The 56259-nt window shown below is 67.5% G+C and carries 50 protein-coding genes and 2 pseudogenes (1 of these 52 only partly in view); 24 read left to right on the top strand and 28 right to left on the bottom strand.

Annotation, left to right across the window (positions count from 1 at the left end):
* The 4 genes from serA to IED13_RS24865 all read left to right on the top strand — a co-directional run.
* On the top strand, positions 1 to 1358 hold the 3' portion of the coding sequence (serA, locus tag IED13_RS24880) for a phosphoglycerate dehydrogenase (protein WP_191125802.1). 232 nt of this gene lie to the left of the window's left edge; 1358 of the gene's 1590 nt are visible here — the last part of the coding sequence; the start codon falls outside the window, past its left edge; the stop codon is at positions 1356 to 1358.
* Positions 1359 to 1362: 4 nt separating this feature from the next.
* A complete protein-coding gene (locus IED13_RS24875) occupies positions 1363 to 1617 on the top strand; it encodes a DUF1902 domain-containing protein (protein ID WP_038363897.1) in 255 nt (84 codons plus the stop codon).
* A 64-nt stretch (positions 1618 to 1681) separates the two neighbouring features.
* Entirely contained in the window at positions 1682 to 2686 is a 1005-nt protein-coding gene (gene bla / locus IED13_RS24870; protein ID WP_191125801.1) for a class A beta-lactamase, read from the top strand.
* A gap of 78 nt (positions 2687 to 2764) precedes the next feature.
* Positions 2765 to 3331, top strand: a complete 567-nt coding sequence (locus IED13_RS24865) for a PAS domain-containing protein (protein WP_113255144.1) — start codon at positions 2765 to 2767, stop codon at positions 3329 to 3331.
* Positions 3332 to 3441: 110 nt separating this feature from the next.
* Here IED13_RS24865 and IED13_RS24860 read toward each other — a convergent pair whose 3' ends face one another.
* The gene (locus IED13_RS24860) at positions 3442 to 4350 is read right to left on the bottom strand and encodes a DMT family transporter (protein ID WP_260368464.1); all 909 of its coding nucleotides are present in this window, start codon (positions 4348 to 4350) and stop codon (positions 3442 to 3444) included.
* 113 nt (positions 4351 to 4463) lie between these two features.
* On the opposite strand from IED13_RS24860, the gene IED13_RS24855 reads away from it, so the two are divergent.
* Entirely contained in the window at positions 4464 to 5345 is an 882-nt protein-coding gene (locus IED13_RS24855; RefSeq protein ID WP_191125799.1) for a type 1 glutamine amidotransferase, read from the top strand.
* Between the two features lie 6 nt (positions 5346 to 5351).
* Here IED13_RS24855 and IED13_RS24850 read toward each other — a convergent pair whose 3' ends face one another.
* Positions 5352 to 5729: a YkvA family protein gene (locus IED13_RS24850; protein WP_191125798.1), complete on the bottom strand. Its 378-nt coding sequence runs from the start codon at positions 5727 to 5729 to the stop codon at positions 5352 to 5354.
* A gap of 73 nt (positions 5730 to 5802) precedes the next feature.
* On the opposite strand from IED13_RS24850, the gene IED13_RS24845 reads away from it, so the two are divergent.
* From IED13_RS24845 to IED13_RS24830, 4 genes are all read left to right on the top strand, one after another.
* Positions 5803 to 6714 (top strand): aminoglycoside phosphotransferase family protein, encoded by a 912-nt coding sequence (locus tag IED13_RS24845; RefSeq protein WP_191125806.1) that lies wholly within the window; start codon positions 5803 to 5805, stop codon positions 6712 to 6714.
* A 165-nt stretch (positions 6715 to 6879) separates the two neighbouring features.
* On the top strand, positions 6880 to 7281 hold the full coding sequence (locus tag IED13_RS24840) for a GFA family protein (RefSeq protein ID WP_191125797.1): 402 nt from the start codon (positions 6880 to 6882) through the stop codon (positions 7279 to 7281).
* 287 nt (positions 7282 to 7568) lie between these two features.
* Entirely contained in the window at positions 7569 to 9272 is a 1704-nt protein-coding gene (locus IED13_RS24835) for a mucoidy inhibitor MuiA family protein (RefSeq protein WP_191125796.1), read from the top strand.
* A gap of 185 nt (positions 9273 to 9457) precedes the next feature.
* The gene (locus IED13_RS24830) at positions 9458 to 9859 is read left to right on the top strand and encodes a PRC-barrel domain-containing protein (RefSeq protein WP_112765253.1); all 402 of its coding nucleotides are present in this window, start codon (positions 9458 to 9460) and stop codon (positions 9857 to 9859) included.
* Between the two features lie 101 nt (positions 9860 to 9960).
* On the opposite strand, the gene IED13_RS24825 is transcribed toward IED13_RS24830, so the two are convergent.
* Positions 9961 to 10539 carry a tyrosine phosphatase family protein gene (locus IED13_RS24825; RefSeq protein WP_191125795.1) on the bottom strand — a complete coding sequence of 193 codons (579 nt, stop codon included), beginning with the start codon at positions 10537 to 10539 and terminating at the stop codon, positions 9961 to 9963.
* 138 nt (positions 10540 to 10677) lie between these two features.
* A complete protein-coding gene (locus IED13_RS24820; protein ID WP_112765252.1) occupies positions 10678 to 11889 on the bottom strand; it encodes a M20 aminoacylase family protein in 1212 nt (403 codons plus the stop codon).
* A gap of 467 nt (positions 11890 to 12356) precedes the next feature.
* On the opposite strand from IED13_RS24820, the gene IED13_RS24815 reads away from it, so the two are divergent.
* On the top strand, positions 12357 to 13649 hold the full coding sequence (locus tag IED13_RS24815; RefSeq protein WP_112765251.1) for an adenylosuccinate synthase: 1293 nt from the start codon (positions 12357 to 12359) through the stop codon (positions 13647 to 13649).
* A 31-nt stretch (positions 13650 to 13680) separates the two neighbouring features.
* Positions 13681 to 14916, top strand: a complete 1236-nt coding sequence (locus IED13_RS24810) for a histidine kinase (RefSeq protein ID WP_113255151.1) — start codon at positions 13681 to 13683, stop codon at positions 14914 to 14916.
* A 59-nt stretch (positions 14917 to 14975) separates the two neighbouring features.
* On the opposite strand, the gene yddG is transcribed toward IED13_RS24810, so the two are convergent.
* The gene (gene yddG / locus IED13_RS24805; RefSeq protein ID WP_113255152.1) at positions 14976 to 15839 is read right to left on the bottom strand and encodes an aromatic amino acid exporter YddG; all 864 of its coding nucleotides are present in this window, start codon (positions 15837 to 15839) and stop codon (positions 14976 to 14978) included.
* A 182-nt stretch (positions 15840 to 16021) separates the two neighbouring features.
* Here yddG and IED13_RS24800 point away from each other — a divergent pair, with 182 nt between their 5' ends.
* Positions 16022 to 17224 (top strand): MFS transporter, encoded by a 1203-nt coding sequence (locus tag IED13_RS24800; protein WP_038363875.1) that lies wholly within the window; start codon positions 16022 to 16024, stop codon positions 17222 to 17224.
* 70 nt (positions 17225 to 17294) lie between these two features.
* Here IED13_RS24800 and arsC read toward each other — a convergent pair.
* The 6 genes and pseudogenes from arsC to IED13_RS24770 all read right to left on the bottom strand — a co-directional run bounded on the left by arsC (position 17295) and on the right by IED13_RS24770 (position 21121).
* Positions 17295 to 17715 (bottom strand): annotated as a pseudogene (gene arsC, locus IED13_RS24795) (arsenate reductase (glutaredoxin)).
* Positions 17712 to 18434 (bottom strand): aquaporin, encoded by a 723-nt coding sequence (locus tag IED13_RS24790; RefSeq protein WP_248312762.1) that lies wholly within the window; start codon positions 18432 to 18434, stop codon positions 17712 to 17714. The pseudogene arsC and the gene IED13_RS24790 overlap by 4 nt, the downstream one beginning before the upstream one ends.
* Positions 18415 to 18774: an ArsR/SmtB family transcription factor gene (locus IED13_RS24785; protein ID WP_112765246.1), complete on the bottom strand. Its 360-nt coding sequence runs from the start codon at positions 18772 to 18774 to the stop codon at positions 18415 to 18417. Before IED13_RS24785 ends, IED13_RS24790 begins: the two co-directional genes overlap by 20 nt.
* 167 nt (positions 18775 to 18941) lie before the next feature.
* Entirely contained in the window at positions 18942 to 19667 is a 726-nt protein-coding gene (phbB, locus tag IED13_RS24780) for a beta-ketoacyl-ACP reductase (protein WP_038363868.1), read from the bottom strand.
* Between the two features lie 42 nt (positions 19668 to 19709).
* The gene (locus tag IED13_RS24775) at positions 19710 to 19925 is read right to left on the bottom strand and encodes a DUF1737 domain-containing protein (protein ID WP_112765245.1); all 216 of its coding nucleotides are present in this window, start codon (positions 19923 to 19925) and stop codon (positions 19710 to 19712) included.
* Between the two features lie 17 nt (positions 19926 to 19942).
* A complete protein-coding gene (locus tag IED13_RS24770; RefSeq protein WP_112765244.1) occupies positions 19943 to 21121 on the bottom strand; it encodes an acetyl-CoA C-acetyltransferase in 1179 nt (392 codons plus the stop codon).
* 317 nt (positions 21122 to 21438) lie between these two features.
* Here IED13_RS24770 and phaR point away from each other — a divergent pair, with 317 nt between their 5' ends.
* Complete coding sequence (gene phaR, locus IED13_RS24765; protein WP_112765267.1) at positions 21439 to 22047, top strand: polyhydroxyalkanoate synthesis repressor PhaR; 609 nt, start codon at positions 21439 to 21441, stop codon at positions 22045 to 22047.
* A gap of 42 nt (positions 22048 to 22089) precedes the next feature.
* On the opposite strand, the gene IED13_RS24760 is transcribed toward phaR, so the two are convergent.
* Positions 22090 to 23778 carry a GGDEF domain-containing phosphodiesterase gene (locus IED13_RS24760; RefSeq protein ID WP_191125794.1) on the bottom strand — a complete coding sequence of 563 codons (1689 nt, stop codon included), beginning with the start codon at positions 23776 to 23778 and terminating at the stop codon, positions 22090 to 22092.
* Between the two features lie 211 nt (positions 23779 to 23989).
* Here IED13_RS24760 and IED13_RS24755 point away from each other — a divergent pair, with 211 nt between their 5' ends.
* Complete coding sequence (locus IED13_RS24755) at positions 23990 to 24148, top strand: hypothetical protein (RefSeq protein ID WP_162720285.1); 159 nt, start codon at positions 23990 to 23992, stop codon at positions 24146 to 24148.
* Positions 24149 to 24319: 171 nt separating this feature from the next.
* On the opposite strand, the gene rpmF is transcribed toward IED13_RS24755, so the two are convergent.
* On the bottom strand, positions 24320 to 24505 hold the full coding sequence (gene rpmF, locus IED13_RS24750; protein WP_038363858.1) for a 50S ribosomal protein L32: 186 nt from the start codon (positions 24503 to 24505) through the stop codon (positions 24320 to 24322).
* A gap of 199 nt (positions 24506 to 24704) precedes the next feature.
* Positions 24705 to 25415 (bottom strand): monofunctional biosynthetic peptidoglycan transglycosylase, encoded by a 711-nt coding sequence (gene mtgA / locus IED13_RS24745; RefSeq protein ID WP_081925442.1) that lies wholly within the window; start codon positions 25413 to 25415, stop codon positions 24705 to 24707.
* Between the two features lie 72 nt (positions 25416 to 25487).
* Here mtgA and IED13_RS24740 point away from each other — a divergent pair, with 72 nt between their 5' ends.
* Positions 25488 to 26435, top strand: coding sequence for a polyprenyl synthetase family protein (locus tag IED13_RS24740; protein WP_133564699.1), 948 nt, complete (start codon positions 25488 to 25490; stop codon positions 26433 to 26435).
* A gap of 21 nt (positions 26436 to 26456) precedes the next feature.
* Here the strand turns inward: IED13_RS24740 and IED13_RS24735 are convergent, their stop codons facing one another.
* From IED13_RS24735 to argH, 4 genes are all read right to left on the bottom strand, one after another.
* Positions 26457 to 29183 carry a TIGR02302 family protein gene (locus tag IED13_RS24735; protein ID WP_191125793.1) on the bottom strand — a complete coding sequence of 909 codons (2727 nt, stop codon included), beginning with the start codon at positions 29181 to 29183 and terminating at the stop codon, positions 26457 to 26459.
* Between the two features lie 348 nt (positions 29184 to 29531).
* A complete protein-coding gene (lysA, locus tag IED13_RS24730) occupies positions 29532 to 30821 on the bottom strand; it encodes a diaminopimelate decarboxylase (RefSeq protein ID WP_191125792.1) in 1290 nt (429 codons plus the stop codon).
* Positions 30822 to 30993: 172 nt separating this feature from the next.
* Positions 30994 to 31272: an LPS translocon maturation chaperone LptM gene (gene lptM, locus IED13_RS24725; protein ID WP_133564704.1), complete on the bottom strand. Its 279-nt coding sequence runs from the start codon at positions 31270 to 31272 to the stop codon at positions 30994 to 30996.
* Positions 31273 to 31462: 190 nt separating this feature from the next.
* The gene (gene argH, locus IED13_RS24720; RefSeq protein WP_191125791.1) at positions 31463 to 32848 is read right to left on the bottom strand and encodes an argininosuccinate lyase; all 1386 of its coding nucleotides are present in this window, start codon (positions 32846 to 32848) and stop codon (positions 31463 to 31465) included.
* 30 nt (positions 32849 to 32878) lie between these two features.
* On the opposite strand from argH, the gene tlpA reads away from it, so the two are divergent.
* The 4 genes from tlpA to IED13_RS24700 all read left to right on the top strand — a co-directional run bounded on the left by tlpA (position 32879) and on the right by IED13_RS24700 (position 36900).
* Positions 32879 to 33508 (top strand): thiol:disulfide interchange protein TlpA, encoded by a 630-nt coding sequence (gene tlpA / locus IED13_RS24715; protein WP_112765236.1) that lies wholly within the window; start codon positions 32879 to 32881, stop codon positions 33506 to 33508.
* Positions 33509 to 33621: 113 nt separating this feature from the next.
* A complete protein-coding gene (locus IED13_RS24710; protein WP_191125790.1) occupies positions 33622 to 34656 on the top strand; it encodes a hypothetical protein in 1035 nt (344 codons plus the stop codon).
* A gap of 77 nt (positions 34657 to 34733) precedes the next feature.
* Positions 34734 to 36464, top strand: coding sequence for a carbamoyltransferase family protein (locus IED13_RS24705; RefSeq protein WP_191125805.1), 1731 nt, complete (start codon positions 34734 to 34736; stop codon positions 36462 to 36464).
* Between the two features lie 190 nt (positions 36465 to 36654).
* Positions 36655 to 36900 (top strand): DUF1272 domain-containing protein, encoded by a 246-nt coding sequence (locus IED13_RS24700; protein WP_038363845.1) that lies wholly within the window; start codon positions 36655 to 36657, stop codon positions 36898 to 36900.
* Between the two features lie 45 nt (positions 36901 to 36945).
* Here IED13_RS24700 and grxD read toward each other — a convergent pair whose 3' ends face one another.
* The 6 genes from grxD to galU all read right to left on the bottom strand — a co-directional run bounded on the left by grxD (position 36946) and on the right by galU (position 42299).
* Entirely contained in the window at positions 36946 to 37281 is a 336-nt protein-coding gene (gene grxD / locus IED13_RS24695; protein WP_113254902.1) for a Grx4 family monothiol glutaredoxin, read from the bottom strand.
* 47 nt (positions 37282 to 37328) lie between these two features.
* On the bottom strand, positions 37329 to 37565 hold the full coding sequence (locus IED13_RS24690; protein WP_113254903.1) for a BolA/IbaG family iron-sulfur metabolism protein: 237 nt from the start codon (positions 37563 to 37565) through the stop codon (positions 37329 to 37331).
* A 12-nt stretch (positions 37566 to 37577) separates the two neighbouring features.
* Complete coding sequence (gene purL, locus IED13_RS24685; protein WP_191125789.1) at positions 37578 to 39788, bottom strand: phosphoribosylformylglycinamidine synthase subunit PurL; 2211 nt, start codon at positions 39786 to 39788, stop codon at positions 37578 to 37580.
* 94 nt (positions 39789 to 39882) lie between these two features.
* The gene (locus IED13_RS24680; RefSeq protein WP_191125788.1) at positions 39883 to 40320 is read right to left on the bottom strand and encodes an acyl-CoA thioesterase; all 438 of its coding nucleotides are present in this window, start codon (positions 40318 to 40320) and stop codon (positions 39883 to 39885) included.
* Positions 40320 to 41207 (bottom strand): methyltransferase domain-containing protein, encoded by an 888-nt coding sequence (locus IED13_RS24675; RefSeq protein ID WP_191125787.1) that lies wholly within the window; start codon positions 41205 to 41207, stop codon positions 40320 to 40322. Before IED13_RS24675 ends, IED13_RS24680 begins: the two co-directional genes overlap by 1 nt.
* Before the next feature lie 213 nt (positions 41208 to 41420).
* Positions 41421 to 42299, bottom strand: a complete 879-nt coding sequence (galU, locus tag IED13_RS24670) for a UTP--glucose-1-phosphate uridylyltransferase GalU (RefSeq protein WP_112765230.1) — start codon at positions 42297 to 42299, stop codon at positions 41421 to 41423.
* A 169-nt stretch (positions 42300 to 42468) separates the two neighbouring features.
* Here galU and galE point away from each other — a divergent pair, with 169 nt between their 5' ends.
* A complete protein-coding gene (gene galE, locus IED13_RS24665) occupies positions 42469 to 43461 on the top strand; it encodes a UDP-glucose 4-epimerase GalE (RefSeq protein WP_133564710.1) in 993 nt (330 codons plus the stop codon).
* 162 nt (positions 43462 to 43623) lie between these two features.
* Here galE and rnk read toward each other — a convergent pair whose 3' ends face one another.
* The gene (gene rnk / locus IED13_RS24660) at positions 43624 to 44052 is read right to left on the bottom strand and encodes a nucleoside diphosphate kinase regulator (RefSeq protein ID WP_113254909.1); all 429 of its coding nucleotides are present in this window, start codon (positions 44050 to 44052) and stop codon (positions 43624 to 43626) included.
* 331 nt (positions 44053 to 44383) lie between these two features.
* Here rnk and IED13_RS24655 point away from each other — a divergent pair, with 331 nt between their 5' ends.
* Positions 44384 to 45616 carry a lytic murein transglycosylase gene (locus IED13_RS24655; RefSeq protein ID WP_113254910.1) on the top strand — a complete coding sequence of 411 codons (1233 nt, stop codon included), beginning with the start codon at positions 44384 to 44386 and terminating at the stop codon, positions 45614 to 45616.
* A gap of 58 nt (positions 45617 to 45674) precedes the next feature.
* The gene (locus IED13_RS24650; protein WP_113254911.1) at positions 45675 to 46892 is read left to right on the top strand and encodes an SGNH/GDSL hydrolase family protein; all 1218 of its coding nucleotides are present in this window, start codon (positions 45675 to 45677) and stop codon (positions 46890 to 46892) included.
* Positions 46893 to 46926: 34 nt separating this feature from the next.
* Here the strand turns inward: IED13_RS24650 and IED13_RS24645 are convergent, their stop codons facing one another.
* The 3 genes from IED13_RS24645 to gltB all read right to left on the bottom strand — a co-directional run bounded on the left by IED13_RS24645 (position 46927) and on the right by gltB (position 53912).
* Positions 46927 to 47487: a GNAT family N-acetyltransferase gene (locus tag IED13_RS24645; protein ID WP_038363820.1), complete on the bottom strand. Its 561-nt coding sequence runs from the start codon at positions 47485 to 47487 to the stop codon at positions 46927 to 46929.
* Between the two features lie 220 nt (positions 47488 to 47707).
* Positions 47708 to 49132 (bottom strand): glutamate synthase subunit beta, encoded by a 1425-nt coding sequence (locus IED13_RS24640; protein WP_191125786.1) that lies wholly within the window; start codon positions 49130 to 49132, stop codon positions 47708 to 47710.
* A gap of 97 nt (positions 49133 to 49229) precedes the next feature.
* Positions 49230 to 53912 (bottom strand): glutamate synthase large subunit, encoded by a 4683-nt coding sequence (gltB, locus tag IED13_RS24635; RefSeq protein WP_191125804.1) that lies wholly within the window; start codon positions 53910 to 53912, stop codon positions 49230 to 49232.
* Positions 53913 to 54529: 617 nt separating this feature from the next.
* On the opposite strand from gltB, the gene IED13_RS24630 reads away from it, so the two are divergent.
* Complete coding sequence (locus tag IED13_RS24630; protein WP_191125785.1) at positions 54530 to 55585, top strand: threonine aldolase family protein; 1056 nt, start codon at positions 54530 to 54532, stop codon at positions 55583 to 55585.
* A 90-nt stretch (positions 55586 to 55675) separates the two neighbouring features.
* Positions 55676 to 56259: pseudogene (locus IED13_RS24625) on the top strand (hypothetical protein); the annotation flags it as partial.

The raw sequence follows: 56259 nt of genomic DNA, 5'->3' as shown, positions 1-56259 counted from the left end.
GCGTCGACAATGTCGAGATCCCCGCCGCGACCGCCCGCGGCATCATCGTGATGAACACGCCCTTCGGCAATTCGATCACCACCGCCGAGCACGCCATCGCCATGATGTTCGCGCTCGCCCGCCAGATCCCCTCGGCCGACGTCTCCACCCAGGCCGGAAAGTGGGAGAAGAACCGCTTCATGGGCGTCGAGATCACGGCCAAGACGCTCGGCCTGATCGGCGCCGGCAATATCGGTTCGATCGTCGCCGAGCGCGCCATCGGCCTCAAGATGCGCGTCATCGCCTATGACCCCTATCTGTCGCCGGAACGCGCCGTGGCGTTGGGCGTCGAGAAGGTCGAGCTGGAAGACCTGCTGAAGCGCGCGGACTTCATCACGCTGCACGTCCCGATGACGCAGATGACCAAGAACATCCTCTCGGCCGAGAACCTCGCCAAGACGAAAAAGGGCGTGCGGATCATCAACTGCGCCCGCGGCGGCCTCGTCGATGAGCAGGCGCTGGCGGACCTGATCAAGTCCGGCCATGTCGCCGGTGCCGCCTTCGACGTGTTCTCGCAGGAGCCGGCTGAATCGAACCCGCTATTTGGCTTGGAAAACGTCGTCTGCACGCCGCATCTCGGCGCCTCCACCAACGAGGCCCAGGAGAATGTCGCCCTGCAGGTCGCCGAGCAGATGAGCGACTATCTGCTCAAGGGCGCCATCACCAACGCGGTCAACTTCCCCTCGATCTCGGCGGAAGAGGCGCCGCGCATCAAGCCCTTCGTCGATCTGGCGGAGAAGCTCGGCTCCTTCCTCGGCCAGCTCACCGAGGCACCGGTCAAGGGCATCCGCATCGAGTATGAGGGCGCGGTCGCCGCACTCAACCTCAAGGCGATCTCGGCCGCCGCGATCACCGGCGTGCTCAGGCCCTTCCTGCCCGAGATCAACATGGTCAACGCCGCGCTGATCGCCAAGGAGAAGGGCATCGTCGTCGAGGAGCTGACCCGCGACGTCGCCGGCAACCTCGAAAGCGTCATCCGCATCGTCGTCGATGCCGAGGACATGCCCCGCCATGCCTCCGGCACCGTCTTCCATGACGGCAAGCCGCGCATCGTCGAGATCCGCGACATCGCCGTCGATGCCGAGTTCGCGCCGCACATGCTCTATGTCCGCAACGCCGACAAGCCGGGCTTCATCGGCGCTTTCGGCTCGCTGCTCGGCGGCGCCGGCGTCAATGTCGCGACCTTCGCGCTCGGCCGCGACAAGCCGGGCGGCGACGCGATCTGCTATGTCGCGGTGGACGAGCCCATCTCGGATGAGCTACTGGCCAAGATCCACGAGATCCCCATGGTCAAGCGCGCCAGGCGCCTGAGGTTTTAACATCTTGATCAATCCGCTGAAGGCTCTCGTCGCCGCGCCCGCCGGGGCGATGGAGCCGATCCGCTTCGAGGTCCGCCGCGACGAGGCGGCGGGCCTCTGGTACGCCATGGATGTGGGCGAGCTTGGCATCGTCACCGAGGCCGACACGCTCGATGCCCTGCGCGAGCGGGTGAAGCAGCTCCTGCCGGAATGTTTCGGCATCGAGAACTGCCCTGTAGAGCTCGAACTCTGCGACAGCGAGAATAACGGACCGGCCTGACGCACCGCCGTAACCCCGCCGTAATGTCCATTCTCTCTGATGCGGACATCACGAGGAAACGTCCATGCCTGCCCGCCTTCGCCTTGCCGCCGCCCTCGCTTTCGTCGGCCTGGCCATTCCACCCGCCTTCGCCGATTGGGATCGGCCCAGCCTCGACAAGGGCATCGCCAAGCTCGAGCGCCGCACTGAGGGCCGGCTCGGCGTCGCGCTGATCGACCTGAAGGACCACAAGCTCTGGTCCTGGCGCGGAGCCGAGACCTTCCCGATGCAGAGCGTCTTCAAGCTGCCGCTGGCGGTAGCCGTGCTACAGCAGGTCGAGGCGGGGAAGTTCAAGCTCGACCAGCCGATCACCATCACCCGCAAGGACCTGTCGCTCTTCAACAGCCCCATCGCCCGGCAATTCAAGGGCGAGAGCGCGACCTACCCGGTGCGGGACTTGATCCGCCTCGCCGCCGGCCAGAGCGACAACACGGCGGCCGACCGGTTGATGCGCGAGATCGGCGGCCCGCAGGTGGTGACGAAGATGCTGCGCGACGGTGGCATCGAAGGCATGTCGATCGACCGCTACGAACGCCAGTTCCAGCCGGAGATCTACGGTCTCAAGGGCTTCGGCTGGAACGAGGTCGTCGACGAGCAGCGCTTCCGCGCCGATCTGCGCGCCCTGAACCCCGAATTGCGCATCGCGGCGCTGGCCGCCGCTCTGAAGGACAAGCGCGACGCCGCGACGCCGGAGGCGAGCGCGCGCTTCCTCGAGGGCTTCGCCGAAGGCAACTGGCTGCGCAACCCCGCGCACACTGCCTTCCTGACCAAGGTCATCAGCGAATCGAAGATCGGCACCGGCCGCCTCAAGGCCGGGCTGCCGCCGGGCTCCGTCCTCGCTCATCGCACCGGGCTCGGCCTGACCACGGACGGCATCAACCACGCCACCAACGACATCGGCATCGCGACGCTGCCGGACGGGCGGCGCTTCGTCATCGTCACCTATCTTGCCGGCTCGCGCGCCGATGCCCCGAAGCGGGAAGCCGCACTCGCCGAGGCGGCGCGGCTGGCGGTTTCAGCCTTGCGTTGAGAACCGCTGTTTTTGGCGAGCCCGCGCTTGTATCGCCGGAGATTCTCTCTCATTCTCAATAACGAGGGAGAGGCTGACATGTCTGACGCAGTCTTCAAGGGCGGCAGGTCGGAGTTTATGTCGTTTCCGGGCAGTATCTGCCTCAACGACAATACAATACTCGGCATGTGGTACTGGGATGTAAAGCAGGATCGGCTCTACGCCGATGCACGATTCGCCGCGCTGTTTTCTGTCGATCCCGAGGAAGCGATCCGCGGCGCGCCGGTCGATGCCTATGTCAACGGCATCCATTCCGGGGATCGCGAGCGGGTCGCGCGGGAAGTCGCGCACTGCACGCGGGCCGGCATCGATTTCAGCAGCCAATACCGCGTCTCGACAGCCGAGGGCGAGCGGCTCATTGCGGCGTTCGCACGCTGCCACCGCATGGCGGATGGCAGCGCCACGCATTATGTCGGGATTGCGCTCGACATCACGGAGACGGTCGGCACGGAGACGCCGACCGCAAACGTCGCCGACCATGTCATGCAGGCTTACCGCGTCGCGAAGGACGCTGGCGACGAGGAACTCAAAAGCGAGCTGAAGAACCTGCTGGTGCGGATCGGCAGGCGCCTGTCGCGGGAAGCCAGCCCCATGGACGCCCGCTGAAAGGCCACGCGGCGGCTTGAGCCTTGTCGAGCGAGGTGGACACCGGCTCGCGTGAAGAAAATCCGATAAAACAAGGAGATAGAGCGTTTTCGCAGAAAGGCGGAAATGCTCTATCGCCCCAGCCGCTCGGCGATGAAGATGCCGCCGAGCACCAACGCGAGCGCGACCGCATGGTAGAGGCCGAAAGGCTCGCCGATGATCGCCACGGCGAGAATCGGCGCGAAGACCGGCACGAGATTGACGAAGACGCCGGCCCGGCCGGGCCCGATCAGCTCGACCGCCCGCAAGAAGGCGAGCTGCGACAGGAGCGAGGGGCCGATCACGACGAAAGCGAGGATGAGCCAGCCCTTCGGCGTCGGCGCGTAGTACTGGCCGAGCGCGATCTCGGCCGCGAGCAGCGGCAGCGAGATCACGCAGGCGAAGCAGGCGACCGCGGTGAAGAAGACCAGCCCCGGCATCGGAGGCCGATTGCGCACGGCGACCGTGTAGCCCGCGTAGAACACACAGGCGAGGATCATGAACAGGTCTCCTGCCGCGAAGCGCAGGCCGGTCAGGACATGGAAATCGCCGCGGCTCGCCGTGACCGCGACACCGATCAGCGTCACCGCGACGCCGAGCGCCTGCATCAGGCCGATCCGCGTGCGATAGGCCAGGAAGGCGCCGATCAGCACGAAGATCGGGATCGAGCCCTGAAGAATGCCGATATTGATCGCCGAGGTCGAATAGGCAGCGAGATACATCAGCATGTTGAACATGGTGAAACCGCCCATGCCGAGCAGGGCGATGAACCCCCAGCGCGCCCGCAGCGCCGGCCAATGGACGCGGAGCTGGTCGCGCAGCAGCCAGGGCAGGACCGCGCAGACCGCGATCCACCGGAACGAGGTCAGCGCCATGGGCGAGATGTTGCCGACGGCGAGCCGGCTCGCCACGGCGTTGCCGGCCCACATCAGCGTCGTCAGGATCATCAGAAGATAGGCATTCGCCCAGGCCCGATGCAGCCATGTCTGGGAGGGGTACACGTTTCGGCCCTGTCGCGAGGAAGGAGCTTTGCATAACCTTGCGCAACCCGCCCCTCCTATGAGATTGCGCGCACACCTGCCCGTCGCCCGATGCATCCCTCGGAACCCTGCCCATGATCCAGACCGGCCACCGTCCCCTCCGCCTGCTCTTCGTCGAAGGCAATACGCGCGAGCATCGCGAGGAGCATGTCGCCGGCTATGGCGCGACCCCGGCCGAGGCCTATGCGGCCGAAATCGCCGCGATCGCCCCCGGCATCGTCTCGGATATCTGCCTGCCGGCGGATGAGGGCGCCAATCTGCCGGATGCCGCAGGGCTGGAATCCTATGACGGCATTTTCCTCACCGGCTCGGCCCTGCACATCTACAAGATCGAGCCGGCCGTGACCCGGCAGATCGAATTGATGCGCGCGATCTATGCCAGCGGCACGCCCAGCTTCGGCTCCTGCTGGGGCATCCAGATGGGCGCGGTCGCGGCCGGCGGCACCGTCACCGCCAATCCGAACGGGCGCGAGGTCGGCTTCGCCCGGCGCATCGCGCCGACCGAGATCGGCCGTGGCCACGCGCTGCTGGCCGGGCGCCCCGCCGCCTTCGATGCCCCGGCGATCCATCTCGACAGCGTCGCCCTGCCGCCGCATGGCACGACGATCCTCGCCTCGAACGCCATCAGCCAGGTCCAGGCCGCCGAGATCAAGCATAATGGCGGCACCTTCTGGGGCGTGCAGTATCACCCCGAATTCCCGCTGAAACAGGTCGCCTCCATCCTCGGCCGCATGGTGCCGCTGCTGATCGAGGAGGGCTTCCGCAAGGACGAGGTCACCGCGAAGGATTGGCTCGCGGACCTCGAGACGCTCGACGCCGACCCCGCCCGCCAGGACCTCGCCTGGGCCCATGGCCTCGACCGCGAGGTGCTGGACGCCGAGCGCCGCGTCACGGAGCTGCGCAATTTCCTCGACCGTCGCGTCAAGCCGCATGCGAGCGAACGCGGCAGGGCGTGAGGCCGGTTAGCGGAACTGCCGGAAAGCCCAGAAGCCGAGAGCGGCCAAGCCCAGCAACCAGATCAGGACGATGATCGCAGCCCCGACGGCGCTGCGCGGTCGGCTGGCGCGCTCATCGGCCTGCCCTCGAAACTCGCTCATGAGCTCGGCCGGGATGAGGCGGACCGCCAGAGCGATCCCGGCGGGCACGATGAGCAGGTCATCCAGATAGCCCAGGACCGGAATGAAATCCGGAATGAGGTCGATCGGACTGAGGGCGTAAGCGGCGACCGCGGCAGCGACGGCTTTCGCGATCAACGGCGTCCGCGGATCGCGCGCGGCAATCCAAAGAGCGACGGCGTCACGCTTGACCCGTCCTGCCCATTGCGTGATCCGTTTCAGCATGGGCGCGGCTTCTCATGAACCGGAGGCGTCCGCAACGGGCGGGAAGCCGAAACCGGTGTTATTGGAAGCGGCGATGCCACACCCGGAGAAGCACCTGCCTGCAACGATCAGCGTTGAGCTGGTTGGTCGCCTGATCAAGGCCCAGTTTCCGCAATACGCGACGCTGGCACTGGAAGCCGTCCAGCCGGGAGGCTGGGACAATCGAACCTTTCGCCTTGGCCAGGAGCTGTCCGTTCGCTTGCCGAGCGCAGAACGCTATGTCCCGCAGGTCGAAAAGGAGCACCGCTGGCTGCCGAGGCTGGCTCCGAACTTGCCCCTTCCGATCCCGGTTCCGTTGGCGATGGGCGCGCCAGGCGAAGGTTACCCTTGGCCCTGGTCGATCTATCGATGGCTTCAAGGCGAGCCTGCAACGACCGGCGATATTGCCGACCTGCCTGCTTTGGCCCGATCATTGGGCTCCTTCCTGGCTGCATTGCACCGGATCGATGCCACCGGCGGACCTGCCGCCAGGAACCACAATTTTCATCGTGGCGGGCGCCTTGCCATCTACGACTCGGAAACGCGGTCCGCTTTGACGGCCCTCACCGGACGGATTGATGCCGCCTCTGCCGCCGAGGTGTGGGAAACGGCACTCTCGTCGGAATGGAGCGGCCAGCCGCTATGGGTTCACGGCGACATCGCCTCGGGCAATCTGCTGGTCAAGGACGGAGCCCTTTGTGCAGTCATTGATTTCGGAAGCTCGGCTGTAGGCGACCCCGCCTGCGATCTGGTGATGGCCTGGACAGAGTTTTCCGGAGACAGCCGCGCTGCGTTCCGCGCCGAACTCGCGCTTGACGACAACACCTGGAGTCGTGCTCGCGGATGGGCCTTGTGGAAGGCCCTCATCACCCTCGCAAGCGCCGGTCAGGATGCTCGCTCGATTGAAAAAGCCGGGAGGATCGTCACCGAGGTCATCGCGGACCACCGCCGGTCGTCCGGGACGTAGTGCTGATTTCGGACCGAGCGCCGACCTGCCTTGGCACTCCCGCACATCCGCAAACCCTTGCAGAAAACCCGCGCCGTCCGGCACAGTTCGCCGGAACCGTTCCGCACGAAGCCCCGTTGCTCTGTCGCCCATGCTGGCGACAACCGGGACGCGCGCGAGACCACGATGAGACTTTCAGGCGGCTGCAACTGCGGACAGGTCCGCTACGAACTCGACGGCGAGCCGATCCGCGTCGGCATCTGCCATTGCGAAACCTGCCGGAAGGGCTCCGGCTCGGCCTTCTCCTTCTTCGGAATCTGGCCCCGGACCGGCGCGACGCTCTCCGGCGAGCTCGGCTGCTGGCAGAGCCGGGCGGGCGGCGAGCGCTTCTGCCCGCGATGCGGCTCGCCGCTGTTCTGCTGGGCGGAAGGTTCGGACGAGATCGAGATCAAGCTCGGCACCCTGGACAGCCCGCCGAGCGCGCTCGTGCCCGCCTATGAGCTCTGGACCATCCGCCGGGAGCCATGGCTGGCGCCTCGGCAGGGCACCGAGCAGCACCGGCGCGACCGCGGGGACGCCGGCGACTGACCCTTGAAGCGACCGGCGCGCATCCACTGCGAGGGCAATCGTCGCGTGGCGGGCCCTGACAGGGCGAGCACGGTCGTCCCGGCCTCCTGTCATGCCCTTCCCGGTGGGCTGACGCCTTGCCGCCACCGCCGGAAAGCGCTTCGCGCCCGGCCGACGCTCCTGCGAATGGAGGACGAGGCCATGGCCCAGCGGGCCTATCCGCAGTTAGGCTCGATTTCGCCTTGGGCGCGCCGGATTCGGCACCGTCTATCACGGCCTCGTGACTTTGATTTGGAGGGGGAAACTTCATGAAATACGGCCTCGCCGCCGCCCTCGTGATCGCGCCTGGCCTCGCCAGCGCCGCCGAGACCGAGCTTTCGAGCCGCATCGACCGCGTCACGGTCTATCCCGACGGCGCCATCGTCACCCGCCTGGGCAAGGCCGACCTGCTGCAGGGTGCCTCGCAGATCGTGCTGCGTGGCCTGCCGGCGACGATCGACCCGGCCTCCATCCGCATCGAGGGGAAAGGCGACGGCTCGTTCTCGGTCGGCGCCATCGATGTCCGCGTCACCCCGGGCGAGGCGAAGCCGGTCCTCGACAAGACCGTCGAGGACAAGCTCAAGGCGCTGCGCGACGAGAAGGGCGCGCATGAGGGCCGCATCGCCGCGATCGAAGCCCAGCGCGCCACCATCGAACGCTTCGCCCAGACCGGCCCCGACAAGCTCGGCCCGGACGGCAAGGCCCTGCCCGTCGCCGACTGGCCGACAGTGTTCGAGGCGATCGGCACCGCTTTGGTCAAGGTCCAGAACGATCTGCGCGGCGAGCGCGGCAAGCTCGCGGATGTCGAGGCCGAGATCGCCGCGCTCGAAAGCGCCCGCCCGCAAGGCGGCCGCCCCGGCGCGCCGAAGCGCGACGTCGCCATCGCGGTCGAGGCCCCGCAGCCGGTCGCGGCCGAGTTCACGGTCAGCTATCGCGTCAGCGGCGCGCAATGGGTGCCCGGCTACGAGGCGCGATTGACGACCACGACGGCGAAGCCGGAACTGGCGCTGACCCGCCGCGCCGAGATCCGCCAGCGCACCGGCGAGGACTGGGGCGACGTCGCGCTGACCCTGTCGACGACGCGCTCGGCCGGCGGCACCGGCGCGCCCGATCTCCAGCCGATGCAGATCGCGTTCTTCGAGCCGCCGGCGATCTATGAAAGCCGTTTGCGCAAGGTTGCGCCTACGCCGATGGCCGCCGCCCGCGCCAAGGCGGAGGCCGAGGCTCTGGCCGAGCAGGCAGAGGCAAAGGCCGCGTCGCAACGCGCCGCAGCGCCGCCCAGGCCGGCGGAAGTCCAGACCGCCCGGATCGAAGCCGGCCCTTATCAGGCGAGCTTCCAGGTGCCCGGCCGCGCCACCATTCCGCAGGACGGCACGGTGAAGACGGTCGTGCTCACGCAGCGCAAGGCCGAGCCGACGCTATCGGCCCGCAGCGTGCCGGAGCTGGAACAGAAGGCCTTCCTCGAAGCCGCCTTCAATCATGACGAGGAAGCTCCGCTCCTGCCGGGCAAGGTCGCGCTGCATCGCGACGGCACTTATGTCGGCACGGGCCGGATCGGGCTCGTCGCGCCGGGGGACGAGGTCGCGCTCGGCTTCGGCGCCGACGATCGGATCAAGGTCAGCTTCGCCCCGGTGAAGCGCCGCGAGAACGAGCCGCGCTGGCTCAACCAGACCCGCACCGACCAGCGCGAGTTCCGCACGGTGGTGAAGAGCCTGCATGCTCAAGCCGTCAAGGTCACCGTGCTGCAGCGCACCCCCTATTCCGAGAACAGCGCGATCACGGTCGAGACGATCGCGGCCCAGACCACGCCGCCGACCGAGAAGCAGGTCGGCGACAAGCGCGGCGTCTCCTCCTGGACCTTCGATCTCGCACCGGGCGGCGAGAAGGAGCTCCGTCTCGCCTACCGCATCAAATCGCCGGGCGACCGCGAGCTCTCCTATGACGAGCAGCCGCTGCCGCAGGCGACGGATTGAGGCCAGAGGCCTGCGCCACCGGCCCCGGAGCGCCTCGCTCCGGGGCGTGAAGGCACCTTGCATCGGCAACCGGAGGCCGATCGCGCAAATGATCTAAAATAAAAGAATGCCCGAATCAGGAACCCATGGCGAGAGGCGGCGTTGTCTCTATCACCTGGGGAATTCATGGTTTGGAGTTTACTTTCATGCGCAATGTCGCCATCGCCATCATTTCTGCAACTGTTCTTTCGACCAGCGCCTATGCGCAAACGGCTACCAGCACGACGGCGGTGAAGGAAGTCTATGTCGCCGCCAAGCCGACCGACGTACTGAGCAGCAACCTGATCGGCCTCAATGTCCAGAACTCCGCCAAGGACAAGATCGGCGAGATCAAGGACATCGTCATGTCGAATGGCCAGGTCGCCGGCTACATCGTTTCCGCCGGCGGCTTCCTCGGCATGGGCGAGCACTATGTGATCGTCTCGCCGGCCGCCGTGAAGGTGAACTATTCCGAGAACGACAAGAAGTGGTCGGCCACGATGGAGACCACGAAGGACGCTCTCAAGGCGGCGCCGCAGTTCAAATATGAAGGCCGCTGGGCAAAGTAAGTCCTTGCCGTAAGTCGATGACGGCCCTGCTTCGGCGGGGCCGTTTTCATGTTAGCGGCCTCTCGGGTCGGTAGGCCCGGACGCGCCACCCCGTCGGGGAGCTAAACCGCCATTTCCAGCTCGCGCTTGCGGCCGAGATCGTTCATCCAGGTCCGGAATTTCGGCTGCGCCGCGATCTGATGCGCATAATGCCGGCCCAGCGCCTCGGTCAGCCGGCCATGGCGGCCGAGCTGCTCGTCGGCGAAGCCGATCATCACCGAATTCGGCCAGGCCTGCGGCCGGATCTCGCGCAGACGCGCGAACAGCGCGTCCTCGCCCTCATGCGGATCGGCCTGCGCCATCAGGGTCAGCATCGCCGCCGTCGAGCGCGAGATGCCCATATGGCAATGCACCAGCAGATGGCCGGCCTTCCGGCCCACCGCCGAGGCGCGCAAGCCCTCGCCGAAGCCGAGGATCTCCGCAACATGCCCCGGCGCCGGCATGATCCTGTCCGGGGCCGGATCGATGATGTCGTGGAAGCGCAGCGTCACCCGCTCATGCGTGCCATAGGCGCCGAAGGCCTCGATTTCGGCCCGGTCGGGATCGAGCACCGAGAGCACATGCGTGACCTCGCGGGCGCTGTTGCCCGGCAGTTCCTCGATGCCGCAGATGGTCAGGGTCGAGATGGCGAGGGTTTTCATGGCATCATTCCGCATACCGTCATGGTCGGGCTCGTCCCGACCATCCACGTCTTTAGCCCGCATCGCTCACCAAGGGGAGCCAAAGACGTGGATGCCCGCCACAAGGGCGGGCATGACAGTTCCCGTGCAGGCGCTCCGTTACTCCGCCGCAACGGCCCGCAGGCCCTGGCCGAGCTCCTGGTCGACGAGGCCGACCCAGTAGCGCACGCCAGCCGGGATGATCGCGTCGTTGAAGTCGTAGAGCGGCGTGTGCAGGCCGACGAAGGAACCGTCGGGATTGACGCCGTTGCCGATGCGCATGAAGGCGCCGGGCCGCACCAGCATCATCTCGGCGAAGTCCTCGCCGCCCGTGCCGGGGCGGAGCTGGCCGTTGACATGCTCAGCGCCGGCGGCCTGCGTCGCCGCGGCGACCGCAACGCGAACCTGCTCGGCCTCGTTCACCAGCGGGCTGGTGCCGCGGTGATAATACGGCTCCGCTTGGCAGCCCCAGGCCTGCGCCGTGGCCAGAGCGAGTTCGGCGATGCGCCGCTCCACCGTATCGCGCACCTCCTGCGAATAGGTGCGGGCCGTGCCGCCGATGACGAGCTCGGAGGGGATCACGTTCGAGGCGTTGACGTCGCCGCCATGGATGTAGCCGACGCTGATCACGGCGGTGTCCAGCGGCGCGACGTTGCGGCCGACGATGCCCTGCAGGCCGAGCACGAAATGCGCCTGCGCATAGGTGATGTCGGTCGAGCGATGCGGCTGCGAGCCGCCATGGCCGCCGAGGCCGCGGAAGGTCACCTTCCAGCTATCCGCCGCCGCCAGGAACGGGCCGACGGTGGTGCCGAAGCTGCCGGTCGGCATGCCCGGCGTGTTGTGCAGCCCGTAGATCGCGTCGCAGGGGAAGCGATCGAAGAGACCGTCGGCCAGCATGGCGTTGGCGCCGCCGCGGCCTTCCTCGGCCGGCTGGAAGATCAGGTTGACGGTGCCGGCGAAATCCCGGTTCTCGGCGAGATAGCGCGCGGCCGCCAGCAGCATGGTGGTGTGGCCGTCATGGCCGCAGGCATGCATCCGACCGGGATTCTTCGAGGAATAGGGGAGATTGGTCGTCTCCTCCAGCGCCAGGCAGTCCATATCGGCGCGCAGGCCAATGGCGCGCTCGCCCGGCTGCTTGCCGCGGATGACCCCGACGACGCCGGTCTGGCCGACCTTCTCGGTGACCTCGATGCCCCATTCGCGCAAGCTGTCGGCGACGAGCTTGGCGGTGCGCTGCTCTTCCAGGCCGAGTTCGGGATGGGCGTGGATGTCGCGGCGGATCGCCGTGAACGCGGCATGGTGCTGGCCGAGCCAGTCGTCGAGCTTGGTCATATTGCTGTTCTTCCCCTTCTGCGGCCCGCGCCGGCAAGCACGATTCCTGCCACGCGCCGACGATGCCCCTTAGCCCTTACGCGCGATTGCGGCAGCATTACTGCGCAGATCCTGCAGATCCGCCATGCTCCGGCTGTTTACCCATGGATCCGCCTTCCATTTTGCACCTGTCCGGGCCGCTCAAGCCCTCATCCTGAGGGGCGGCGTCAACGGCGTCTCGAAGGCGGCTCCAGATCGCTCCGGAGCCTCCTGGATCATCCTTCGAGACGCCATTCCCATGGCAATGGCTCCTCAGGATGAGGGCTGGGGGGCCTCAAACAGACCTACGCAAAACTTGACCTTCGCGCCGCATTGGCCCATGAGGGCTTGCAAGGACCTGCCCCGAAACCCCGGCCTTGCGCCGGGGTTTTGCATTTGCGCGGGCCGCTTGCGTGAGGCAACGCGGAACAAGCAGGGACACCTCGCTCATGGCGAATGTTGTGGTGGTCGGCGCCCAGTGGGGCGACGAGGGCAAGGGCAAGATCGTCGACTGGCTCTCCAGCCAGGCCGATGTCGTCGTCAGGTTCCAGGGCGGCCATAATGCCGGCCATACGCTCGTCATCGACGGCGTCGTCTACAAGCTCTCGCTGCTGCCTTCCGGCATCGTCCGCCCCGGCAAGCTCTCGGTCATCGGCAACGGCGTCGTCGTCGATCCCTGGCACCTCGTCGAGGAAATTTCCAAGCTGCGCGCGCAAGGCGTCGCAATCACGCCGGACAACCTGCGCATCGCCGACAACGCGACGCTGATCCTGCCGCTGCATCGCGAGCTCGACCATTTCCGCGAGACCTCGAATGCCGGCATGAAGATCGGCACCACCAAGCGCGGCATCGGCCCGGCCTATGAGGACAAGGTCGGCCGCCGCGCCATCCGCGTCATCGACCTCAAGGACGAGGCCCTGCTCGAGGCCAAGATCGAGCGGCTCCTCGCCCATCACAACGCGCTGCGCCGCGGCCTCGGCATCGCCGAGGTCGACGGCCGCGAACTGCTCGGCCAGCTCAAGGCGATCGCGCCCGAGATCCTGCCCTATGCCGACACCGTCTGGGCGCTGCTCGATGCGCAGCGCCGCGCCGGCAAGCGCATCCTGTTCGAGGGCGCGCAGGGCGCGCTGCTCGACGTCGACCACGGCACCTACCCCTTCGTCACCTCCTCGAACATCGTCGCCGGCCAGGCCGCGACCGGCTCGGGGATGGGCCCCTCCGCCGTCGGCTATGTGCTGGGCATCGCCAAGGCCTACACCACCCGCGTCGGCGAAGGCCCCTTCCCGACCGAACTCTTCGACGAGATCGGCGAATTGATCGGCCAGAAGGGTAAGGAATTCGGCGTCGTCACCGGCCGCAAACGCCGCTGCGGCTGGTTCGACGCCTGCCTCGTGCGCCAGACGGTCAAGACCTCCGGCATCGACGGTATCGCGCTGACCAAGCTCGACATCCTCGACGGCTTCAAGGAGATCAAGGTCTGCGTCGGCTACAAGCTCGACGGCCAAATCATCGAGCATCTGCCCGCCGGCCAGAGCGACCAGGCCCGCGTCGAGCCGGTCTATGAGACGATCGAAGGCTGGGAAGGCTCGACCGCCAACGCCCGCTCCTGGGCCGATCTGCCGGCCCAGGCGATCAAATATGTCCGCCGCATCGAGGAACTGATCGGCGCCACCGTCGCCGTGCTGTCGACCAGCCCGGAACGCGACGACACCATCCTCGTTCATAATCCGTTCGAGGGTTGACGCGGCTCGTCATCAGCGACAAGTGAGGCCAATGGCCGATTTCTACCCGATCCTGGCACGCGCCGTCGCCGGGCTGCCCGACAACTCACCCGAGGCGCGCCGCGCCATCTTCGACCGGGCGCGGGCAGCCCTCGTCGCGCAGTTGCGCGGTCTCGATCCGCCGCTGAGCGAGGCCGAGATCATGCGCGAGCGCCTGACGCTCGACGAGGCCGTCGCCCGGATCGAGGCCGAATATAGCGAGGCGCCGCAGCCGCCCGCTCGCGGCCCGGTGATTCGCCCCCAGGAGCCGGCGGCGAAGCCTCCGCGCCCGCCCGAGCCGAAGCAGCAGCCCGAATTTGCCCCGCTGCCGCCCGCCGAGGGCCAGGAATTCGGCGAGCCCCTGCCCGAGCCGGCCGAGAGCCAGCCGGCCCGCCCGCGCATCATGCCGCCGCGCGAGTCCCGGGTGAAGCCCGGCCACATCCGCACCGGCGTGGTCGGCGTGGTCGTCGCCGTCGCGGTGGCCGCCATCGCCGGCACCGCGATCTATGTCCACAAGCTCAAGCCGCAGGACGCGACGCATCCCGGCGCGGAAACCGCGGCCCGGCAGCAGCCAGCCCAGCCGGAAAATGCCGGCAAGATCGGCGACCGCGTCGGCGACGCCAATGCGCCGGCGCAGGGCCGCTCCAACAACGCGGGCGGCAACAACGCCGCCGGCACGCCGGTGCAGCAGCCGGGCGGCGAGATCGCCGTCGCCCAGCGCGCCATCCTCTATGTCGAGAACCCGGACAACCCCCAGCAGCCGCGCACCGTCAATGGCCGCGTCTTCTGGCGGCTCGACAGCGAGAGCGCCGGCCAGGGCCGGCCCGTCGAGACCATCGTGCGCGCCACCATCGAAATCCCGGAAGCGGGCGTCAATCTCGACTTCACCATCCGGCGCAACACCGATTCGGCCTTCCCCGCCTCTCACATCGTCGGCATGCGCTTCACCGCCACCGGCGACCCGGCGACGCAGGGGATCAAGGAAGTCGGCGTACCGCAGTTCAAGACCGCGGAAGGCGAGCGCGGCGCGCCGCTCTCGGCGATCAACTCGGCGCTCGGCGACAATCTCTTCGTCGCGGCCCTGTCCAACGTGCCGGTCGAGGTCGAGCGCAACACCGATCTCATCCTGAACCGGAGCTGGATCGACCTGCCCGTGCTCTTCACCTCGGGCCGCCGCGGCATCATTACCTTCGAGAAGGGCGTCTCGGGCGCCCAGACGCTGGGCGACGCCTTCGGCCGCTGGCAGTAGCCCCTTCCTTCCGGCTCCGGAGACGCCCGGTCTCCACAAGGAGGGAGGCACCCGCGCCTCTATTTCCGGGATGGCCGGCCGGCCCCGCTCGCCACCAGCGCGCCGATGACGATGAGCGCGCAGGAGGCCGCCAGCAGCCAGCTCGCCTGCGCATAGCCGAACAGCACGAGCACCAGCGTCGAGAGCACCGGGGCGGCGTAGGAGGCGACGCCGAGCAGCGCGACATCGCCCTGCTTCATGCCGATGTCCCAGACGACGAAGGCGAGCCCGATCGAGCCGAGCCCGAGGCCGAGAACACCGGCCCACTCCACCCCCGTGAGCGACCACAGCGTCGTCTCGAAGGCGAAATGGCAGAGGAGAGCCGGCACGGCGCAACCCAGCATGGTGACGCAGAGGCTTTCCGACGGCACGTCGGCGAAGCGGCGCGAGACCACCGAATAGCTCGCCCAGACGAAGGCGCCGAGCGCGGCCAGCACATGGCCGAAAGCGAGCCCGCCGCCGCTGCCGAGGCCGCCGGAAACGAGGAGCCCGGTCGCGACGAGCCCGATGAAGGCACCGACGAGATGGCGGGTCTTCAGCCCGCCGCCGGGCAGGAGCGCGGCGAAGAGCACGATCAGCAGCGGCCAGAGATAATGGATCAGGTTCGCTTCCGCCGGCGGCGCCGTCTTCACCGCGGCATAGTAGAGCGCGCTGTCGCCGAACGGACCGTAGAGACCCAGCGCGAAGGAGGCCGGCGTCGGCCTGATCCGGCTGAGCTCGCCGCGCAGCGCCGTGATGGCGAGGATCAGCAGGCCGCCGATGACGAAGGTCATGGCGACGAGCTGGAACGGAGGCACCCGCCCCGACATCGCGGTGAACAGCGCGAGCGTCGACCAGAGCAGGATGGCGCAGAAGCCGATGAGAGTGGCGGTGCGGGAGGTCATGACGAAAAGCCGGGCTCGAAACAGGGCGGCGATAGCAGGTTTCGTCGGGCTTGCCGATGGGCCGGCGCCAGTTTGTCCGGCAGCCCCCGGCATCATGCTGCATTGCACCTCAGCACGGCAGCCATGGGCGCCATGTTCCGGAAACCGTTGACCGCGACGCCGGCTCGCATCATGCCTCATTCATGACCACGATCCCGATAGAAGGCGTCGTCCGCCGCCCGTTGATGCCGGTTCTGGCGGCGCTCAGCGTCGCCCATCTGCTGAACGACCTCGTCCAGTCGATGATCCCGGCGCTGTATCCTCTGATCAAGGATGCCTATCGGCTCGACTTCATGCAGATCGGCTTCATCACGCTCGCCTTCCAGGTGACGTCGTCGCTGCTGCAGCCGCTGCTCGGCTATGTCACCGACCGCAGGCCCTGGCCCTATGCGATGGTCGCCGGGATGTGCTCGACGCTGACCGGGCTGCTGCTGCTCTCCTTCGCCCACAGCTATGCCGTCGTGCTGCTGGCGGCCGGGCTGATCGGCCTCGGCTCTGCGGTGTTCCACCCGGAAGCGACGCGCATGGCACGCCACGCCGCCGCGGGGCGGCAGGGGCTGGCGCAGGGCGTGTTCCAGGTCGGCGGCCATGTCGGTTACGCCATCGGCCCGCTGCTGGCGGCGATGGTGGTGGTGCCGCGCGGGCAGGAGAGCCTGTCCTGGTTCTCGCTGGTCGTGCTGCTGGCGATGGGGCTGATGGGCTGGATCGGCGCGCGCTATGCGGCGATGCGGCGCGAGCAGACATCGTCCAAGGAGCATGTCGAGGAAATCGCCAGCCACGGCCTGCCGCGCGGGCGCATCATCCTGGCCATGACCGTTCTGGTCGTGCTGCTGATCTCGAAGAACGGCTACACGGCTGCCTTCACCTCCTACTACACCTTCTACCTGATCACGCGCTTCGGCGTGGAGGTGCAGCTCTCGCAGATCATGCTGTTTCTCTATCTCGTGGTCGGCGCCATCGGCGTCATCCTCGGCGGCATGATCGGCGACCGGATCGGCCGCGACCGGGTGATCTGGCTGTCGATCCTGGGCTCGCTGCCCTTCGCGCTCGCGCTGCCTTACGCGGATTTGTTCTGGACGGGCGTGCTCAGCATCATCGTCAGCTTCATCATGGCGAGCGCCTTCTCGGCGATCCTGATCTACGCCATCGATCTGGTACCGCACCGCATCGGCCTCGTCGGCGGTCTGTTCTACGGCCTGTCCTTCGGGCTCGGCGGCGTCGCCGCGGCGGCTCTCGGCGCGCTCGCCGACCAGGTCGGCATCATCCAGGTGTTCAAGCTCTGCGCCTGGCTGCCGGCACTGGGGCTCCTGACCTTCCTGCTGCCGAGGGGAGCGCGGAAGGCCTGAACGTCCATCGGAAGCGCTCCGGCATGGATTCCCGGTCAGGCCCGGGACGACCGCGTGGCTCCGTCGTGCTCTAGATCGCCGCCAAGCGAACGACCTCGCCGTCTTCCTTTGTGAACGAGTCGGGGCGGCGTTCCAGAAGCTCGAGCACGACTTCGGAAGGGCGCGCCAGCTTCACGCCCTTCGGCGTGACGACGATCGGGCGGTTCACCAGGATGGGCAGGGTGACCATCGCGTCCAGAATCCGATCCTCGGAGATCCCTGGATCGAGCAGGCCGAGCTCGGCAGCCGGCGTGCCTTTCTCGCGCAGGATGTCGCGCGGCGGTGCCGCCATCGCGTCGAGCAATTGCCGGAGCTGCGCCAGAGTCCAACCCGTGTCGAGATAATGGACGACCGTCGGTTCGTAGCCGGCGGCGCGGATCATCCGCGAGCGCATTGCGCGAGGTGCCGCAGGCGGGATTGTGGAAGATGGTGATCGGAAAGCCGGCAGTCATGGCGCCGCATTCTCCTGAAGAAGCCAGTGGAAGACCATCGAGGCTGCCGCGGCACCCGCCAGCTGCACCGCAAGGAAAACCGGCACGGAGCCAGGAGCGATCCCCGCGAAGCTGTCGGACAGGCTGCGCGCCAGCGTGACGGCGGGGTTGGCGAAAGAGGTCGAGGCCGTGAACCAGTAAGCCGACACGATGTAGAGGCCGACGATCGACGGCACGGCCTGCGGCCTCAAGCGCGCTGCCCCGCAAATGGCGGCGATGAGGCCGAAAGTGGCCACGAATTCCGACAAGGCCTGGCCCGGACCGTCGCGCAGCTTGCCCGAAACCTGCAGAAGCGGCTCGGCAAACATGGCATGGGCGAGCCAGACGCCGAGAAAGGCGCCGATGAGCTGCGTTGCGACATAGGCGCAAGCCACCCTCCAGGGCAGTTCGCGCCGGAGGCTCGCAACCAGGGTGACGGCCGGGTTGAAATGCGCGCCCGACACCGGGCCGAAGATGGTGATGAGCACGACCAGCCCTGCCCCGGTCGCCAGCGTATTGCCCATAAGCGCTATCGCGATGTTTCCGCCGGCCAGCCGCTCGCCCATGATGCCGGAGCCAATGACGATGGCGAGCAGGGCCATCGTTCCCAGCCCCTCCGCTGCCAGGCGGCGCGCCAGCGTCGCATCCGCAATGGGGCTGACCGCCGCGTGCATGGCGAAGTTACGCTGAGGCGGTGTCATGGGCGCAGCAAGCCGCTTGCGCGAATTTCTCGGCGAGCGGCCGGCAGATCTCGGGGGATCCGCCGCAGCAATCGTCGAGGAGATAACCGAGCAGCCGCGTCATCTCGTCATACCCGGCGGTATAGACGATCGAGCGGCCCTCCCGCCGCGCCGCGATCAGGCCGGCATGGCTGAGCACGGTCAGATTGGCTGAAAGGCTGCTGGGAGGTACGCCGAGGCGGCGCGCGATCTCCCCGGCAGCGATGCCATCGGGGCCTGTCTGGACGAGCATGCGGAAGACCGCCAGGCGACCTTCATGAGCGAGCGCGGAAAGGCGCGTGACGGCATCTGTAATTTCCATATTTCCACGATATAGGAAATATAGAAATATGGAAGCGCCGCTTCTGCAGGCAGCTCATGCCCGGGAGCGCCCCGGGCATCTCTTGGCGGAAGAGCTCCCCCTCCGGTGCGAGATTCTCGGGTCACCGCCTTGCGGCGCCCGAGAACGACGGCGGATTGCCGGGCGGCTCACGCCATGTACTGGCCGCCATTGGCCGAGAGGGTCGAGCCGGTGATGAAGCCCGCATCCGGGCCGGCAAGGAACACGACCGCCCGGGCGATCTCCTCGGGCTCGCCGAGTCGCCCGACCGGGATATGCGGCAGGATCGACTTCTCGATCACAGCGGGATCGATCGCCTTGACCATTTCGGTGGCGATGTAGCCGGGGCAGATCGCGTTCACGGTGATGCCGGCGCGTGCGCCCTCCTGCGCCAGCGCCTTGACGAAGCCGATATCGCCGGCCTTGGCGGCGGAGTAGTTCACCTGACCCATCTGGCCCTTCTGGCCGTTGATCGAGGAGATGCAGATGACGCGACCGAATTTGCGGGCGCGCATGCCTTCCCAGACCGGGCGAGTCATGTTGAACAGCGAGTTCAGGTTGGTGTTGATCACCGCGTCCCACTGATCCCTGGTCATCTTGTGGAACATGCCGTCGCGGGTGATGCCGGCATTGTTGACGAGCACGTCGACCGGCCCGAGCTCAGCCTCGACCTTGGCGATGCCGGCGACGCAGGACTCATAGTCGCCGACGTCCCATTTATAGACGGAAACGCCGGTCTCGGCCTTGAACTTGGCGGCCGCCTCGTCATTGCCGGCATAGCTGGCCGCGACCTTGTATCCGGCCTCTTTCAGGGCCTTGCAGATCGCCGCGCCGATCCCGCGCGTGCCCCCCGTCACCAGCGCCACCTTCGTCATAGCCATTCTCCCTCTTGTGAAGTCTTGCGCGGCTTGCCGCCGCTATTGTTCGGATAGCTTCAACGCGGGCGTGTAGGGCACGTCCACGTCCTTGGTGATGGCCTGTCCGCAGATGACGCGGCCTTGCGCGGCGTCGAAGGTGAGCGTCGGCTGGCCGTAGAGCGACCAGCCCTGGCTCAAGGCTTCGGTGACCCGATGACAGAACGCAGCGTCATCGGGCCCGGTGAGATAGCGGTAGAGCGTCGTGCGCTTCGCCATGAGCAGAGGCGCTTGTCTCAGCGCTCCACGGCCAAGGCGACGCCCATGCCGCCGCCGATGCAGAGCGTGGCGAGGCCCTTCTTGGCGTCGCGCTTGGCCATCTCGTGCAGCAGCGTCACCAGCACGCGGGCGCCCGACGCGCCGATCGGGTGGCCGATCGCGATGGCACCGCCATTGACGTTGACGATGTCAGGGTTCCAGCCGAGATCCTTGTTGACCGCGAGCGCCTGCGCGGCGAAGGCCTCGTTGGCCTCGACGAGATCGAGATCGGCGACCTTCCAGCCGGCCTTCTCGAGCGCCTTGCGGGTCGAGGGGATCGGGCCCGTGCCCATGATCGCCGGATCGACGCCGGCCGTCGCCCAGGAGGCGATGCGGGCGAGCGGGGTCAGGCCGCGGCGGGCCGCTTCCTTGGCCGTCATGATGACGAGCGCGGCGGCGCCGTCATTCAGGCCCGAGGCGTTGCCGGCGGTCACCGTGCCGTCCTTGGAGAAGGCGGGCTTGAGCTTGGCCATGGCTTCCAGCGTCGCGCCGTGGCGCGGATACTCGTCGCTGTCGACGACCACGTCGCCCTTGCGGGTCGAGATGGTGAAGGGAACGATCTCGTCCTTGAACCGGCCAGCCTTCTGGGCAGCCTCGGCCTTGTTCTGCGAACCCACGGCGAAGCGGTCCTGCTCCTCGCGGCTGATCTGGTACTTGGTCGCGACGTTCTCGGCCGTGGTGCCCATATGGTAGCCGTGGAAGGCGTCCCAGAGCCCGTCCTTGATCATGGTGTCGATGAATTTGGTGTCGCCCATCTTGGTACCCGCGCGCAGATGCGAGGCATGCGGCGCCAGCGACATCGATTCCATGCCGCCGGCGACGATGATGTCGGCATCGCCATTGGCGATCTGCTGCAGGCCGATGGCGACCGTGCGCAGGCCCGAGCCGCAGAGCTGGTTGAGGCCCCAGGCGGTCTTCTCCTGCGGGATGCCGGCGGCCATCGCGGCCTGGCGGGCGGGGTTCTGGCCCTGGCCGGCGGCGAGCACCTGGCCCAGCACGACCTCGTCGACCTCGGCCGCCTCGACCTTGGCGCGCTTCAGCGCTTCCTTGATCGCGGCGGCGCCGAGATCATGGGCGGGAGTGTTGGCAAAAGCGCCGTTGAAGGCGCCTACCGCCGTGCGCGCTGCGCCGACGATCACGATGTCCGTATCTGCCATGGGGGAATTCCTTGCTGCTATTCTGATGTTGACCTGCCGCGCCGCTCCCGCCGGCGCAACCTTCGCCCACCTTCGAAGGCCGCCGTGACGCCGTCAAGTCAGCCGTACTGCCATATCCGGCGTTTGGGAGGGGCATCCCGGCTGTGGAGAGCGCGGCCGCGGCGGAGACATCGCCTCAATTCCGACCGGTTTTTGCGCCGCACGCTCAAAAAGCTTGCGGCGCAGCACCGAGAGGCTATCGTCACCGCAGGGAGAACGTTCCGCCAAACGGCGCCGGCACCGCCGGCACGGGGCGGATCAACGTCTAGCAGGACATGATGGCCAGCGAAAAAGAACCGACCGTCATCAAGAAATACGCCAATCGGCGCCTCTACCATACGGGTACGAGTTCCTACGTCACCTTGGAGGATCTGGCCGGGCTGGTGCGCGGCGGCGAGGATTTCGTCGTCTACGATGCCAAGTCGGGAGAGGACATCACCCGCTCGGTGCTGGCGCAGATCATCTTCGACGAGGAAGCCAAGGACGGCCAGAACCTGCTGCCGATCGCGTTCCTGCGTCAACTGATCCGCTTCTACGGCGACAGCATGCAGGCGCTGGTGCCACGCTATCTCGAATTCTCGATGGAGAATTTCGCGCAGGAGCAGAGCAAGTTCCGCGAGCAGATGAGCAAGGCTTTCGGCAGCCCGGCCTTCGGCGGCACCGCCTTCGGAGCGCCCGCGCTCGACGCCATCCAGGCGCAGACCCGCGCGAACATGCAGATCTTCACCGAGGCCTTCCGGATGTTCAATCCCTTCACCGCCGCGGCGGCCGCGAAGGCGAAGCAGGAAGCCGCGTCGGAGCCGGCCAAGGCCGACGATCTCGGCGATCTCAAGCGCGAGCTCACCGAAATGCGCGAGCGGCTGGACAAGCTTTCCCGCAGCAAGTGAGCCCAAGGCGGCGGGCGTTGCCCGCCGCAGCCCCGGCCTGCATCAGCCGACAGCGCGGCGGCGCTCCGGCTGGGTTTCCGTCACGAGCTCGGCGCGACCGACGAGATGGCCCTGCAGATAGGTGACGCCCCAGTCGCGCAGCATCGTCGCCTGCAACTCGTCATCGACCCATTCGGCGACGGTCTCGACCTCGAGATGGCGCGCGAGATCGATCAGCGTGCGGACATAGAAGCGGTCGTCGGTCGAGCGGCGCAGATTCTGCGTGAAGGCCCCGTCGATCTTCAGGATGTCGATCGGGAAGGCGCGCAGATGCTTGAGCGAGGTATGCCCCGCGCCGAAATCGTCGAGGGCGATGCGGCAGCCATGCTGCTTGATCCGGGCGAGCAGCTTCGCGATCCGGACCGGGTCCTGGATGGTCGCCGTCTCGGTGATCTCGACGATCAGCCGTGAGGCGAGGCCGCGCGACGTGCCGGCCAGCGTCAGGAAGGCGTCGAGCCATTCGGGATCGCCGAGCGAGACCGGCGAGACGTTGATCGACAGCGTGAGCGCCGGGTCCCCGGCCAGCATCGCCAGCGCAAGCTCGAACACGCGATGGTCGAACAGCCGCACCAGGCCGCGCCGCTCGAGCAGCGGCACCAGCTCGGCCGAAGCGAAGAACAGGCCGGCCTCGGGCTGCCCGACGCGCAGCAGCGCTTCGTGGAAGGCGACCTCGCGGGTGCGGGCCGAGACGACAGGCTGCAGGGCCAGCCGCACCCGCCGCTCGTTCAGCGCGGTGACGGCCTGGACGTCGAGCCCGCCATGGTCGGCCCTGTCCTGGCGCCGGCGCTGCGGGCGGGCGATGACGGCATCCTCGCAGGCGCCGGCCCGCGCCGCCGCCAGCGCGCCCTCGGCCGCCGCCAGCAATTCGCCGGCATGGCTGCCGAGCTCGGGCGCATGGGCCGCGCCGACGCGCAGCCGCACCAGCGCGATGCCGTGGCTGGTCTCGATGGCGGATTCCGCGACCACCTTGATGAAGCGGCGGGCCGCCGAATCGATCTGGTCGCGCGGGCAGCCGGACAGGATGATCGCGAAGCTGTTGCCGGCATAGCGGACGAGATGGTCGCGCTGACGCGTCACCGAGCGCAGCCGCTCATGCGCCGTGATGACGATCTCGTCGGTCGCCTCATGGCCGAAATCGTCGTTGAGGCGCGCAAGCTCGTCGATCGCCGCGACGAGGACGACCACCGGCCGGTCCTGCGGCAGATGCTCCTGCAGGCTGAGGCCGATCTGCTCGACCAGGGCCGGGCGGTCGCAGAGATCGCTGCCGGAAGAGCCGAATTCCTCGCTGCGCACCGCACGGTCGAGCCGCAGCACGCCGCGGGCGCAGGCCGGGCGGCCGTCGCTGCCGGCGAACCAGCGGCCGGTATCCTCAGCCCACATCTTCCGGCCGCCGAGATCGATGGCGTAGCGGGTGCGGTAGAGCACGCCCTCGCCCTGATCCTGCTCGCTCGAGCCGAAGATCGCGTCGTAGCGGCTCGGGCCACTGCCGGGCTCGACGAGTGCGGCGAAGCCGATGCCCCGCGTCATCGCCCGCTCCGGGAGCGTGCCGAAGACATCCGTGGCATTCGGGCCCAGGCTCAGCGCGTCGCTCTGGATGTCCCAGCTATAGACCACCTCGCCGATCGACGAGAGCAATCCCCTCGGATCAGCCGCATTGTCCTTGCGGAAGCTGAAAAGCGCGGGGGAAGGCATCGCGGGCGGCCTCATCGGACTGTTCGCGCCGCATCGTTCTGGTGCGGCCCCGCCATGTCCGGCTGGTTGGGGAAGTGTTTCGAAATGATGAAGGGTTTTTGCTTAACGCCCCGTTAAGCGTGGCGACCGTCTTGCAACTTCCGCTCCGTCACAGAGTGCCCGTGCCGGAGTGAGACATATGCGTAACGGAGAGAGGCCAGCGCCTGAGGGGTTGAACCTCAGCGCGTCCGCGCTCGTGCTGCTGCAGGCCGCGGCCTTCAAAGCGCGGATCGGGCCCTTCGCGCTCAAGGGCCTGGCGACGTCGCAATCGGCCGTGCTGCTTTATCGCGCCGCGGCGCGGCTGGCGGCGTTGTCGTCGGCGAGGCGCTGAAGGGCTTACAGCCCCGCCCCCGGCATATGCGGATAGGGCAGCCATTCCGGCGCCGTCATGCTCACAGGTTCCGAGCGCGACTCTCGGCCCGGCAAGACAAAGAAAAAACCGGCCTTTCGGCCGGTTTCATCAGATTCGAGCGAAGGCCGGAGGCGATCCGGCCATTCCGGCTCAGGCGTCGGCCTTGACCTTGAGAACCTGACGGCCGCGATACATGCCGCTCTTCAGATCGACATGGTGCGGGCGGCGCAGTTCGCCGGAGTTCTTGTCCTCGATATAGGTGGGCTGCTTCAGCGCGTCGGCCGAGCGGCGCATGCCGCGCTTCGACGGCGACGTCTTCTTCTTCGGAACGGCCATTGTACTCTCCATCGTGCCGCCGCTCGGAGCGCCGCTCGCCAAAGCTGCGCCACCGCCACGACGACGGATCAATCTCGTGAGGCGTTGCCCATACACGCTCAGGCGCGCGCTGGCTAGAGCCTCATGTGAAAAAGTGGCTGACTGACCTTTGCCCATAACGATGTCGGGCGCCGGAGCAGGCTTCGTCTTCGCGGAGGAGCTAGCCCGGCAAGGCGCAATTGCCAAGGGAGCCGAGCTGGCCCATGCGGCGCAGAACGCGCCCGGAGGCCGATTGCAGCGCGCGACTCGGCTTCCCCGGATTGCGCAGGATCGGATTCGGCAGGGCCCCGGCAAGACGCGCCGCCTCCACCGGGGTGAGCCGGGCCGCGGATTTGCGGAAATAGTGCTGCGCCGCGGCCTCGGCCCCGAACAGGCCCTCGCCCCATTCCGCGACGTTGAGATAGACCTCGATGACGCGCGGCTTGCCCCAGGCGAGGTCGCTCACCATCGCGAGCGGGATTTCCAGCCCCTTGCGGATGTAGGAGCGCCCCGGCCAGAGGAAGACGTTCTTGGCCGTCTGCATGGTCAGCGTCGATGCGCCCCGGCTCGGCCCGTCCTCGTCTTCCATCACCGCGTTGAGCTCGACCCAGTCGACCCCGCGATGGCTGCAGAAGCGCTGGTCCTCGGAGGCAATGACGGCGCGGATCAGATTGGGCGAAATCCGCTCCAGCGGCACCCATTCGCGCTCGACCGGCCGCAGCGTCAGCCAGCGGCCGAGCATCAGCGTCGAGGGCACGGGCACGAATCGATAGAGCACCAGAGCAACGACGAGGGCGAGGACGAGCCAGAAGGTCAGCCTCAGGCACCATCCGAAAACCCAAGCCAGGAGACCGCTCCCTGTTTCCCGCCGCTCCGCCGACGCGTCCGCCATGGCCCCGCACCTTGACGATGCGGCAAACGTCCGGCAAGGCCCCCGTCCCGGCAGCGAACGCGAGACCCACGCATGAGTTCCGTCCCGTCACAGGCCAGCCACGCCGATCTCGATGCCCGGCTGGCGCAGAATGCCGCGGCGGTCGAGACGCTGCTCGAGAGCCTCCTGTCCGAGACGCCGGCGGCCGGCGAAATCCTGCGTCCGCCGCGTCTGGTCGCCGCGATGCGCCATGGCGCGCTCGCGGGCGGCAAGCGGCTGCGGCCATTCCTGACGGTGGAGACGGCCCGGCTTCTCGGCGTTCCCTCGGCGCAGGCGCTGCGGGCCGGCGCCGCGGTCGAACTGCTGCATTGCTATTCGCTTGTTCATGACGACCTGCCGGCGATGGACGACGACGATCTGCGTCGGGGGCGCCCCACCGTCCACAAGGCCTATGACGAGGCAACCGCGATCCTGGCGGGCGATGCCCTGCTGACGCTCGCCTTCGACGTGCTGGCCGATCCGGAGACGCATGAATCGGGTGAGATCAGGGTGGCGCTGGTGCGCTGCCTCGCCCGCGCCTCCGGGCTTGGCGGCATGGTCGGCGGCCAGATGCTCGACCTCGCCGCCGAGGGCCGCTTCGAGGCGCAGAAGCATGCCCTGACCGAGGCGGAGATCCGGCGCCTGCAGGCGATGAAGACCGGGGCGCTGCTGGCGGCCAGCGTCGAGATCGGCGCGCGGCTGGGCGGCGCCGATGCGGCGGCGCTGACGGCGCTCGACGCCTATGGCCGGGCGCTGGGCGCGACCTTCCAGATCGCCGACGACATTCTCGACGTCGAGGCCGATGCGGCCCAGATGGGCAAGGCGACGGCGAAGGACGAGGACAAGGGCAAGGCGACGCTGATCGGCGTGCTGGGGCTCGACGGCGCCAAGCGCGAGCGCGACCGGCTGAGCGAGGCGGCGGTGAAGGCGCTCGACGGCTTCGGCAGCGCGGCTGACGCGCTCAGGGCGGCGGCGCGCTTCGCCGCGCAGCGAAAGAGCTGAGAGGCGCGGAGAGCGGTCCGCTCAGTTCCGCCGGAGCAGCCGCTCCAGATAATCCAGCTCCTCCTGCGGCCGCAGCGGATCGCCGAGGCGCTTGCGCAGCTCCTCCAGGATGCGCCGCGCCCGCTGCGTCGCGCTCTCGTCGGCGCCGGGAACCTTGACCCGGCCATCGGCCCAGTCGCGCTGACGCTGCGGGCGGCCGAGCGGATCCTCGCTGCCGCGCTGCTGGGCCGAGGGGCGGCCCTGCTGGCGCCCGTCCGGCTCGCCATAGGCCTGGCCCTCGCCGTCGCCCTCGCCGGGCTGGCCCTGCATCTGCTGGGCGAGGTTCTGGCCGCCGCGGCGCAGCGCGTCGAGCGCGCGGCCCTGCGCGTCCAGCGCCCCTTCCCCGTCGCCTTGCCCGAGCTGCCGCTCGGCCTCGCGCATCGCCTCCTCGGCCTCACCGAGCTCGCCATTCTGCGGCGCGCCCATGCCGCGCATGCGCCGCTGCAGATCCTGCAGCCGCTCGCGCAGGGCCTGCTGGCGCTGAGACAGACCACCCTGCCCCTGGCCGTTCTGGCCCTGCATGCCCTCGCCGCCTTCGCCATCCTCGCCCTGGTCGCCCGGTTGCTGGCCGGGCTGCTGACCGCGCTGGCCCTGCTGGCCGCGTTGCCCTTGCTGGCCCTGCTGGCCACGCTGACCGGGACGTGCCTGCTGCTGGCCGGGGCGCTGGCCGCGCTGGGTCTGCCCCTGCCCGCGCTGCTGGTTCTGATAGGTCTCGTCGCGCAGGTTCTGCTGGTCGCGCGTCATCCGGTCGAGATCGCCCAGCGCCTGGTTCATCTGGTTCTGGCGCGGATCGCCCTGGCCGGGCCGCGCCATCTGCAGATTGTTGAGCATCCGGTTGAGCTCTTCCATCAGCCGCTGCGCCTCGGCCATGTCGCCGCGCCGCGACAATTCCTCGATGCGATCGAGCATGTTCTGCAGGTCGCGCGGCGTCACCGTCCGGAAATTCTCAGGCAGCTGCGCCTGGTTCTGCTGGCCGTTCTGCTGCTGGCGCATCATCTGCTCGGCGAGCTGGCGCATATAGTTGTCCATCGCCCGCCGCATCTCCTCGGTGAGCTTCTTGATCTCCTCCTCGGAGGCGCCACGCTCCAGCGCCTGCTGCAGATTCTCCTGCGCCTGCCGCAGCGCCCGCTCGGCATCGGACATGTCGCCGTCCTCGAGCTGGAGCGCCATCGCCCACATCAGCTCGGAGACCTCGCGCAACTCGTCGTCGCTGCCGGATTTGCGCAGCCGCTCCGTCAGCATGCGCATGCCGAGATAGGTCCCCATCTCCTTCATGAAGAGCCCGGGCTCGATCATCAGCGCATCCATGGCGAGCTGCACCCTGGTGCGGTCGTCGACATTCATCACGAGCTTGCGCCGCTGCTCGACCAGCGCCTTGGCCAGCGGATTGGTGAAGGTGCGCTGCGGCAGCACGACCTCGACCGGCTGGCTGCGCCCCTCCTGCCCGGCCTCGTCCTTGGCGATCAGCACCATCCGGACCTTGGCGCCAGCCCAGGGATGCGCCGAGAAATCGACGGTGCCCTTGAGCTCCTCCTCGCCAGTGGCGGAGGAGGGCACGGCGAGGTTCTGCTTCGGCGGATCGACCAGCGAGCGGCCGCCGGCGGCAACGTCGGGACGCGAGACATCGACCTCGATCGAGGCGATGCCGTAATCGTCCTTGGCCTTGTAGGTGATGCTCAAGCCGCCAGACTGGGCGCCGACGACCGGCTTCGGCGTATCGACGAAGGCGATGGTCGGGGGCAGGTCGGGAATGGCGGTGATGCTGAGCGTGGTGCCGGGCGCGCCGCTGCCGGTCAATCTCAGCGTGCCGTTGCCGGCGAGCACATAGCGCTTCTCCAGCACCGCCTGCTGCGGGTCGCTGCCTTGCGCCTGCCGGGCCGGCTGGGCGCCCGCCTCGCCGCCTTGGGCCTTGCCGTCTTGGGCCTCGGCCGGCTTGGTCTCGAGCTTTCCGGTGGTGACGACGTCCATATTGGTCTTGCCGGCGATGCGCACGACGATCGTCGACTTCTCCGGCGCGCTGAGACGCGGGCTCGCGAGCTTGGCGAAGTCGATCAGGATCGGCGGCAGGCGGGTATAGGCCGGCGGGTCGATCCAGGCGTCGATGCGGGTCGAGGGCGAGGCGCCCGGCGGCCCCTGCCAGTCGAAGGCCGCTGAGAGGCGCTGGGTCGTCTCGGGCCCGGCGACGAAGAAAGCCGCGATGGCGGCGAGTAGCGGCACCGCGCGCAGCGCCCGCCGGTCGCGAGCCGCCATCAACGGACGCGGCGCCTCGATCCTGAGCGCCGCGACCTGCCGGCTCTGGCGCTCGACATGCAGCTTCCAGAGAGCTTGCGAAACCGGGTCGCTGGAGCCGACGGCGAGGCTGTCCTCCAGCGCCGAAGCGGGACGATGCCCGCCGGCGAAGGAGCGATCGAGCCGGGTCAGCGCGTCGCGATGCGTCGGCAGCACGATGCGGGCGACGTGCCAGAGGCTGGCGAGAAAGGCCCCTGCAAAGGCGAGCACGCCCGCGATCCGCCCATACCAGGGCAGATGGGTCCAGAGCCCGAACCAGGACAAGGCGAGGAAGGCGAGGACGACGCCGAGCGGCAACCACAGCCGCGGCCACAGCCGTTCCCAGCCGAGCGAAACCCGCGAGGCCAGCGTGAGGCGGCGCAACCGTTGCCGGATGCCGTCCATCGTGTCGGGCGCCTTGCGGCGCTCTGCCTCGCTCATGCCATCGCTCCGGGCAGCCCCCATTTCCGTCGGTTCATCGCCTTACTGAAGCAGGCTAACACGGGAATGTGGCATTGCCAGTCCCCGGACCGGCCTTTGCACCGCGCTCGACGTTTCGTGAACAGCGCCCCGCATCTGCAAATCCCTTTCAGGAGAGGCGCGGTTAGCGCGGGGAACCCTCTCCCGGAGGGAGAGGGCAGGGTGAGGGGTAGGCCGTTGGACACTTTAGCTGCGAACTAACCGCTGCTGCGGCGACCGGGTGCTTTACTGGTCAAGGGGCCGACACCTCACCCCTGCCCCTCTCCTTACAGGAGAGGGGTTCCCCGCGCTTTTGCAGGGAAGTGCTACTCAACCAAACCAGGCCGGCAACCTATCCGCCCCGATCAGCTCCTCATAGCTCTGGCGCGGACGGGTCACGGCATATTGGTCGCCCTTGACCATCACCTCGGCCACGAGCAGGCGCTGGTTGTAGGTCGAGGACATCGAGGCGCCATAGGCGCCGGCGGTCATGAAGGCGATGAGATCGCCCTGCTTCAGCGCCGACAGCACCCGCCCCGTGGTGAAGGTGTCGCCCGATTCGCAGATCGGCCCGACCACGTCATAGGCGACGTCCGGCGCCCCGATCGCCGGCTCGGCCACCGGCCAGATCTCGTGATAGGCCTCGTACATCGCCGGCCGGACGAGGTCGTTCATCGCCGCGTCGACGATGAGGAACTGCTTGGTCGGGCGCGGATTGAGATGCAGTACCCGCGTCAGCAGGATGCCGGCATTGCCGACGATGAGACGTCCCGGCTCGAAGCCGAGCTCGACATCGAGCCCCTTCGTCACCCGTCCCACCATCTCGGCATAGGCCTCGATCAGCCCCGGGCCGTAATCGAAGCTCTTCGGGATGTCGTAGGGAATGCCCAGCCCGCCGCCGAGATCGAGCCGCTCGACGCGGTGCCCCTCCCCCTTCAGCGCGCCGACCAGCGCCACCATCTTGGAATAGGCCGCCTCGAAGGCGTCGATCTCGCGGATCTGGCTGCCGATATGTACGGCAAGGCCCATGATCCGCACGCCCGGCATGTTCGCCGCCCGCCCATAGAGCCGGCCGACCTCCTCGAAGGAGACGCCGAACTTGTTTTCGGACGAGCCCGTCGTGATCTTGGCATGGCCGCCAGCGCCGATATCGGGATTGACCCGGAACACCGCCTCCTGCCGCTTGCCGAGCGAGGCCGAAACCTTCGAGAGCAGGTCGAGCTCGCTCTCGCTTTCGATATTGATCTGGTAGATCCCGGCCTCGACGGCGAAACGCAATTCCTGCTCGCTCTTGCCGACGCCGGAGAACACGATCTTCTCAGGCGGGATGCCGGCGGCCAGCGCCTTGCGCACCTCGCCTTCCGAAACGGTGTCGATGCCGGCCCCGAGCGCGCCCAGCGTCTTCAGCACGCCGAGATTGCCATTCGCCTTCATGGCGTAGAAGACATGCGCCTTGCCCGCCGGCACGGCCTTCTTGAGCGCCTGCTCGAAGAGCTTGTAGTGCCGCTCGATCGTCGCGCTCGAATAGACATAGACCGGCGTGCCGACTTCGGCCGCGATCCGGTTGAGGTCGACTCCCTCGGCATGGAGCGAGCCGTCGCGATAGGCGAAATGATGCATGGGCGGAACCCCGGAACGAGATCTGTTGAACCGTCGCCGTCATCCCGGGCGACCGAAGGGAGACCCGGAATCCCTGCCGGAGCGCTTCCGGTCGAGGCTCAGGCATGGATCCCGGCTCTGCGCTACGCTTGGCCGGGATGACTTCGCGGCAAGCTGGTGAGGGCGCCGCCGCTCACATCAGCGGATCGAGCAGGAACGGTTTTTCCGGCACGGTGATCGCCCGGTTCGCCTTGGCCGGCTTGGCCAGCACCGAGGCCGAACCGTAATCCGACACGTCGTTCGACTGCGCGCCGATCTGGTTGTCCGGCAGGTCGACGGCGCCGGAGACGTTCGGCGGCGCTTCGAGCGGCCCCTTGCGCCCGCAGGCGGCGAGCGCCACGCCGAGGAGGCCGACGACCAGGAGGGTGCGGCCGAATTTCAGGCGGGCAAGATTCAGACGGGATGGAAGCACGAAGACGAACCCTCGAACGAAACGTGGCGGGACAGTAGCGGAGGATGCGGCGAAGCGCGAGCGGTTGCGACAATCCTTCGCCGTCATTCCGGACGCCGCGAAGCGGAGATCCGGAATCCATCGTAGAGCACCAACGCCCGTCGATGGATCCCGGGTCAAGCCCGGGATGACGTGGCGTTTCGCCGTCCGACTAGCCTTTCGCGAGCTGCTTCAGCCAGCGCCTGGCCTGCTTGCGGACATTGGCCGGGGCCGTGCCGCCATAGCTGACGCGGCTCTTCACCGACTGGTCGACGCCGAGCACGGCGAAGACGGCCTCGGTGATCTGCGGCTCGACCGCCTGCATCTCGGCGAGCGTCAGCTTCTCCAGCCCGACCTTCTTCTCCGAGGCGATGCCGACGAGCCGGCCGGTGACGTGATGGGCGTCGCGGAACGGCATCTTCAGCACGCGCACCAGCCAGTCGGCGAGATCGGTCGCCGTGGCATAGCCGGCGCCCGCCGCCTTCTTCATCGCCTTGAGGTCGGGCTGCATGTCGCGGACCATGCCGGCCATCGCGGCGAGGCACAGCGAAAGCGTCTGGAGGGCGTCGAACGTGCCTTCCTTGTCCTCCTGCATGTCCTTGGAATAGCTCAGCGGCAGGCCCTTCATCATCGTCAGCAGCGCCTGCAGCGCGCCGAAGACACGCCCCGCCTTGCCGCGCACCAGCTCGGCCGCGTCGGGGTTGCGCTTCTGCGGCATGATCGAGGATCCCGTCGAGAAGGCGTCGGAGAGCCTGACGAAGCCGAATTGCGGCGTCGCCCAGAGCACGATCTCCTCGGCCAGCCGCGAGAGATGCATGGCGCAGATCGAGGCCGTCGACAGCGTCTCCAGCGCGAAATCGCGATCCGAAACCGAATCGAGCGAGTTCGCCGTCGGCCGGTCGAAGCCGAGCGCCTTCGCCGTCATGTGCCGGTCGATCGGGAAAGAGGTGCCGGCGAGCGCGGCCGCGCCCAGCGGGCATTCGTTGAGGCGGGCACGGGCATCGCGCACCCGGCCGCGGTCGCGGCCGAGCATCTCGACATAGGCGAGCAGATGATGGCCGAAGGTGACCGGCTGCGCCGATTGCAGATGGGTGAAGCCCGGCATCACCGCGCCGGCATAGGTATCGGCCTTCTCGGCCAGCGCGCGCTGGAGGTCGGCCATCTGCCCGTCGAGCTCGTCGAGCGTGTCGCGCACCCACAGCCGCATGTCGGTCGCGACCTGGTCGTTGCGCGAGCGGGCGGTGTGCAGCCGGCCGGCGGCCAGGCCGATCTTGTCCTTGAGGTTCGACTCGACGTTCATGTGGACGTCTTCGAGCGCACGCGAAAACGTGAAGGCGCCGCTCTCGATCTCGCTTTCGACCTGCTTGAGGCCGGCGGTGATCGTCGCGACGTCTTCCTTGGTCAGGATGCCGGTTTCGGCCAGCATGGCGGCATGCGCCAGCGAACCGCGGATGTCCTGGCGCCAGAGCCTCTTGTCGAAATCGATGGAGGCGTTGATCTCCTCCATGATGGCGTCGGGACCTGTGGCGAAACGCCCACCCCACATGCGGTTGCTCACGGCGGTCTTTCCTGCTTTTGAGGACGCACGATGACGTCAGGAACGAAGATCGGACTGGCCCTCGGGGTCGTGGCGGCGCTCGGCCTCGCTGGCGTGGCAGCCTTCTACTCCGGGCTGGGCGATGCCGGCAACGGATCATGCAGCGCGGCCGCCAAGACCGCAGCGCGCATGGCGCCGCTGGCGAAGGGCGAGGTCGCGGCGGTCGAGATCCGCCCCCGGCCCGAGCCGGCGCCCGAGCTCGCCTTCAGCGGGCCGGACGGCAAGCCGCTGACGCTCGCCGACTTCAAGGGCAAGACCGTGCTGGTCAATCTCTGGGCGACCTGGTGCGCGCCCTGCCTGAAGGAAATGCCGGCGCTCGACGTGCTGGAGCGCGAGATGGGCGGCCCCGATTTCGCGGTCGTCGCCATCAATATCGACACGCGCAACCTCGACAAGCCGAAAGCCTGGCTGGCCGAGAACAAGGTCACCACCCTGCCCTTCTACGGCGACCCGCAGGCTTCGACCTTCCAGGCGCTGCGCAAGGCGCATAAGGTCGAGGGCATGCCGGTCAGCATCATCGTCGACAAGACGGGCTGCGAGCTCGGCATCATCCAGGGCCCGGCCGATTGGGCGAGCGCCGATTCGAAGGCGCTGATGGCTGCGGCCACGGGCCGACCCTGACCGAATTCCACCTGACCAAAGACCGGATGGACCGCAGAGCCGGCGGCATGACGAACTCTTGTCGCATTGCGGCGTTCTGTTGCGGACGACATCGAAGACCGGAAGGACGAGCCATGACCCATCCACGCAGCCGCGCGAGCCGATTCGGCAGCTCCGGATCCGGCAAGTCCCGGCTTGGCAAGTCCCGGCTCGGCAAGTCCGGTGCCGTCGCATTCGCCTGCATCGCCTGGCTGGCGCTGGCGCCGGCCGTTGCGCAGGAGCGCAAGCCGATCCCCGGCACCAGCGTCTCGCTCGCCGCACCGAAGGGCTTCGAGCCGGCCACCGGCTTCTCCGGTCTGGTGAACAAGGCGAACCAGGCGAGCGTGCTGATCGTCGAGCTGCCGCCCGAGGCCCATGCGCAGCTCTCCACCCTGTTCGGCAATGCCGATGTGGCCAAGGCGAACTTCGCCCGCCAGAACATCACGATCAAATCGGTGGAACAGATCGCTGTCGGCGGCGACAAGGTGCCCTTGCTGACGGGCTCGCAGATCGCACCGACCGGCGACACCTTCGACAAATGGATCGTCCTGCTCAAGGGCGAGAAGACCGTGATGCTGACGGTGCAGGCGCCGCAGAAGGCCAAGCTCGCCCCGGCGCAGATCAAGGCGATGATCGCCTCGGTCTCGCTCGGCAAGGAGCCGTCGCTCGACGAGAAGCTCGCCGCCCTGCCCTTCGCCATCAAGGCGGCCGCGCCCTTCCGCGTGATCGACAGCATCGGCGGCTCCGGCCTGCTGATGACGGTCGGCGACAAGAACACCGACCCTTCCGGCACGCAGCCATTGCTGGTCGTCGCCTACCAGCCCACCGGGCCGGTCAAGCCCGGCCAGGAGGACGCCCTTTCCGAAAGCCTGCTCAAGGGCACGCACAATCTGGAAAACGCCACGGTCGCCGAGCGCAAGCGCGTGCCCTTCGCCGGGCAGGACGGCATGCTGCTCACGGGCTCGTTCAAGCACCCGAATGGCGCCAACAAGGGCTTTGCACAGTATCTGGCGATCGGGCCGGATAGCCGCTTCGTGCGGCTGATCGTCATGGCCGACGAAAGCGAGATGCCGCAGCTCCAGCCCGCCATCGACCAGACGGCGGCGAGCATCTCCTTCAAGGACAAATAGCAACCCTCCCCCGCGCACAGCGGCGGCCCGCGCCATTCGGATTGGCGCGGCGCCCCGGCACGGGTAAAGGCATGTCCATGCGCTACACGATCGGCCTCGCCACCACCTTCCACGACCCCGCCCTCGCGATCATCGGCCCGGATGGCGAGGTTCTCTTCGCCGAGGCGACCGAGCGCTATCTGCAATACAAGCGCGCGCCGAACTGCGAGCCGGATTCGGCCCCGCGCATGGAAGGGCTGCTGAAGCGCTACATCCCGGACGGCGCCGAGGTCGCGATCGCCACGAGCTGGGGCGAGGATTTCACCGGCTTTCTCGACCAGATGGCGCGCGCCGGCTCCCTCAGCCTCGAGGCGCTGCTCAAGCTCTCCCCCGAGCTCAACCGCTCGCTCGTGCCGGAACGCACCGAGCGCGCGCTCATCGCCTCGCTCCACCACGCCCAGCAGCGCGCCGGCATGGGCGTGCTGCTCGGCCTCGACCGCGCCTATGGCAAGGCCAATGTCACTGGCTTGAAGCGCTACGGCCACCATCTCAGCCACGCAGCCTATGCCTGCTGGTCCTCGCCCTTCGACAACGCCGCCTGCCTCGTCGTCGACGGCATGGGCGAGACCGGCGCCTCGGCCATCTTCGCACTGGAGAACGGCAAGCTGCGCGAGGTGAAGCGCCATCGCGGCCGCGAATCGATCGGCTTCTATTTCGGACTCGTCACCGACCTCGCCGGCTTCGACCAGGCCAAGGGCGAGGAATGGAAGATCATGGGGCTCGCCCCCTATGGCAAGACCGATCCGGAATTGATGGCGCTATTGCGCAGGCTCTATGCGATCGAGGGCCACAAGCTCTCCTTCGCCAAGGCGGATGTCGTGCAGGCGGTCGCCGCCGAAATCCTCGCCCGCCGCCCGGCCGACGCGCTCGACAAGGGCTGGGCCGACCTCGCCCGCTGCGGGCAGGATGTCTTCGCCGAGATGATGGAGGCGCTGCTCGCCGAGACCGCCGCTCTGGTCCCGAGCGAAAACCTCGTCATGGCCGGCGGCTGCGCGCTGAACTCCTCCTTCAACGGCAAGATCGTTGGCCGGCATGGCTTCCGGACGGTTTTCGTGCCTTCCGCGCCTGCCGACGACGGCAACGCCATTGGCGCGGCGTGGCTCAGCCACGCAGAGGCGAACCCGGATTGGCGCGCGCCGAAGGGGCCGCTTTCGCCCTATCTCGGCTCGACGGTCTCGACCGAGCCCTTCGAACGCATGCAGGCTTGGGAGCCGCGCCTGCGCAAGCTCAGCGCCGACGAGATCGCGCCGGTCACCGCCAAGCTCCTGACCGAGGGCAAGCTGATCGGCTGGGTGCAGGGCCGCGCCGAGTTCGGCCCGCGCGCACTCGGCAACCGCTCGATCATCGCCGATCCGCGCCCGGCCGACGCCAAGGACATCCTCAACGCCAAGGTGAAGTACCGCGAGGCCTTCCGCCCCTTCGCCCCCTCGATCCTGGCCGAGCACGCCGCCGACTGGTTCGAGAACTACCAGGACGCGCCCTATATGGAGCGCACGCTCACCTGGAAGGAGACGGTGCGTGACCGCGTCCCGGCCGTGGTCCATGAGGATGCGACGGGTCGCCTCCAGAGCGTGACAGTCGAGCGCAACCCGCGCTATCACGCGCTGATCTCGGCGTTCCATGAACTGACGGGCGTGCCGGTGATCCTCAACACCTCCTTCAACATCATGGGCAAGCCGATCCTCCACACGGCGGAGGACGCCATCCTGATGTTCTACACGAGCGGGCTCGACGCGCTGGTGATCGACGACTGGCTGCTGGTGAAATAGCCGGCGCAGTCAGGCATTCCCAAAAACACGCCGTCATCCCGGGTCTCCCTGCGGTCGCCCGGGATGACAGTGCAAAATTCCAAGGTCGAGAAAAATCGATCCGCGCCATTGATCGGTCGGATCACGCGAAGTCGCTGGCGTCGTCCCAGTTTGCGGTCATTCTTCCGCCACCCGCAAAGGAGACGACGCCATGCTGCAACTGCGCCCGAACTGCGAATGCTGCGACCGGGACCTGCCGCCCCAGTCGCGCGACGCCCTGATCTGCACCTATGAATGCACCTTTTGCGCCGATTGCGCCGAGACGCGCTTCGCCGGCATCTGCCCGAACTGCGGCGGCGACTTCGCGCGCCGGCCGATCAGGCCGGAGCGCATGCTGGCGAAACACCCGGCGTCGACAGAACGCGTCCGCAAGCCGCACCCGCAATGTGCGGCCTGAGAAGCACCGTCAGGTCAGAAAGCTGATTGGGAAACCGGCGAGCCGTTAGCTCGCCTGCTTCACCGAAATGCCCTTCTCCTCGAACAGCGCCTGCAACTCGCCGGCCTGGAACATCTCACGGGTGATGTCGCAGCCACCGACGAACTCGCCCTTGACGTAAAGCTGCGGGATCGTCGGCCAGTTCGAATAGGCCTTGATGCCCTCGCGGATTTCCTGGTCCTCGAGCACGTTCACGCCCTTATAGGGCACGCCGATATAGCCGAGGATCTGCACGACCTGGCCGGAGAAGCCGCACATCGGGAATTGCGGCGTGCCCTTCATGAACAGCACCACGTCGTTGTTCTTCACTTCCGCATCGATGCGGGCATTGACGTCGGACATCGTCTCGTCTCCTGAAGCGGGTTCAAGGCCCGCCGGATGGCATTGTTCTAATCTTGGGGAACGCTGGTCGTCAGCGCAAGGGCGTGCAGCACGCCGCCCATATTCCCCTGCAGCGCGGCATAGACCATCTGGTGCTGCTGCACCCGGGTCTTGCCCTTGAAGGCCGCCGAGGTGACGGTCGCGGCATAGTGGTCGCCGTCCCCGGCCAGATCCTTGATCTCGACCGCCGCATCCGGCAGCGCCGCCTTGATCATGCGCTCGATCTCGTGCGCGTCCATCGCCATGGTCTTGCCTCCTCAGGCCGCCTTGCCGGCCATGTAGGACGGCAGCCAGTCTTCATGGATCTTGCGCAGATCGGCGACAGCCAGGGCCGGCTCGCCCGGAAGGCTGAGCGCCGTGCCGCCCGTCTTGCCGATGGTGAGCGCCGGCACGCCAGCCGCCTTCGCCGCCGCGATCACCGCATCGGCCTCGGCAGCCGGAACCGTCATGACATAGCGCGCCTGATCCTCGCCGAAGAGTGCAGCGTGGGCCGAGCCGGCCGGCAGCGTCTCGATGGTCGCGCCGACGCCCTTGGCCATCGCCATCTCGGCAAGCGCAACCGCAAGCCCGCCATCCGACACATCATGGCAGGTCGAGACCTTGCCCGACGCGATCAGCCCGCGCACGAAATCGCCGTTGCGGCGCTCGATCGCGAGATCGACAGGCGGCGGGGCGCCTTCCTCCCGGCCGCAGATGGTCGCGAGATAAGAGCTCTGGCCGAGCCAGCCTGCCGTCTCGCCGATCAGGATGATGGCCTCGCCCTCGCCCTTGAAGGCGATGGTGGCGTGCTTCGTGACATCGGCCATGACGCCGACGCCGCCAATGGTCGGGGTCGGCAGGATCGAGACGCCGTTGGTCTCGTTGTAGAGCGAGACATTGCCCGAGACGACCGGGAAATCGAGCGCCTTGCAGGCCTCGCCGATGCCGCGGACGCAGCCGACGAACTGGCCCATGACTTCCGGCTTCTCGGGATTGCCGAAGTTGAGGTTGTCGGTGATGGCGAGCGGCGTCGCGCCCACCGCAGTGAGATTGCGCCAGGCTTCCGCCACCGCCTGCTTGCCACCCTCGAAGGGATCGGCCTCGCAATAGCGCGGCGTGACATCAGCCGTCATGGCGAGGCCCCGCGGCCCCTCCTCGATGCGGATGACGCCGGAATCACCGCCGGGCCGCACCACCGAATTACCGAGGATCAGCGTGTCGTATTGCTCCCAGATCCAGCGCTTCGACGACAGGTCCGGCGAGCCGATCAGCCTCTTCAGCGCCTCGGCGTTGCCGCAGGGCGGCGTCACGCTTTCCGGCGCGATGCGCTGCTGCGGCGGGGTCTCGATCCAGGGCCGGTCATATTCGGGGGCCTCGTCGCCAAGCTCCTTGATCGGCAGGTCGGCCATGACCTCGCCCTGATGCTTCACGACGAAGCGCAGCGTGTCGGTGGTGTGGCCGATGACGGCGAAGTCGAGCCCCCATTTGGTGAAGATCGCCTCGGCGGCCTCCTCATGGCCCGGCTTGATCACCATGAGCATGCGCTCCTGGCTCTCCGAGAGCATCATCTCATAGGCGCTCATGCCCTCCTCGCGGCAGGGCACCTTGTCGAGGTCGAGCTCGACGCCGAGATCGCCCTTGGCGCCCATCTCGACGGCCGAGCAGGTCAGGCCGGCAGCGCCCATGTCCTGGATCGCGTCGACATGGCCGGCGGCCATGATCTCGAGGCAGGCTTCGAGCAGCAGCTTCTCGGCGAAGGGGTCGCCGACCTGCACGGTCGGGCGCTTCTCCTCCGACTTGTCGTCGAATTCGGCCGAGGCCATGGTCGCGCCGTGGATGCCGTCGCGGCCGGTCTTCGATCCCAGATAGACGATCGCCTTACCGACGCCCGACGCCTTGGCGTAGAAGATCTCGTCGGCCTTGGCGATGCCGACCGCCATGGCGTTGACCAGGATGTTGCCGTCATAACGCGTGTGGAAGCCGGTGGCGCCGCCGACATTCGGCACGCCGAAGGAATTGCCGTAGCCGCCGATGCCGGCGACGACGCCGGAAACGAGGTGGCGAGTCTTCGGATGGGCCGGATCGCCGAAGCGCAGCGCGTCGAGCACCGCGATCGGGCGCGCGCCCATGGTGAAGACGTCGCGCAGGATGCCGCCGACGCCCGTCGTCGCGCCCTGATAGGGCTCGATGAAGGACGGGTGGTTGTGGCTCTCCATCTTGAAGACGATGGCCGTGCCCTCGCCGATATCGATCACGCCGGCATTCTCGCCGGGACCCTGGATCACCCAGGGCGCCTTGGTCGGCAACGTCTTCAGATGGATCTTCGAGGATTTGTAGGAGCAGTGCTCGTTCCACATCGCCGAGACGATGCCGAGCTCGGTGATCGTCGGCTCGCGGCCGATCAGATGCAGGAAGCGCTGGTACTCGTCCGGCTTCAGGCCGTGCTCGGCGACGAGTTGCGGGGTGATCTTGATGTCGTTCGGAATCACGGGCTCAGGCTTCCTGGCGGTCCGGCAAGGGGTTGGCAGGGGCATAGCCTGCCTTAACGTGCGAGACAACGCATTCGCGGCTGAGACGCCGTTTTCAGCTCTGGATGGCAGTCAACGCTGCTCTGAGCGGCACCGGAATCGGCACCGGCTTCTGGCTCGCACGCGCGACATAGACATGGGTGAAGCGTCCTTGCGCCGCCGCCTGCTCGCTCCCCTGCCTGAAGATACCGATGCGATAGGTCACGGAGCTGGTGCCGAGCCGTTCCACCGCGATGCCCGCTTCGACGGTTTCGGGAAAGGCGACGCTCTCGAAATAGCTGCAGCCGGTCTCGACCACGAGCCCGACGATCTCGCTCGTCGTCGGATCGAGGAGGCCGTTCTCGATCAGCCAGGCGTTCACCGCCGTGTCGAACCAGCCGTAATAGACGACGTTGTTGACGTGGCCATAGACGTCATTGTCGTGCCAGCGCGTCGGAATGGCGCGGAAGATGCGGAAATCGCCGCGGGTCAGGCGGGATGCACGCTCGGCCATCAGCCTTCGCCTCCCGGCTTCTCGCCGGTCTTGATCTCCGGCACGCCGAGCGCATCGGCCAGCCGCGCCTTGGCGGAACCCGGCCGCAATGGCTTCTGCTGGCTCTCATGCGGCGCCCAGCCGGAGAGCCAGACGAATTCGAAGGTCGCCGGCAGGCGTCCATCGGCATCGGCGAAGCGCTCGGCATAGAGCGACGCCGCCCGCAGCAAGGTCTCCCGCTTCAGCGGTGCCTTGCGGCGCGCGACGAGGGTGTTGGCCCAGCCCATCGCCCTGAGATCGCGGAAGAGACCGAAGGCGTCGCGATAGCGCACGGTCACGGTCTCGCTGTCGATGACGGGCAGGGCGAAACCGGCTCGCTGGAGGAGCCCGCCGAGATCGCGCAGATCGGCGAAGGGCGCGACGCGCGGGCTGACCCCGCCGGTCGTCTCGCTCTCGGCTTCGAGCAGCGCTTGCCGGAGCTCCTGCAGGGAGCGCCCGCCGAGCAGGCAGGCCATGAACAGCCCGTCGGGCTTGAGCGCCCGCTTGATCTGGATGAGCGCGCCGGGCAGGTCGTTGACGCCGTGCAGCGCCAGCAGCGAGACGGCCAGATCGAGCGAGCCGGCCGCGAAGGGCAGCCGTTCGAGATCGCCGACCAGATCGGCCAACGCACCGTCCGCCTCCGCCATGCGCCACACCCGGCCCGCCTTGCCGGCAAGGACCGGCGCGACGACCGGCAGCGGCGTGCCGAGATCGGCCGCCACCGCGAATTCGCGCAGCACCGCGCCGAGCCGCTCCTGCAGATCGCCGGCCGCGCGTTGCAGCAGGAAATCCGGGTAGTCACCGGCAAGCGCGCGCTTCAGCCGCGACCGGCCGAGCGCACGATCGAACACGAGGCTCTGGTCACTCAACGGGGCATCTCCTGCATGGCCCCTCATCCGGCATTTTCCAGGGAATGGCCACCCGAGAAATCGACTGCGGGAGGCGGTTTCCCATGCCTATCAAACGCGGGGCGTCCCGGACGGAGCGAAGCGGAGATCCGGAATCCCCGCCTGAACCGGTCCGACATGGCTCCCGGGTCGACCTGTGGTCGCCCGGGATGACCCACGCTCTTCCTGTCCGCCTCAGCGATCGAGCAGCTTCTCGATCTCCGCGCGCAGTTGCGGGCCGAGATCGCCGCGGTCGAGCGCATAGGCCACATTCGCCGTCAGGAAGCCGATCTTCGAGCCGGTGTCGTAGATCTCGCCATCGAAGCGCACCGCGAAGAACGGCTCCTGATGCGACAGCGCGATCATCGAATCGGTGAGCTGGATCTCGCCGCCCGCACCCTTCTCCTGGTTGGCGAGCAGGTTGAAGATCGTCGGCTGCAGGATGTAGCGGCCGGTGATGTGCAGGTTGGACGGAGCGGTGCCCTTCGGCGGCTTCTCGACCATGCCGGTGATCTTCGAGACCTTGGCCCTGGCGTCCTCGACGCCGACGATGCCGTATTGATGCGTCTGATCGTCCGGCACCGGCGCGACGGCGATGTGGTTGCCGCCATGCTGGTCATAGGCCTCGATCATCTCGGCAAGGCAGCCCTTGCCCGCGCTGTAGTGCAGCATGTCCGGCAGCAGCAGCGCGAAAGGCTCGTCGCCGACGATCTCGCGCGCGCACCAGACCGCATGGCCGAGGCCGAGCGGCGCCTGCTGGCGGGTGAAGCTGGTCGCGCCCGCGGCCGGCAGGTCGTGCTTCAGCGCCTCCAATTCCCTGGTCTTGTTGCGCTTGGCGAGGGTATCGTCCAGCTCGTAGGCCATGTCGAAATGATCCTCGATCACCGCCTTGTTACGGCCGGTGACGAAGATGAAATGCTCGATGCCGGCGGCGCGCGCCTCATCGACGACATGCTGCACGACCGGACGGTCGACGATGGTCAGCATCTCCTTCGGGATCGCCTTGGTGGCGGGCAGGAAGCGGGTGCCGAGACCAGCGACAGGGAGAACGGCCTTGCGGATGCGTTTCGTCATGAAGGGTCCTTGACGCGAGTGCCTTTGCCGAAGCGAGGCTTTGATGGGGTGGGCCGCACAACTGTCACTGTCGTCGGCCATCAGGAGCGTATTAGCTGACAGGCCTTGAGAACCCGTCAACCGGTTTCGGATAGGCAGAGTTCCAGACGAAGATGAGGCAAGAGTGACAATGGCGGTATTGGTCTCAGGCGGCGCCGGCTACATCGGCAGTCATATGGTGCTGGAATTGCTCGATCGCGGCGAAAAGGTCGTGGTTCTCGACAATCTCTCGACCGGTTTCTGGTGGGCCATTCCGCCCGAAGCGACCTTCATTCAAGGGGATGTCGGTGATCAGGAGCTGGTCGAGAAGCTGATCGCCGAGCATGGCGTAACGGCGCTGGCGCATTTCGCGGCGCGAATCGTTGTTCCTGAATCGGTGAGTGATCCGCTTGGTTATTATTTCAATAATACTGTCAAAACCCGAGCATTGATTGAAAGCGCCGTGCGCGGCGGCGTGAAGCACGTGATCTTCTCCTCGACGGCGGCGGTCTATGGCGAGCCCGCCGTCTCGCCCGTGCCGGAGGAGATCGCGCTCAACCCGATCAATCCCTATGGCCGCTCCAAGCTGATGAGCGAATGGATGCTGCAGGACGCCGCGAAGGCCCATGGCTTCTCCTACATCGCCCTGCGCTATTTCAACGTCGCCGGCGCCGACCCGAAGGGGCGTTCCGGCCAGTCCTCGCCCAACGCCACCCATCTGATCAAGGTCGCGAGCCAGGCCGCGCTCGGCCAGCGCGACGGCTTGACCATCTTCGGCACGGATTACGCGACTCCGGACGGCACCTGCGTGCGCGACTACATCCATGTCACCGATCTCGCCCGCGCCCATCTCGCCGCGCTCGACCATCTGCGCGACGGCGGCACGAGCCTGACGCTGAACTGCGGCTATGGCCGCGGCTATTCGGTGAAGGAGGTCACCGAGGTGGTGAAGAAGGTCTCTGGCATCGACTTCCCGGTGACGCTCGCCGCGCGCCGGCCCGGCGACCCGGCCTCGCTCATCGCCCGCGCCGACCGCATCCAGGCCGAACTCGGCTGGCGGCCGCAGCATGACGATCTGGAGGAGATCGTCGGCCAGGCCCTCGCCTGGGAGGAGAAGCTCAGGATGAAGAACGCTTCGGCCTGAACGTCACATCACGCCGTCTTCGGAAAACCCACCGTCATTGCGGACAAGCCGCGTCAGCGGCGCCGATCCGGAATCCATCGAGAAGCACCGCGCTCTATGATGGATTCCGGGCCTTCGCCCGGAATGACGGTGCGTGTCCGGGAAGGCAGCACGCATCCGACCTCAGGCCGCTGCCGTCTCCCCGGCAGGCTGGCCGACCGCCACGACGGTCAGGCGCTTCACATCGCCGGAGCGCGTCGTCCAGTCGATCGAGCGACCGGAAGCCATGCCGATCAGCGCGACGCCGATCGGCGTCATCACCGAGATCCGGTTCTTCTCGATATCCGCATGCTCAGGCCAGACCAGCGTGACCTTGGTCTCCCGTCCGGTGCTCTCGTCGCGATAGGTGACTTCGCTGCCGATATGCACATGCTCGGCCGAGACCCGGCCTTCCGGCAGGATGCGGGCGCGGTCGAGCTCATGCGTCAGCTCGGCGGCGAGTTCCGGCATGGTGTTGGCGGCGCCCGCCGCGATGCGGCTGAGCATCGCATGGTCGGCGGCGGTCACGGTGATGGCAGGGCGCGCGGGCGCCTTCCTGGTCTTGTCGGTCATGTCTGTCTCTCGGAGAAATCAGCGCAGGCGGCCGGGCGCGAAACAGGCCCGGACGAACGCCGTCGCTGGAAGATGGGAATCAAGTGGAGGCGCCCCCGGACCGGAGGCGCCAAGCGCAACAGGCCCGGGGCTATAAGCCCGCGATGACGTTACCCGACCGATGCCGGCCGCGAGCGAAGGAAAAGGCGCTGTGCATCCGATCAGGGTCGGACAATCGCCGCGGCTTGTCAAATTGCGCGCAATTTGCCGCAGTATTCCCCGATTTAACGCTTGGTTAATCTTGTTCGGGCGCTCTGGAGGTGTTTTCATCCCTCAGCCGTCGGGAGCCCCCATGCGCCTGTCCGTCCTCGCTGCTTCGGCCTTGCTGAGCCTGGCGCCGGCGCTCGCGCAGACCACGGGCTCGATCAACGTGTCGCGCGCGCCGGCCGGCAGCGCGCAGGCAAGCCCCGCCAGCGCTTCCTTCGACATCTTCCTGCAACGGCTCTGGCCGCAGGCGCAGGCGCGCGGCATCTCGCGCACGACCTTCGATCTCGCCTTCCGGGGCGTGACGCCCGACGCCTCGATCGTCGCGCTGACCAAGAAGCAGTCCGAGTTCAGCGCCCCGATCTGGAGCTATCTCAACAACGCCGTCGGCGGCGGCCGCGTCCAGCGCGGCCAGGCGGTGGCGGCAGAGAACGCGGCCGTGCTGGCCCAGGTCGAAGCCCGCTACGGCGTGCCGAAGGAGGTCGTGCTCGGCGTCTGGGGCATGGAAACCAATTTCGGCTCCTTCAAGGGCAGCAAGGACGTCATCCGCTCGCTGGCGACGCTCGCCGCGATCCGCTACCGCGGCGACTTCTTCCGCGACGAGTTGCTGACCGCGCTCGAGCTGATCCAGAAGGGCTATGTCGAGCGCGACGAGTTGCGCGGCTCCTGGGCCGGTGCCATGGGCCATACCCAGTTCATGCCGTCGAGCTACATGAAATACGCCGTCGACTGGACCGGCAACGGCCATGCCGACATCTGGAACTCGTCCAGCGACGCCATCGCCTCCACCGCCAACTACCTGAAGAGCTATGGCTGGGTCCCCGGCCTGCCCTGGGGCATGGAGGTTTCGCTGCCGGACGGCTTCGACCATCGCCTGGACAAGGCGAGCTTCGCCGCCTTCCGCTCCGCCGGCGTGCGCCGGGCCGATGGCCGCGCCCTGCCCTCCTCCGGCGAGGGCCGCCTGTTCTACCCCGCCGGCCATACCGGCCCGGTGCTGCTGCTGACCGCGAATTTCGACGTCATCAAGAAATACAATTCCTCCGACGCCTATGCGCTGGCCGTCGGCCATCTCGGCGATCGCATCATGGGCCGGGCGGCGATCCAGGCCGATTGGCCGCTCAAGGCGGCCCGCCTCGACATGGCCGGCACCAAAGACCTGCAGCGCCGCCTGAAGGCGCTGGGGCTCTACGACCACGACGCGGACGGGCGCATCGGCACCGGCACGCGCGAGGCGGTGCGGCGCTACCAGATCAGCGTCGGCGAGATCGCGGACGGCTATCCGACGCCGGCCCTGCTCACCCGGATGCGCGGCTCCCGCTGACTTTTGGCCCATCCGGCCCTATATTGAACCTGTCCCGAGCCGCTGGATCGGATGGCTGATGCGCCTGCGCTCGCTCGTCATGGTTCTCTGCTCCGCCTGCCTGCTCCTCCTGACCGGCGGCCCCGTTTCGCTTGCGCAGCAGCCGCCGCAACAGCAGCGCAGCCTGTTCCAGCTCTTCTGGCAATTGCCCGCCAGACCGGCCGTGCAGCCGCAGCAGCCGCGCCTGCGCCCCAGCCCGGCCCCGGTCGTTCGGCGCAGCAGGGCAGCGGCCCCCGTCGTCGTTCGCGACGATCCCGTCATCCCGAAGGTCGATGTCACCAACCACATCGTGGTGATGGGCGATTCCCTCGCCAACCTGCTCGCCGACGGCCTCGACGAGGCGCTGAACGACCGCCCCGATGTCGAGGTCACCCACCGGACAAAGCCGGATTCAGGCCTCGTCCGCACCGATTTCTACGATTGGCAGAAGGCCGTCACGGATCTGCTCGCCAGCGACCAGAAGATCACCATCGCGGTCATGATGGTCGGGCTCAACGACCGCCAGCCGATCCGCGAAGGCGACATCGTGCAGGAGCCTCTGAGCCCGCGCTGGCTGGAGCTCTATCGCGACCGCGTCGACGCACTCGCCACCGCCTTCGCGGCCAAGCGCATCCCGCTGATCTGGGTCGGCGTCCCGCCCGTGCAGAACGCCCGCCTCTCGGCTGATCTCGTCACGCTGAACGAGCTTTACCGCGAGCGGGCCGAGAAGGCCGGCGGCCAATATGTCGACCTCTGGGGCGGTTTCGTCGATTCCGAGAACCGCTATACCGCGACCGGCCCGGACGTCTCCGGCCAGCCGACGCGCCTGCGACTCGGCGACGGCGTGCACTTCACCAAGGCCGGCGCCCGCAAGGCCGCGCATTTCGTCGACCTCGTCATCCGCCGGATCATCGAGCAGGCGCCGCAGAGCAATGTGATCGCCCTGCCGGTCGCGCCCGACACCGGCGCCCCGACCGCGCCCGAGCTGCAGCCCGGCGGTGTCGAGCGCCTGATCGACCAGATGGCCGCGGGCTTGCCGGCGATCGGCCTGCCGCAGGCCCTGCAGGCCCGCCCCCTGGCCGGGCCGATTCAGCCGCTGACCGGACAGGCGGCGCCCTCGGCACAGCCGCTGCTCGCCTCGATCACGGAAGCGCGCGGCCGCGGCGATGCGGCCGACCAGCTCGAGCGCGTCTTCGGACAGGGCATCGCGCCCGAACCCGTGCCGGGCCGCATCGACGACTATCGCTGGCCGCGGTGAGGACCGGGCCGCTGCCCCGGCAGGCTGCCCGGCATCAGGCCGCGCCGCGCCACTCCGCCGCGAGCAGCGCATAGAGCAAATCGTCCCGCCAAACCTCTCCCACGCGCAGATTGTCGCGCAGCAGGCCCTCGCGGCGGAATCCCAGCTTCTCGATCAGCCGGATCGAGGCGCGGTTGTCCGGATGGATGAAGGCCTGGAGGCGATGCAGACCGAGCTCCGAGAAGCAGAAGTCGAGCATCGCCGTGACCGCCTCCGTCGCGATGCCCTGCCGGTGGAGCGCGGGATCGATCATGTAGCCGATGCTCGCCCGCCTGCTGCGGATATGCCCGTCGTGATAGTTGACGAGCCCCAGGCAGCGATCGGTCCCGGCATCGGCCACCGCCCAGAACCGGTAATAGGACGGCGTGCAATCGACGAAGCTGCGCACGGAGCGCTCGGTTTCGATGCGCTTCGTGTAGGTCGGCTGGTTCCAGAACCGCATCGCCTCGGGGTCGGCGAAGCAGGCATGCATCGCATCCACGTCATCGGCGCGGAACTGGCGCAGGCGCAGGCGGGGCGTCGCAAGGACCGGATGCGGGATCGCTTGCTTCGGCATGCGGTTGCCTCGGGCGAAGGGCTATCCTGATGCTCGACCGCTGGGATGGCCGGCCGCGGCGCCGAGGCCAGACACTCCATCTTTGACTGGCGTTTTTGCAAAGTTCAACATGCGAGGCAGCGGAACGCCCCCGACTCTACGATGGATTCCAGGTCAAGCCCGGAACGACGGCGTGTTTCTACCGAAAATCGGCAAGCTCCCGCGATGGAGGGCGCCCCCGTCACATCGGCAGGATGGTCTCGCCCATCAGATGCTTGTCGATGGCGTGCGCCGCCTGGCGGCCCTCGCGGATCGCCCAGACGACCAGAGACTGGCCGCGGCGCATGTCGCCGGCGACGAAGACCTTGTCGACGCTGGTGGCGTAGTTGCGGTCGTTGGCGACGACATTGGCGCGCTTGTCCACGGCCGCGCCCGACTGCGCGATCATGCCCTCGATCACCGAGCCTGCGAAGCCGATGGCGAGGAAGCAGAGATCGGCCTGCAGCACGAACTCGGTGCCGGGGATGGGCTTGCGCTTCTCGTCGACGCGCGCGCATTTCACACCGGTCAGCCGCCCGTTGCGGCCCTCCAGCCCGAGCGTCGCCGCCTGGAATTCGCGCTCCGCGCCCTCGGCCTGCGAGGAGGAGGTGCGGAACTTCGTCGGCCAATAGGGCCAGACCGTGAGCTTGTCCTCGATCTCCGGCGCCATCGGCCGGATGTCGAGCTGCGTCACCGAGAGCGCGCCCTGCCGGAAGGCGGTGCCGACGCAGTCGGAAGCCGTATCGCCGCCGCCGACCACCACGACATGCTTGCCCGCAGCCAGGATCGGCGCCTCGCCGGAGACGTCCTCGCCGCCGACGCGCTTGTTCTGCTGGGTGAGGTAGGGCATCGCGTAATGCACGCCGGCAAGATTGGTATCCGGCAGGCCGGGATCGCGTGGCGCTTCCGCCCCGCCCGTCATCAGCACGGCGTCATGCTCGGCAAGGAGCGTCGCGAAGGGCAGCGTCACGCCGACATGGGCGTTGTAATGGAAGGTGACGCCCTCCGCCTCCATCTGCTTCACCCGGCGGTCGATATGCTTCTTCTCCATCTTGAAGTCGGGAATGCCGTAGCGCAGCAGACCGCCGGCCTTCGCCTCCCGCTCATAGAGATGGACGTCGTGGCCGACGCGGGCGAGCTGCTGCGCCGCAGCCATGCCGGCAGGCCCCGAGCCGACGATGGCGATGCGCTTGCCGGTGCGCCTGGCCGGGATCTCGGGCGCGATCCAGCCTTCTTGCCAGCCCTTGTCGGCAATCGCCTGCTCGATCGTCTTGATCGTCACCGGCATGTTCTCGAGGTTCAGCGTGCAGGCTTCCTCGCAAGGCGCGGGGCAGATGCGGCCGGTGAACTCCGGGAAATTGTTGGTGGAGTGGAGGTTACGCAGCGCATCCTCCCAGCCGCCGGAATAGACCAGCTCGTTCCAGTCCGGGATCTGGTTGTGCACCGGGCAGCCGGTCGGGCCGTGGCAGAAGGGGATGCCGCAATCCATGCAGCGCGCCGCCTGCTTCTTGATATCGCGCTCCTCCTGCGGGAGCGTGAACTCCCGGAAGTGGCGAATGCGATCGCCGGCGAGCTGATACTTCTGCTCCTGCCGGTCGTATTCGAGAAAGCCCGTGACCTTGCCCATGCCGTTTCTCTCGCCCTGTGCCCGGGTCGCCCCGCGCGCATGCCTTAACCTGTTCCGGGTGCCGGGACCGTGACGGCCCCGGCAGGTGGCGTTTCGCTTATTCCGCGGCCTGCAAGGTGCGGGCCTGCTCCATTTCGCGTAGCGCGCGGCGGTACTCGACCGGCATCACCTTGACGAACTTGGTGCGGTAATCCGCCCAGTTGTCGAGGATCGTGCGGGCGCGCTCCGAACCGGTGTAGTTCGCGTGGTTCGTCAGCATCTGCATCAGGCGCTCCTCGTCATGGCCCGACATGTTGGTCATGTCGATGCGGCCCTTATGCTCGAGGTCACCGCCGTGATGGTGCAGCCGCTCCATCAGCTCTTCTTCCTCCTCGACCGGTTCGAGATCGACCATGGAGAGGTTGCAGCGCGACTTGAAGGTGCCGTCCTCGTCCAGCACATAGGCGATGCCGCCCGACATGCCCGCGGCGAAGTTGCGCCCGGTCTGGCCGATGACCGCGACGACGCCGCCGGTCATGTATTCGCAGCCATGGTCGCCCGTGCCCTCGACCACCGCGATGGCGCCGGAGTTGCGCACCGCGAAGCGCTCGCCCGCGACGCCGCGGAAATAGGCCTCGCCCGAGATCGCGCCGTAGAGCACGGTGTTGCCGACGATGATCGAGCGCTCGGCTACGGCCCGGGTCGCGGGATCGGGCCGGACGATCAGCTTGCCGCCGGAGAGCCCCTTGCCGACATAGTCATTGGCCTGGCCGGTGAGCTCGACCGTGACGCCAGCCGCCAGGAAGGCCGCGAAGCTCTGGCCCGAGGTACCCTTCAGCTTCACCGTGATGGTGTCGTCCGGCAGGCCGGCATGGCCGTATTTCTTGGCGACGACGCCCGAGAGCATCGCGCCGGTCGAGCGGTCGACATTGCAGATGCTCTCCTCGATCACGACCGGCGTGCCGGTCTCGACCGCGCCCTGCGCCGCCTTGATCAGCTTGCGGTCGAGCACATCGTCGAGCGGGTGCTTCTGCAACTCGACATGGCGGATCGCCACGCCCGGCAGGTCAACCTTGTGGAACAGCCTGCTGAAGTCGAGCCCCTTCGCCTTCCAGTGCTCGATCGCCTCGCGCTTGTCGAGCAGGTCCGAGCGGCCGACGATCTCGTCGAGGCTGGTGAAGCCCATCTCCGCCATGATCTTGCGGACATCCTCGGCGACGAAGAAGAAGTAGTTCACCACATGCTCGGGCAGGCCCTTGAAGCGCTTGCGCAGCACCGGGTCCTGCGTCGCGACGCCGACCGGGCAGGTGTTGAGATGGCACTTGCGCATCATGATGCAGCCCGCCGCGATCAGCGGCGCGGTCGAGAAGCCGAACTCGTCGGCCCCGAGCAGAGCGCCGATCACCACGTCGCGGCCGGTGCGCAGGCCGCCATCGACCTGCAGCGCGATGCGCCCGCGCAGATGGTTCAGCACCAGGGTCTGCTGCGTCTCGGCGAGACCGATCTCCCAGGGCGAACCGGCATGCTTCAGCGAGGTCAGCGGGCTCGCGCCCGTGCCGCCCTCGAAGCCGGAGATGGTGATGTGGTCGGCGCGCGACTTGGCGACGCCGGCCGCCACCGTGCCGACGCCGATCTCGGAGACGAGCTTGACCGAGACATCGGCCGCCGGGTTGACGTTCTTCAGGTCGAAGATCAGCTGGGCGAGATCCTCGATCGAATAGATGTCGTGATGCGGCGGCGGCGAGATCAGGCCGACGCCCGGCGTCGAGTGCCGGGTCCGGGCGATCTTGGCGTCGACCTTGTGGCCGGGAAGCTGCCCCCCCTCGCCAGGCTTGGCACCCTGCGCCACCTTGATCTGCATCACGTCCGCATTGACGAGATACTCGGCCGTGACGCCGAAGCGGCCCGACGCGATCTGCTTGATCGCCGAGCGCTTCGAGCGCCCGTCCGGCATCGGCTTGAACCGGATCGCTTCCTCGCCGCCCTCGCCGGTGTTCGACTTGCCGCCGATCTGGTTCATCGCGAGCGCCATCGTCTCATGCGCCTCGCGCGAGATCGAGCCGAAGGACATCGCGCCGGTGGCAAAGCGCTTCACGATCTCGGACGCAGGCTCGACGCTCTCCAGCGGCACGGGCGCCCGGCCCTCATCGGCCGCCATCTTGAGCTTGAACAGGCCGCGGATGGTGCTGAGCCGTTGCTCGTCGTCATTCACCTGCCGGGCGAACTCCTCGTAGCGGTCCTGCGCGTTGAGACGCACGGCGTGCTGGAGCGAGGCGACGACATCCGGCTTCCAGACATGGTCCTCGCCGCGGACGCGGTACATATACTCGCCGCCGATATCGAGGCTGTCGCGGTAGAGCGGCGAGTCGCCGAAGGCGTCGCGGTGACGGCGCAGGCTCTCCTCGGCGATCTCGTCGAGGCCGACGCCCTCGATCGCCGTGCCCGTCCCGAAGAAGAACTTGTCGACGAAGCTGGTCTTCAGGCCGACGGCATCGAAGATCTGCGCGCCGCAATAGGACTGATAGGTCGAGATGCCCATCTTGGACATCACCTTGAGCACGCCCTTGCCGACCGACTTGATGTAGCGCTTCACCACCTCGTCGGCATCGACCTCCTCGGGGAAGGCGCCCTGCGCATGCTGGTCGAGCAGGGTGTCGAAGGCGAGATAGGGGTTGATCGCCTCCGCGCCGTAGCCGGCGAGGCAGCAGAAATGGTGGATCTCGCGCGGCTCGCCGGATTCGACGACGAGGCCGACCGAGGTGCGCAGGCCCTTGCGGATCAGGTGATGATGCACCGCCGCCGTCGCCAAGAGCGCCGGGATCGGGATGCGGTCGGCGCCGACCTGCCGGTCGGACAGGATGATGATGTTGTAGCCGCCATGGACCGCCGCCTCGGCGCGCTCGCAGAGCCGCTCCAGCGCGCCATCCATGCCGGCCGCGCCCTCGCGCGCCGGATAGGTGAAGTCGATGGTCTTGGTGTCGAAGCGATCCTCGTAATGGCCGATGCAGCGGATCTTCTCGAGATCGTCATTGGTCAGGATCGGGGTGCGCACTTCCAGGCGCTTGCGGCGCGAGGTGCCTTCCAGATCGAGGATGTTCGGCCGCGGCCCGATGAAGGAGAGCAGGCTCATCACCAGCTCCTCGCGGATCGGGTCGATCGGCGGGTTCGTGACCTGCGCGAAGTTCTGCTTGAAATAGGTGTAGAGCAGCTTCGACTTGAACGAGAGCGCCGAGATCGGCGTGTCCGTGCCCATCGAGCCGACCGCTTCCTGCCCGGTCACCGCCATCGGCGCCATCAGCAGGCGGACATCCTCGGTGGTGTAGCCGAAGGCCTGCTGGCGGTCGAGCAGCGGCACATCGGTGCGCGAGGCCCGCGCCTCGACCGGCGGCAGATCCTCCAGCACGATCTGGGTGCGCTTCAGCCAGTCCTTGTAGGGATTGGCGAGGCAAAGGCTCGTCTTGATCTCGTCGTCGCCGATGATGCGGCCCTGTTCGAGATCGATCAGCAGCATCTTGCCCGGCTGGAGGCGCCACTTCTCGACGATCTTCTCCTCCGGGATCGGCAGCACGCCGAACTCGGAAGCGAGCACCACGAGCCCGTCATCGGTGACGAGATAACGCGCGGGGCGCAGGCCGTTGCGGTCGAGCGTCGCGCCGATCTGGCGCCCGTCGGTGAAGGCGATCGCGGCCGGCCCGTCCCAGGGCTCCATCAGCGCGGCGTGATACTCGTAGAAGGCGCGCCGCTCCTCATCCATCAGCGGGTTGCCGTTCCACGCCTCCGGCACGAGCATCATCATGGCATGGGTCAGCGAATAGCCGCCCTGCACCAGGAATTCGAGCGCGTTGTCGAAGCAGGCGGTGTCCGACTGGCCCTCATAGGAGATCGGCCAGAGCTTCGAGATATCCGAGCCGAACAGGTCGGAATCGACGCTCGCCTGCCGCGCCGCCATCCAGTTGACGTTGCCGCGCAGCGTGTTGATCTCGCCGTTATGCGCCACCATCCGGTAGGGATGGGCGAGGCGCCAGGACGGGAAGGTGTTCGTGGCGAAGCGCTGATGCACCAGGGCGAGCGCGCTGTCGAAGCGCTCATCCTGCAGATCCTTGAAGTAGGAGCCGAGCTGGTTCACCAGCACCATGCCCTTGTAGACGATGGTGCGGCAGGACATCGAGACGGGGTAGTACTCCGCCGTCTTGCGCTCCTGATGCCGGTAGACCTTGTTCGAGACGGACTTTCTGAGGACATAGATCTGCCGCTCGAACTCGTCCTCGTCCGTGATGTCGTCGGGGCGGCCGACGAAGAGCTGGCGATGCACCGGCTCGGTCTCCAGCACGGCCTTGCCGAGATCGGCGTTGTCGACCGGCACATCGCGCCAGCCGAGGAAATTCAGCCCCTCCTCCTCGACGGCCTGGGAGATGATCTCCTCGCAGAGCGCGCGGATCGCCGGATCGCGCGGCATGAAGAACTGACCGATGGCGTAGAAGCCGGGCTCGGGCAGATCGATGCCGAGCTTCGCGGTCTCTTCCTTGAAGAAGCGATGCGGGATCTGGGTAAGGATGCCGCAGCCGTCACCGAGCTTCGGATCGGCGCCGACAGCGCCGCGATGGTCGAGATTGTGCAGGATCTGCAGGCCCTGCTGCACGATGGCGTGGCTCTTGCGGTTCTTCATGTCGGCGATGAAGCCGACGCCGCAGGAATCTTTCTCATTGGCCGGGTTGTAGAGGCCCTGATGCGTCGGCAGCGCCGGGTCGCGCACGGCCGGGAAGCGCCCGATATCCTCGTTCGATTGGCTGGTCGCGCTCATCGTCAAACCCCGCTCGCCGGAACCCACCGGCGCGATGCCGGCGGGCAGGCGTATCAAGCCCACACCATCCCTTTCCGCGCCGGTCTTTCCGAGCCGGCCGGAAGCCGGCAGCAAGGAAGGGGCCAGAACGGATCGGCCTTGTCTTTTGTCAGAGGCTTGCTTGCGCTTTGTTTCCACCGCGCCCGCGTCCTCCGCAGGCGCTTCGGGCGGCTCTCGCCCGCTCGCGCCTGTCTTCAGGCCGTCGTTTTACGGACGGCGCGCGTACGGCGGTTGGCTTTGGCATTAGCAGCCCGGCCCCTCGTCATGCTCGCCTCCGTTGCGACGGCGCGACCGCAAGCCTTAGGAGAGCTTTTGGTCGGCGCGATGAAAAATGGGACAGCAACACTGTCCTATCGAGACGAATTTGCCAGAATTCCAATCTGCGCACAAGCACCGATTTGAGGCAGAAACGAAATTTTATTGCGATATCCGATTCCCACGAGACATTTCCGGTATGAAAGCCCGACTCCGGCGATACGCTTCTTGTTCTGAGCCTGTCCCGACCGGCACGGCGTGCAAGCCCCCTCCCCGCCTTCGTCGCTTGGCAGAAGCTGGGCCGCCCCATAACCCTTTCCTCCATGAACTTCATCAGCGACAACACCGCCAGCGCCAGCCCCCGCGTCATGGCCGCTCTCGCCGCCGCCAATGACGGCCCCGCAGCGGGCTATGGCGCGGATGACTGGACGAAGCGCGTCGAGGAGCGCCTCTCAGCGCTGTTCGAGCGGGAGGTCGCCGCCTTCCTGGTCACCACGGGTACCGCGGCCAATGCCCTGGCGCTCGCCAGCGTGGTCAGGCCCTGGGGCGCCGTCATCACCCATGAGGAAAGCCACATCGTCGAGGACGAATGCGGCGCGCCGGAATTCTTCAGCGACGGCGCCAAGCTCGTCGATCTCCCCGGCATCGGCGGGAAGCTGACGCCAGAGGCGGTGACGCGGGCTCTGGGCAACCTGAACGAGGGCAGCTTCCACAATGTCCAGGCCCAGGCCCTCTCCGTCACCCAGGCGACGGAATGCGGCACGATCTACACCCCGGCCGAAATCCGTGCGCTGAAAGAGGCCGTCACGGCCCGCAATCTGACCGTCCATATGGACGGCGCCCGCTTCGCCAATGCGCTGGTCACGCTGGGCTGCACGCCAGCCGAGATCACCTGGAAGGCCGGTGTCGACGTGCTCTCCTTCGGCGGCACCAAGAACGGCGCCTGGGCGGTCGAGGCAGTGGTCTTCTTCGACCCCGGCCGCGCGGAGGAGATGAAATGGCGTCGCAAGCGCGCCGGCCAGACCCTGTCGAAGGGCCGCTTCCTCGGCGCGCAGTTCGAGGCCCTGCTGGCCGACGATCATTGGCTCGATCTCGCCCGCCACGCCAACGGGCAGGCGAAGCGTCTCGCGGACGCGGTCGGCAACGGTGGCGAGGCGCGCCTCGCCTGGCCCTGCCAGGCCAACGAGGTTTTCCTGATCCTGCCTCCCGCCACGCAGGAACGGCTGACGGCGGCTGAGGTGCGCTACCATTCCTGGCCCGGCCGCTCGCTCGCCCCCGACAATGCCTTGCAGGACGGCGAGATCGTCGGCCGCTTCGTCATGTCCTTTGCGACCGATCCCGGCGAGGTCGGCCGGCTGATCGCGGCGATCTCCGGCTGACACAGGGATTTTTCGGCCCGGTCCGGCCCCATGCCTGCCGCAATCGCTAAGGAAGACTGAAAGGCGCGACACCTCGTTAAGGAAGATGGCATGGCACAACGTTCGACCGCGTCGAGGCACATCGGCCTGATGGGTCTGGCCGTGGCCGGTGCACTCGCCGGCTCGGCGGGAGGCGCCGCCGCCCAGTTTTATTATTACGAAGAGCCGGCGCCCTATCCGCCGGCCTATGTCTATGGCTACGGATATGGCTACCGTTCCGCGCCCCGCATCGCCGAGCCGGTGACGGCCTACGACATCCGCCGCATCGCCGCCGAGAATTACGGCTTCGTCCGGATCGACCGCCTCTATCGGAGCGAGGACGCCTATGTCGTCGACGGCATGCGGGCGAACGGCCAGCGGCAGCGGCTGATCCTCGATGCCTTCGCCGGCAACCTGATCCGCCGCGTGCCGCTGCGCAACGGCCAGGCCGACCTGGGGCCGAATATCGCCCGCGTCGACCCACGCGAGGAGCGCGAGCCGCCGCGACCGCGACTCGTGCCGAAGCCGCCGCAGCGCCCGGCCGAATTGAGGCCCCCGGCCGAGGCGAGCGCCCCCGCGACCATCGTTCCACCCGCGCCGGCCGCCCCGCCCGCGCCGGAGCAGGCGCCGACCCCACCCGCACCGCAGCCCCCGGT

Origin of the sequence: Allobosea spartocytisi, from assembly GCF_014764685.1 — a bacterium.
GTDB classification, from domain to species: Bacteria; Pseudomonadota; Alphaproteobacteria; order Rhizobiales; family Beijerinckiaceae; genus Allobosea; species Allobosea spartocytisi.
Note: the sequence above shows the minus strand (reverse complement) of the source record. Positions and strands in the feature narration are given on the sequence as shown.

Excerpts from the sequence above, each read along its gene's own strand:
- bla (WP_191125801.1), top strand. The coding sequence starts at position 1,682 with ATGCCTGCCCGCCTTCGCCTTGCCGCCGCCCTCGCTTTCGTCGGCCTG.
- IED13_RS24865 (WP_113255144.1), top strand. The coding sequence starts at position 2,765 with ATGTCTGACGCAGTCTTCAAGGGCGGCAGGTCGGAGTTTATGTCGTTT.
- IED13_RS24855 (WP_191125799.1), top strand. The coding sequence starts at position 4,464 with ATGATCCAGACCGGCCACCGTCCCCTCCGCCTGCTCTTCGTCGAAGGC.
- IED13_RS24850 (WP_191125798.1), bottom strand. The coding sequence starts at position 5,729 with ATGCTGAAACGGATCACGCAATGGGCAGGACGGGTCAAGCGTGACGCC.
- IED13_RS24845 (WP_191125806.1), top strand. The coding sequence starts at position 5,803 with ATGCCACACCCGGAGAAGCACCTGCCTGCAACGATCAGCGTTGAGCTG.
- IED13_RS24840 (WP_191125797.1), top strand. The coding sequence starts at position 6,880 with ATGAGACTTTCAGGCGGCTGCAACTGCGGACAGGTCCGCTACGAACTC.
- IED13_RS24835 (WP_191125796.1), top strand. The coding sequence starts at position 7,569 with ATGAAATACGGCCTCGCCGCCGCCCTCGTGATCGCGCCTGGCCTCGCC.
- IED13_RS24830 (WP_112765253.1), top strand. The coding sequence starts at position 9,458 with ATGCGCAATGTCGCCATCGCCATCATTTCTGCAACTGTTCTTTCGACC.
- IED13_RS24825 (WP_191125795.1), bottom strand. The coding sequence starts at position 10,539 with ATGAAAACCCTCGCCATCTCGACCCTGACCATCTGCGGCATCGAGGAA.
- IED13_RS24820 (WP_112765252.1), bottom strand. The coding sequence starts at position 11,889 with ATGACCAAGCTCGACGACTGGCTCGGCCAGCACCATGCCGCGTTCACG.
- IED13_RS24815 (WP_112765251.1), top strand. The coding sequence starts at position 12,357 with ATGGCGAATGTTGTGGTGGTCGGCGCCCAGTGGGGCGACGAGGGCAAG.
- IED13_RS24810 (WP_113255151.1), top strand. The coding sequence starts at position 13,681 with ATGGCCGATTTCTACCCGATCCTGGCACGCGCCGTCGCCGGGCTGCCC.
- yddG (WP_113255152.1), bottom strand. The coding sequence starts at position 15,839 with ATGACCTCCCGCACCGCCACTCTCATCGGCTTCTGCGCCATCCTGCTC.
- IED13_RS24800 (WP_038363875.1), top strand. The coding sequence starts at position 16,022 with ATGACCACGATCCCGATAGAAGGCGTCGTCCGCCGCCCGTTGATGCCG.
- IED13_RS24790 (WP_248312762.1), bottom strand. The coding sequence starts at position 18,434 with ATGACACCGCCTCAGCGTAACTTCGCCATGCACGCGGCGGTCAGCCCC.
- IED13_RS24785 (WP_112765246.1), bottom strand. The coding sequence starts at position 18,774 with ATGGAAATTACAGATGCCGTCACGCGCCTTTCCGCGCTCGCTCATGAA.
- phbB (WP_038363868.1), bottom strand. The coding sequence starts at position 19,667 with ATGACGAAGGTGGCGCTGGTGACGGGGGGCACGCGCGGGATCGGCGCG.
- IED13_RS24775 (WP_112765245.1), bottom strand. The coding sequence starts at position 19,925 with ATGGCGAAGCGCACGACGCTCTACCGCTATCTCACCGGGCCCGATGAC.
- IED13_RS24770 (WP_112765244.1), bottom strand. The coding sequence starts at position 21,121 with ATGGCAGATACGGACATCGTGATCGTCGGCGCAGCGCGCACGGCGGTA.
- phaR (WP_112765267.1), top strand. The coding sequence starts at position 21,439 with ATGGCCAGCGAAAAAGAACCGACCGTCATCAAGAAATACGCCAATCGG.
- IED13_RS24760 (WP_191125794.1), bottom strand. The coding sequence starts at position 23,778 with ATGCCTTCCCCCGCGCTTTTCAGCTTCCGCAAGGACAATGCGGCTGAT.
- rpmF (WP_038363858.1), bottom strand. The coding sequence starts at position 24,505 with ATGGCCGTTCCGAAGAAGAAGACGTCGCCGTCGAAGCGCGGCATGCGC.
- mtgA (WP_081925442.1), bottom strand. The coding sequence starts at position 25,415 with ATGGCGGACGCGTCGGCGGAGCGGCGGGAAACAGGGAGCGGTCTCCTG.
- IED13_RS24740 (WP_133564699.1), top strand. The coding sequence starts at position 25,488 with ATGAGTTCCGTCCCGTCACAGGCCAGCCACGCCGATCTCGATGCCCGG.
- IED13_RS24735 (WP_191125793.1), bottom strand. The coding sequence starts at position 29,183 with ATGAGCGAGGCAGAGCGCCGCAAGGCGCCCGACACGATGGACGGCATC.
- lysA (WP_191125792.1), bottom strand. The coding sequence starts at position 30,821 with ATGCATCATTTCGCCTATCGCGACGGCTCGCTCCATGCCGAGGGAGTC.
- tlpA (WP_112765236.1), top strand. The coding sequence starts at position 32,879 with ATGACGTCAGGAACGAAGATCGGACTGGCCCTCGGGGTCGTGGCGGCG.
- IED13_RS24710 (WP_191125790.1), top strand. The coding sequence starts at position 33,622 with ATGACCCATCCACGCAGCCGCGCGAGCCGATTCGGCAGCTCCGGATCC.
- IED13_RS24705 (WP_191125805.1), top strand. The coding sequence starts at position 34,734 with ATGCGCTACACGATCGGCCTCGCCACCACCTTCCACGACCCCGCCCTC.
- IED13_RS24700 (WP_038363845.1), top strand. The coding sequence starts at position 36,655 with ATGCTGCAACTGCGCCCGAACTGCGAATGCTGCGACCGGGACCTGCCG.
- grxD (WP_113254902.1), bottom strand. The coding sequence starts at position 37,281 with ATGTCCGACGTCAATGCCCGCATCGATGCGGAAGTGAAGAACAACGAC.
- IED13_RS24690 (WP_113254903.1), bottom strand. The coding sequence starts at position 37,565 with ATGGCGATGGACGCGCACGAGATCGAGCGCATGATCAAGGCGGCGCTG.
- IED13_RS24680 (WP_191125788.1), bottom strand. The coding sequence starts at position 40,320 with ATGGCCGAGCGTGCATCCCGCCTGACCCGCGGCGATTTCCGCATCTTC.
- galU (WP_112765230.1), bottom strand. The coding sequence starts at position 42,299 with ATGACGAAACGCATCCGCAAGGCCGTTCTCCCTGTCGCTGGTCTCGGC.
- galE (WP_133564710.1), top strand. The coding sequence starts at position 42,469 with ATGGCGGTATTGGTCTCAGGCGGCGCCGGCTACATCGGCAGTCATATG.
- rnk (WP_113254909.1), bottom strand. The coding sequence starts at position 44,052 with ATGACCGACAAGACCAGGAAGGCGCCCGCGCGCCCTGCCATCACCGTG.
- IED13_RS24655 (WP_113254910.1), top strand. The coding sequence starts at position 44,384 with ATGCGCCTGTCCGTCCTCGCTGCTTCGGCCTTGCTGAGCCTGGCGCCG.
- IED13_RS24650 (WP_113254911.1), top strand. The coding sequence starts at position 45,675 with ATGCGCCTGCGCTCGCTCGTCATGGTTCTCTGCTCCGCCTGCCTGCTC.
- IED13_RS24645 (WP_038363820.1), bottom strand. The coding sequence starts at position 47,487 with ATGCCGAAGCAAGCGATCCCGCATCCGGTCCTTGCGACGCCCCGCCTG.
- IED13_RS24640 (WP_191125786.1), bottom strand. The coding sequence starts at position 49,132 with ATGGGCAAGGTCACGGGCTTTCTCGAATACGACCGGCAGGAGCAGAAG.
- gltB (WP_191125804.1), bottom strand. The coding sequence starts at position 53,912 with ATGAGCGCGACCAGCCAATCGAACGAGGATATCGGGCGCTTCCCGGCC.
- IED13_RS24630 (WP_191125785.1), top strand. The coding sequence starts at position 54,530 with ATGAACTTCATCAGCGACAACACCGCCAGCGCCAGCCCCCGCGTCATG.